The following is a 55,429-nucleotide window of genomic DNA, read 5'->3' on the forward strand; positions in this document are numbered from 1 at the left end:
ACACCACAGGCTGGTGACGACGCGCTGGATGCCCGCTGGTTTACCATCGAGCAGATACGCCGGGGCGACCTGCCGATGAGCGCGCGGGTCATCGACCTTTTGGAACACGCGATCCGCGCGGATCAGGCATCGGCCGATCTTGTCAGCCGCCCATAAAGCAAACCTGACAGGACCACGCTCAGGACCACGATCAGAATTGCCCCGGCCAGGAATGCACCCAACCCCATTCGCAGCACCGCAATGCCATCTCCACCCGCATAGAGGCCTTGCAGCACGCCAAGCGGCGCGCCTGTAACCGCGGGCCAAATCATCGTCAGGCCGAACCAAACAGCCAAAGCGGCCCCGGTTGCCGCCAGCGCCCCGCGAACCACCCGGTCGGGTGCCCGCGCGGCACGGCGCATGGCTGTCATAGGGCGCGCCACGTCATTGAGGATCGCCAACAGGGCAGGCACCAGGATCAGAACCAGCAACATCCCGAACCCAAGCCCGTAAACCAGCGTGATCACGGTCGGCTTGAGGAATTGCGCCTGTTGCGAACCTTCGTAAAGCAACGGTGCCAGTCCAAGAACCGTGGTCAAAGTGGTTAGCATCACGGGACGCAACCTGTCTGCGGTCCCTTCGACAATGGACGGAACCAGACCACGGTCTTTTTGATACGCATCTATCGTCGTCACCAGAACGATCGAGTCGTTGATGATGATCCCCGTCATGCCCAGCAACCCGACCACCGTGAACATGCTGAGCGGCACATCCCAGATGTAGTGGCCCCAGATCGCACCAACGAGGCCAAAGGGTATGATTGCCATGACCACCACAGGCCGTGTCCAGCTGGCGAACACCCAGGCCAGAACAAGGTAGATACCTGTCAGGCACAGGATCAAACCGGTGCGGGCTTCGGCAAGGAATTCATTTTCCTGTTCGCTCAGGCCCGACATGCGCCACTCGACTTGCCGTTCGGCAGCGATATTCGGCAGGATTTCTTCCTGCATCGCCCGTTCGATTTCAGCCGCGCGTGCCGGATCATCCTCGGAGATGTCGCCATAGACCGAAACAACCCTCAGGCCGTTTTCGCGCCGAACCGTCGAGAAACCGGATTCACGCTCGACCGAAACGATGTCGGCCAGCGGTACGTAAACCCCATCAGGAGACCGCATGAGCGTACGCTCGAGGAAATCAGCCGTCAGTTCGCCTTCAGGCAGTTCCACACGGATCTCGGCACTGCGTGGCCCGTCCGGGAAAGTTGCCGCTTCGATACCGTTCAGGCGATTGCGCAGGGCGCGACCAAGCGTTTCTATCCTGAAACCCAGCGCCTCTCCCTGTGCAGTCAGGTCCAGGATGAACTCTTCCTTGTCATAAGCCAGGTTGTCTTCCAGCGCCGAGACTTCGGGAAATTTCGACAGCTCGGCCTGCAAGTCTTCGGACGCGGCCTTGAGAACGCTCACGTCAGAGCCGAAAAACTGCACGTCGATGGCGTCGCCACCCGGTCCAGAGCGCCACCCCCGGAAGCTGATCACTTCGAGCTTGGGATGGCGCGGCGCGAATTCCTGCAACTCTCCGACGAATTCGAAACTCGAATAAGGGCGCAGATCGGCATCGATGAGTTCGATCGAGATTCCCCCCAGCAAACTGCCATCCTTGCCATCCGCAGCAGCCAGCTGTCGGCCTGCATTGCCGCCAACCTCGGCCAGGACATAGTCGATCGGATTGCGCCCATGACGCTCTTCATAGATCTGGCCCAGGTCATTGACCGCCTGTTGCAGAAGGCGCATCATTTCCAGCGTATCTGATCGCGTTGAGCCTTCGCGCATGATAAAGCCGCCGGTCACGGAACTTCGCTCTGGTGCATTGAAAAAACGCCAGTTCACGTCGCCGCGAATGAACAGCGCGACCTGGCTGGCCAGTACCGCGATCATCAGCGCCACGACCACGTAACGCGCCCATATCACCCAGGCGATCAACGGGCGGAACAGGTGGTCCCGAACCCAACGGAAACCACGATTGACGACCCGGTTGGGCAGGTCATACCAGTGTTCCTTGGCCGAATGTGCGATGGCGTGTGCCATGTGGTTGGGAAGGATCAGGAAGCATTCGACCAGCGAAGCGATCAGTACAGCAATCACTGTAAAAGGAATGTCGCGGATCAGTTCGCCGAAACGTCCGCCCACCAGCGTCAGACCGAAGAACGCGATTACCGTCGTGACGGTCGCAGCCAGAACCGGCATGGCCATTCGCCGCGCCGCACGTTCCGCAGCCACGACAGGCGGCTCACCCAAACGCCGGGCGCGGAAATCCGCGTGTTCCCCCACCACGATGGCGTCATCAACCACGATGCCCAGCGTGATGATCAGGCCGAAAAGCGAAACCATGTTCAGCGACAAGCCCCCCAGATACATCAATGCGATTGCGGCCGACATCGCCACGGGGATACCCGCCGCAACCCAGAAGGCGATGCGCGCGTTGAGGAACAAGAACAGCAGGCAGACGACAAGGCCAAGACCCATCAACCCGTTGTTGACCAGGATGTTCAATCGGTCGGTTATGGCCTGGGCGCGGGTGCGGATCAGCTCAATCTTCACGCCCTCGGGCAAGCTGGCCTGCATTTCACGGGCAACATCTTCGACCGTGTGCTGGATGTCTATCGCATCGCCCAGATTTGACCGGTCGACCCGGATGGACATGGCCGGATCGTCACCGACGAAATAACTGCGATGCCGTGTGACACCTTCGACCCGAATCCTGGCGATATCACCGACCTTCAGCTTCGACCCGTTGGCAAAGGTCCGCAGCGCGATGTCTTCGATCTGCTCCGGGGTCCGCTTTTCGGTTCCGGCCCGGATACGCGCACCTGCGCCCTCAACCTCACCAGCGGGATCGGTGCTGACTTCGGCCGCAATCGCGGACGCGATCTCTTCCATGGTGATGTCATTTGCGATCAATTGCGCCGTGGTGATCTCGACAATGATCTGGGGCGCGGCAATGCCCCTGATTTCGGTTCGCGTAACTCCTGCCGAGAACAAGCGGTTGATGAACTCATCCGTCAGCTTCGCCAGTTGATTGGTGTCGGTGGGGCCACTGATAACGACATCCGTCACCCGATCCCGCCAAGCGCCGCGTCGAATTTCAGGTTCTTCCGAACCTTCGGGCAGATCCGTCACACCGTCTATCGCGGTCCGGACGTCTTCGACCGCGCGGGACATGTCCCAGTTCGGCTCGAACTCCAGTCTGACGCGGGTCCAACTTGGGTGGGAACTGGCCTCGGTACTGGTTACCCCTTCAACGGCCAGAAGCGCAGGTTCCAGCAACTGCACGATACCGGCATCCATGTCCTCGGGGCCTGCACCTTCCCACGAGACGGTGACATCAACCCGTTCCAGAATGACATCCGGAAAGAACTGTGCCCGCATGTTCGGGATAGCCGCTGCACCCAGAACCAGCATCACCAGCAGCAGCAAATTGGCGACCGTCCGGTGCCGTGTGAAATAGCTGAGAAGGCCACCCGCTGCGCCAGGTATCTCGCGCATCATGACGCTCAGCCCCCGGCCTTGGTTTCAATGCGCCGCACCAGAGATGAAGGGACGCGCGCTTCGCGCAACTGACCCAGAACCTGGGTTTTTTCATCCTGAGGCATGGATTCGTTGGCCTCGACCCGGGCCACGAGTTCAGCGCGTTTCGCATCTGAAAGTTCGACCATGCCCGGGTCTGCCCCGGCCTCAAGCCGCAAGGGCCGCACCCGCACGCCAGATCCAAGCAACGGCGTGCGTCCGATCACAACCTCGCGCCCTTCCAACCCGTCGCCCCGCAGCAAAACCTCGTCACCCTGTCTGCGGACAAGCTGCACCGGCAAACTTTCCAGACGGTCATCCGCACCCAGCACCAGAACCGTTCCCGATGCGTCCAATGCCGAAGACGGCAAGCGGAACACATTGGCAAGCGGTTGTTCCTGAACCGAGACGGTGACGAAGTCTTCGGGCTTGAAACCGGATGCCTCTTGCAGACGCGCATAGATCAAGCGTCCGGTCTGACCCTCACCGGCAGAACCGCTGTCGCGGCTGATATGACCAGTCGCGGTCAGATCGGTGCCCGTCACTTCAAGCGAAACCGTGACCGGTGCGTTGATCAGCCTGTCATTCTCGTCCAACAGACGTACATATTGTGCCGTCGACACCCGGAACGCCACTTCAAGCGCGTTTGGATCAACCAGTTCAGCCAGTTTTTCATTCGCCGACACCAACCGCCCTTCCACAAGCGTCACATCGGTCAGGGTACCGCTGAATCCGGCTCGAATGGTCATATCGTCAAGATCGCGTTCCGCCGCCTCCAAGGCAATCACCGCGCGCGCCAACAAAGTCGTTGCCTGATCGACGCGGGATTCAGCCTGTGCAAGCGCGATACGGCGCGCCAGAACGGCCTGTTGTGCCGAAGCAGCCGCCAGTTCAGCCTCTTCCACGCTGGCGGCGGCGCCTACCCCTCGGGACTCCAGATCGCGTTGCCGTTGCAGCGCCCGTTCCCGCAGTTCGGCTTGCGCCTCGGCCGATTTCAATTCGTCCTGCGCCAGCAGCAAAGACCGTTCGGCATCACGTTCTTCGAATTGTGCGTCCAAAAGATCTGACTTGGCCCGATCCAGCGCGGATTGGGCATCCGCCGGATCCAGTTCAACCAGAACTTCCCCGGCAATCACCGTTCCGCCATCCACGAAATCCTCTGCCAGGGCGACAACGCGGCCACCCAGTGCCGCGCGCAATTCCAGCCTACGCCGGCTCTGGACCTCTCCGAATGCTTCGAGATATGGGATTACGGTTTCCGCTTCGGCCTGACGTAAGGCAACCGCAAAGACCCGTTCGCGGGCGGCGGGCGCCTGGTTCTCACGCGTCAGGACGTCCTGAACGGCACCCATGATGATCTGCGCGGCAACAAACAGCAGAGCAAGCGTCAGGAACGCCAGAAAGATACCGACAAGACTCTGCCGTAGAAATCGCATCAAACAGTTACCCCGGTTGCACCAAGCTGCCGTCCACAACATGTAGCCGGATCACGAATTATGCCAAGCCACAAAGCGGTTATACGGAATTGAACGTACGACCAGTCTACTTCCGTCGCAGATGTTCGTCCAATCTGGGCATTATTTCCACAAAATTGCAGGGGCGATGCCGGTAATCGAACTGTTTTTCCAAAATCCCATCCCACGCATCCTTGCAGGCCCCCGGGCTGCCGGGCAATGCAAAAAGGTATGTTCCCCCCGCAACCCCCCCGGTTGCACGGGACTGCACCGCCGAAGTGCCTATTTTTTCCATCGAAATGATGGTGAAGACAGTGCCGAATGCGTCGATCTCTTTTTCGTACACGTCCCGATGCGCCTCGACCGTCACGTCCCGCCCGGTCAGACCCGTTCCACCGGTCGAGATCACGACATCGATCCGCTCATCCGCCACCCATGCCCGCAACTGGTCGGCGATCTGGTCGCGCTCATCCCGGATGATCTGGCGATCCGCAACCACATGGCCCGCTTTTTCGATCCGGTCCACCAATGTCTGCCCCGAGCGATCTTCGTCCATCGATCGGGTGTCCGAAACGGTCAGAACGGCAATTTTGACGGGGATGAACTCCTTGGTTTCGTCAATGCGCGACATCTTGCGTCAGGCCCTTTCCATCATGACAAGCCGGATCGCGAGGGCGGAACATATACGCCCCGTGATCCAACCAATAATACGCGAGGCGCGCTGGTTGCCGACATGCAGCCCGTTCACGACAAACACTCCGACGGCAATGATCCCGCCCCGGGGTTCACAAACTGCCGAATGGGCGCCAACAAGGGGAAGGTTTCGGTCATGGGCCTACTTCAAACCAATTCGGTTTCGGTCCCAGATTGGCCAGTTGTGTTCGACCCAAGGACCCTCGATAGCCCCAGCTTTCATGCACATGGCCAAAGAACGCAAACCCCGGCTGAAGGCGTTCCACCGCATCTCGTATGGCAGTTGATCCGACCGAAAGGCCTTGCGATGTCTGATCCCCATACCCTTTGGGCGGAGAATGAACGATCAGGACATCAGCCGTCTCACACCGGTCGAGCATCTCGGACGCCTCACCTTCTGTCATGTCACAGGACCAGGCTCCGAACGGAGTCGGTGGTACGCCGTAGCCAAGGCCAAACAAGCGCAAGCCGTCTATGGTCATGCCAGACCCATGCAGGACATGAACACCGTCCTGGGCCGCATTGCCCAGCTCTTCTGCGCTTTCCGCGTTTCCCGGGATCAGGACCAGCGGGGCCGAAATGCCGGACAGCATCTGCATCGCCTCGTCCAGCCCCTGACGCGAATTGCAATAATCTCCGGCACCGATGACAAGATCAGCCTCGGCGCTGGCGGCAACAAGATCGGCTGCCCGGTTGCGCGCCATGTGCAGATCAGAGAATGCCAGAACCTTCATATTGCACCTCGCAGCCGCGCTTTCAGTTCCAGCAGATCCGCCCAGGCCTGCCGTTTCATCTGCGGTTGCCGCAGCAGGTAAGCCGGGTGGAACATCGGAATCACCGGCAGATCCATTGCCTGATCCCATTTGCCGCGCAGGCGGGTGATGCCGCGTTTGCCCAGCACCGCCTGACAACTGATATTCCCCATCACAACCAAAACCTCGGGTCTGGCCAAGGCCACGTGGCGTTCCAGAAACGGCTTCATCATCCCGATCTCTTCGGGCTTGGGGTCGCGGTTCTGCGGCGGCCGCCATGGCAGCACATTGGTGATATAGACGTTCTCGCGACGATCCAGTTCAATTGCCGCCAGCATCCGGTCCAGCAACTGACCCGCACGGCCGACAAAGGGTTTGCCCTCGCGATCCTCATCGCGACCCGGCGCCTCGCCGATGATCATCACGCGCGCGCCGGGGGTCCCGTCGGCAAAGACCAACTGCCGCGCGCCGCGCTTGAGCTCGCAATGCTCGAACGCGTCCATCGCTGCGCGCAGCTGATCCAGCGATCCCGCGCCCCGTGCTGCGGATCCCGCGATTGCTACCGGGTCCACATCCCTTGGCTTTGCCGGGGCGGCGGGGGGCGTTTCCGGTTTCCTGGGTTTGGCCGAGGTGTCGGGCAAAGCGTACCGGTCAACCGGCACATCACCGATTGCCTCGGTCGCGCCCAGTTCGATCTGCCATTCCAGCAGCGCCCGCGCAGAATAATAGTCCAAGCCCGATTCCATAGGGATAACTTACCCGCCTGAGGGCTGAGGGAAAGCGAATAGGGCTTGATCGGTCGCTCTGTCGCGCCGACCATCGGCATGCGATGCTCAGATTTCTGCGATTCCTCATCATTGGACTAGTGCTGGTTGTCACCGATGATCCGGCATGGGCCACGTTTCACGACAAACACGGGCAATGCCGTGCGGGTCAGTTCAAATGTGGCAGCACATGTTGTTCAGGCGGGCAAAGATGCAGTTTTGATGGCCATTGCATTCCACTGGGCGGCACCTATTGCGGCGGCGGGCGCAGTTGCGGTCCGTTCGAACGCTGCGTCGCTGGTGGACTCAGATGTGCGCCCGCAGGCCTGAACAAATGCGCATCACGGCTGGATTGTCCGGGCGACAGTTTCTGCAATGGCCGTGGCGAGTGTGAACGAAGCGCACCCGAACTGGATACAACGCCACCGACCACATGCGCTGATGGCAGAACCTGCGCGCGCGGTTCGGCCTGCCTGCCCGGCGGGGGGTGCTCTCGTCCGGGATGGTTCCTGTGCGAGGAAACCGGATCACAATGCCGCCCCGGTTTCAAATGCTCGGCGCATCAAGGCTGCGTACCGATCAAGGCCATCGACTGTGGTTATGGCAAGTGGTGCAAGCCGGGCGAGCAATGCCTGCCCGAGGGCGGCTGCGAAAAACTGCCTGAGGGTACGGAACCTTAGGTTGCCTTGCGCCGCCCGGCTTCCTATAAGCGGCGCGATTGTCAGACAGGAGCCCGCCCATGCGTTTCGCCCATCGTCACCTTCTTGGCATCGAGCATCTGTCGCAATCCGATATCACCGACATTCTGGATCTGGCCGAGACCTATGTCGACATGAACCGCCAGTCGACCAAGCATTCCGACGTTCTGTCGGGGCTGACCCAGATCAACATGTTCTTTGAAAACTCGACCCGCACACAGGCCAGTTTCGAGCTGGCGGGCAAGCGTCTGGGCGCGGATGTGATGAACATGGCGATGCAGGCCAGTTCGATCAAAAAAGGCGAGACCCTGATCGACACCGCGATGACGCTGAACGCGATGCACCCGGATCTTCTGGTGGTGCGGCACCCGCATTCCGGCGCGGTCGATCTGCTGGCGCAGAAGGTCAATTGCGCCGTTCTGAACGCCGGTGACGGCAAACATGAACACCCCACGCAAGCCCTGCTGGACGCCCTGACCATCCGTCGCGCCAAGGGCCGCCTGCACCGGCTGAACATTGCCATTTGCGGCGATGTCGCCCATTCCCGCGTCGCCCGATCGAACCTGATCCTGCTGGGCAAGATGGAAAACCGCATCCGCCTGATTGGCCCGCCTACATTGGTGCCCGCGCAATTCGCCGAGTTCGGGGCCGAGATCTATGACGACATGAACGAGGGCCTCAAGGACGTTGACGTCGTCATGATGCTGCGCCTTCAGAAAGAACGGATGGATGGCGGGTTCATCCCCTCGGAACGCGAATACTACCACCGCTACGGGCTGGACGCCGCAAAGCTGGCGCAGGCCAAGCCGGACGCGATCGTGATGCATCCCGGCCCGATGAATCGCGGGGTCGAGATCGACGGCACATTGGCGGACGACATCAACCGGTCCGTCATTCAGGAACAGGTGGAAATGGGTGTCGCCGTCCGAATGGCCGCCATGGACCTGCTGGCCCGCAATCTGCGCGAGGCCGCATGAGCGATCTGACCGTTGCCCCCCACGAACGCGGCGTTTTGCGCCTGTTCACGCTGGACATGCGCCCGGAAGAGGCAAAGTTCCTGCGCGAACCGGGTGCCGCCGATCAGGTGCTTGGGGTCGACGGGCTGGATCCCAGCCATATCGATGTTTTCCCGGTCTCCGACCTCGAGGACCTCGGCCTGTACGGCTATCTGACCGAAGGCTGCGGCGTGTCTGCGGACCAGCTGGACCGGAACGCTCTGGCCTCTGTCGACGGTTGGGTCATGGTCGTTCGCAGCGCGGCTTTCAACGGACACCCGGCGACGCTGAACCCCGATCCGCGCCTGCGCCTGATCGGCCTGTTCACGGAAGAGGCCACGAACTGGACCGGGGGGATCATCGAAACCGAAAGCGCCAAACCCTTTTCCGCCCCGCAAACCGCCACAGCAAGTGACACCCCCCGCCGCGTCGGATCTGCCATTCTGGCACTGGTCGCGCTTGTGGTCATCGGAGGCATCTTATGGCTGATCCTGTGATCTTCGCCCCGGACAAAGGGGCCTATATCCGCACAAATGCATGGCTGGCTGCTGTGGCCATGGCCGGTGCAATGGCCGTGCTGTGGCTGATCGGCAATCCTTACGTCTGGACCGGAGCCCCAGCTGGCCTGGCCGCCATCGGCATACGCGCGTGGTATCTGGCCTCGGAAGAACTGGTCTCGAATTGGCAATTGTCAGACACCGCGCTGACCGGTCCCGGTGGACGCAGCGTGCCGCTGAACCAGATCACCGCCGTGAATATCATGGGCAGCTTCGTCCAGGTTGTCACCAAAACCGGCGACAAGCATCTGATCAAATACCAGTCAGACCCGGCCGCCACCAAAGCCGCGATTGAAAGGGCGATGGGATGAGCGACGAATGGTGGCGCGAGAAGATAGCAGAGGGCGAGCAGGTTCTATGGTTCGGGCGGCCGCATAACGGCTTCTTTCCGCCTCATCTGGGTTGGTCCTACAGGATTCTGATCGGCTCTGTCGGTCTGGCGTGGTTCGCCAGCCCGTGGATTGTCGACTCGGTGCGGGATTTCTGGAAGCTGATCAGTTGCACGGGCGTGCTGGCATTCGTGATGTGGGCGGACCGCTTTGTTCGCTCGCAACGCGTTTATGTTGTGACGCCGCAGAACGCGTGGCAAGTCAACAAAGAACTGAAAACCAAGAAACTTGAAATCAACCGGTTCCTGAATTTCCGCACTGTGCCCTCAGCGGTGGTTTTTAACCGCCACCCTTTTTTCAGATTCGACCATCTGCCCGACCCAGATGCCGCGTTGGCCGCGCTGACCCAAGCCCGAGAGACCCATACATGACCGCCCTGATCTTCACCAACGCTCGCCTGATCGACCCTGAAACCGGCACGGACAGTCCTGGCTGGCTGCACATTGCCGACGGCCTCATTCACGGCAAGGGCAACGGCGACGCGCCCGTTGCTGACGCCCGGGTCATCGACTGCGGGGGCAAGTGCCTCGCCCCCGGCATCGTCGATATCGGCGTCAAGGTGTGTGAGCCGGGCGAACGGCACAAGGAAAGCTACAAATCCGCAGGCCTCGCTGCCGCAGCCGGTGGTGTCACCACTATTGTCACCCGCCCGGATACACTGCCCGCAGTCGACACGCCGGAAACGTTGGAATTCGCGACCCGGCGCGCGCAGGCGGATGCGCCGGTCAACGTGCTGCCGATGGCCGCGCTGACCAAAGGGCGCGAAGGGCGTGAGATGACGGAGATTGGGTTCTTGCAGGACGCAGGCGCCGTGGCCTTTACCGATTGCGATCACGTCATCACCAATACCAAGGTGTTTTCCCGCGCGCTGACCTACGCGAAATCCTGCGGCGCGCTGGTGATTGCCCACCCGCAAGATCCGGGCCTGAGCCATGGCGCCGCGGCCACCAGCGGCAAATTCGCCGCCCTGCGCGGATTGCCTGCGGTCTCGCCCATGGCCGAGCGCATGGGGCTGGACCGTGACATCGCGCTGTTGGAAATGACGGGCGCGGCCTATCACGCCGACCAGATCACCACGGCCCGCGCCCTGCCCGCGCTGGAACGGGCCAAGCGCAACGGGCTGGACATCACTGCCGGCACCTCGATCCATCACCTGACGCTGAACGAACTGGACGTGGCCGACTATCGCACCTTCTTCAAAGTCAAGCCTCCGCTGCGGTCCGAGGATGACCGGCAGGCGGTGATCGAGGCGGTGCGCACCGGCCTGATCGACACGATCAGTTCGATGCACACGCCGCAGGACGAAGAAAGCAAACGCCTGCCGTTTGAAGAGGCCGCCTCGGGCGCGGTGGCGCTGGAAACGCTCTTGCCGGCGGCATTGCGCCTGTATCATGCCGACCAGTTGGACCTTCCGACCCTATTCCGGGCTATGGCATTGAACCCGGCCAAACGGCTTGGTCTGGAAAGCGGCCGATTGTCGGAAGGCGCCCCGGCGGATCTGGTTCTGTTCGACCCGGATGTGCCTTTTGTGCTTGATCGCTTTGCCTTAAAATCCAAATCTCAGAACACGCCATTTGACGGCCAGCGGATGCAAGGTAAGGTCATTTCGACCTATGTTGCAGGTAAAGAAGTGTTCCGGAGTTCCTGATGCCCCCGATCGACAACTCGACCAGCGAACTGCTCCAGTGGGCGGTGGTTGGATATCTCTTGGGCTCCATTCCCTTCGGCCTGCTGCTTGCAAAGGTCATGGGGCTGGGAAATCTGCGCGAAATCGGATCCGGAAATATCGGCGCAACCAACGTCCTGCGCACCGGCAACAAAGCCGCCGCGGCGCTGACCTTGCTGTTCGACGCGGCCAAGGGCGCGGTGGCGGTTCTGATTGCCCGTGCCTATGCCGGAGAAGACGCCGCGCAGATCGCAGCCCTTTTTGCCTTTCTGGGTCATTGCTTTCCCATCTGGCTGGGTTTCAAGGGCGGAAAAGGCGTGGCGACTTTTCTGGGCCTCTGGCTGGCGCTGGACTGGCGCGTCGGAGTTGCGTGCTGTCTCAGCTGGCTGGTGGCGGCGGCGATCTGGCGGATATCTTCGGTCGGCGCGCTGGCTGCGGCCGCGCTTTCAACGACCTGGGTGCTGGTTCTGACAAACGGACAATCCTTTATCCTTGGGATTATTCTGACCCTTCTGATCTATTGGCGTCACAGCACCAACGTCGCACGGATCAAGGCCGGGACTGAACCGAAAATCGGAAAATCGTGACACCGCCGGACGCTTTTGTTTCCGCGTTTTTCGCACTGCCCGAGGGCAGTTTTACCGGTACATCGGGGGATCGGCGCTATGTCGTCGTGCGCCAACAGATGGCAAAGGGGAAATCCCACAAGCTGGTTGCGCACGAACTGGGCGGCACCGACTATATCAGCATGAACCTGTATCAAACACGCATCAGCGGCGCGCTGCTGAGGCCTTGTGAAATGGCGGCCAGCAAAGTCATCGCGTTTGTTCTGGATTTTGAACCGGACGCGTAATGTCAGGCCTGCATTTTTGAACAGACGTTCCTCTCTGACGCACAATCACGATTCATTGTTTTGAACGTGATCCGCCTGCTTCCCAGATCGCTGTCGTGACGGTCAATTACGGGCCACACAGGACAACAATCCGGGGCCTTCGATCCGCACACAGACGAGGCTCCTTTCACGAAAGGTGGAACAATGAACAAGTTTAAATCTCTGATCGGTGGCGTCGCTCTGTCCGTTGCACTGGCAACATCCGCTCTGGCCGCTGGAGTGGACATCAACGCAAGCTCGACCGGTCTGGCCATGCAGGGTTATGACCCGGTTGCCTATTTCACCGTCGGTGAAGCGACCAAAGGCGACTATCGCATCACCGCGCTGCACGACGATGCGCTGTACCGTTTCTCGTCCGAGGAAAACAAAGCCGCCTTTGAAGCCAACCCGGAAGCTTACCTGCCTGCCTATGGCGGCTATTGCGCCTTCGGTACAGCCATGGGCTTCAAGTTCGACGGTGACCCGAACCACTGGAAAATCGTCGACAACAAACTGTACCTGAACTTGTCGGAAGACATCCAGGAACGCTGGGAAGGCGACATCCCGGGCTTTATCGAAAGCGCAAGTGCAAACTGGGAAAACATCGCGGACAAGACCCCTGCTGAATTGCAAAAGCAATAATCCGCCTAGATCTTCAGATGTGTCGGCGGCGGAGTGTTCCGCCGCCGCATATCGTTTGAAGACCTCTCATCTCTACCTATCTCATCAGTATCAGAAGTGCCCGCTTTCAAAGGGCCCCCGGCGTGTCTTTTCACGTTTCAGAGCCAGAATTCGGGCAGGGGTTCGTAGGTATCACTGATCCGATGACGTTCGCGGATCGTAACGGTCTGCATAAGTGAACCGAATTTCACTGGAGCAGAGTGACAATCGAAAGGAAATGAGATGACTTTGAAATTGGCTCTCATCACTACTGTCGCAACCGTGGTCGCGGGATCGGCAATGGCACAATCCTCGGGCAACTGGACCGGGTTTTATGGCGGTCTGCAACTGGGTTATGCCGATGTAGACACCAGCCTGTCCGGTGTCGATGGCGATGGCGCGATCGGTGGTATCATCCTGGGCTACGACTATGATCTGGGCGACTGGGTCGTTGGCGGCGGATTTGACTATGACTGGACTGACGTGGGCCTGTCCGGCGCCGCAACTGTCGAAGATGTCTGGCGGTTGAAGGCGCGCGCCGGCTACAAGGTAAACCCGCAAGGTTTGCTGTACGGCACGGCAGGCTACGCCGAAGCGGGCACCGACACCCTGGGCAGTGATGACGGGTGGTTCATCGGCGCAGGTTATGAACAGATCGTGGCCCCAAATGTGAGTATTGGCGGAGAACTTCTGTACCACGAATTCGATAACTTCAACGGAAACAATGTGGATGTCGACGCAACCACATTGCAGGTTCGTGTCTCTTACCGGTTCTGAACGGCACTCCAGATAAAGTTGAACCCGGCCTGACAGGCCGGGTTTCGCATCAAAGGTCCAGAATCGTACTGCCGGTCGTCTGCCGCGCTTCCAACGCGCGATGTGCATCGGCCACCTGATCCAGCGCAAAGCGCTGATCAATGTGGATCTTGACCTCTCTGCCCTCGACCTTGCCGAACAAGCGGCGTGCCATTGCCTGACAGATGGAGTGGTCCGCAATATGGGTGAGCAAAGTGGGGCGGGTAATCTTGAGCGATCCTTTCTGGCCCAGAACACCGATATCGAATGGCGGCACCGGCCCTGAGGCGTTGCCGAAGGAAATCATCATTCCCAAGGGTTTCAGGCAGTTCAACGATCCGTCGAACGTGTCCGCCCCCACGGAATCCATGACCACATCCACACCCTTGCCTTTGGTGATCTCGGCCACCCGTTCGGCGAAATTCTCAGAGCGGTAGTTGATGCAATGCGCGGCCCCGTTGAACCGGGCTAGGCTGCACTTCTCATCGGTTCCCGCCGTGCCAATCAGAGTGATCCCTTCGGACTTCGCCCATTGGCAGGCGATCAGTCCGACCCCACCCGCCGCTGCGTGGAACAGCACCGTATCCCCGCGTTTCAGCGGAGTGGTTCGGTGAAACAGGTATTCAACCGTCAAACCCTTCAACATCATTGCCGCAGCAGCTTCGAACGGGATGCTATCCGGCAAAGGGCACACCTGTGCCGCAGGCATTACGCGGGCCTCGCAATACGCGCCGGGTGGGGCTGCGGCATACGCGGCCCGTTGACCGGGTTGCAGGTGCGTTACCCCTTCCCCGACGGCCTCGACAACACCCGCCGCTTCCATCCCCAAAGCATGGGGGAGCTCCAGGGGGTACAATCCAGTGCGTTGATAAACATCGATAAAGTTTAGACCGCAGGCATGATGACGGATACGTATTTCACCCGGTCCGGGGTCGCCCAATGGCCTGTCTTCGATCCGCAGAACCTCGGGCCCGCCGAATTCGTGCAATACCACCGTTTTCGCTGTTGTCTGCATCCTGACCTCCTCTTGCCTGACATCAAGCTAACATGACTGCGATGCGGAGCAATCGTCAGATATCAGAGTGTTGATCAGGATTCCGCCAAACTGTGCTATACTGCGATCAGGCGTTGTCGGCTGGTCCGGCCACGGACAACTTAATGCCGGATCCATTCCGCGGCGCAAATCTCGCCAGGAAAGGGGATGAAAATGGCTAAAACAATCGGAAATCCGATCAGTTGGGCAGCCCAGAATCTGGGGGCGGCCAGTGATCATGTCTCGGATAGCGTTTCAAAACTCGGAAGCGCAGATACCAAGCATTTGCCGATGGTGCAGACATTGACGGTGCAGGATCTGCGCGCCTGTCTGAAGGCGGGGTATCACGACTTTGTCGAAACACGGGCGGATGCCATATTCATTGTGCTGATCTACCCGATTGCGGGGCTTTTGATGTTCGGCTTTGCCCTGAACGTCAACATGGTGCCACTTCTGGCGCCTCTGATCGCCGGTTTTGCCTTGATCGGTCCAGTCGCAGCTGTGGGGCTGTATGAGATCAGCCGCAAACGAGAACAAGGCAGCACGGTGCATTGGTTGGATGCGTTCGGTGTATTCCGCTCTCCGGCTTTCGGCGCAATTCTGGTTTTGGGTTTTTATCTGGTGATGCTTCTGCTGATCTGGCTGATGGTGGCGCAGAGCATTTACACGCATACAATGGGGCCAGAAGCCCCCGCGTCACTTGGCACTTTTGCCAAGCAGGCCGTCACTACGGTTTCCGGCTGGACCATGATAGTTGTCGGACTCGCCGTTGGGTTCGTGTTCGCTCTTTGCGCTTTGGCCGTCAGCGTCGTCAGCTTTCCGTTGCTTCTGGACCGGCAAGTCGGGTTGCCGGTGGCGGTCGTGACGTCATTTCGCGTGTTGCGTCACAACCCCGGCGTCATCTTGACCTGGGGGTTCATCGTGGCGGCCCTTCTGTTTCTGGGTGCCCTGCCGATGCTGTTGGGCCTGATCATAGTGATGCCGGTTCTGGGCCATGCCACATGGCATCTGTACCGCCGCGCGGTTGCGTGAACGCGCGGGACTGCCCCGCGCGCGCAGAGTTCAGCCCGCCACGTTCAGGACGATCTTGCCAATATGGCCCGAGCTTTCCATGCGTGCATGGGCGGCCGCAGCCTCGGCCAGATCAAATTCGCTGTCCATGACAGGCGCAACCTTGCCTGCCTCAAGCAGAGGCCAGACAGCTTCGCGCAGGTCCTGCGCGATCCGGGCCTTGGCCGGATCGCTTTGCGGGCGCAGGGTGCTGCCGGTCAGGGTCAGGCGCTTGACCATCATCAGGGCAAAGTTCAGCTCGACCACCGGGCCTTGCAGAAACGCGATCTGGACCAGCCGCCCATCCTCGGCCAGAGCTTTGACGTTGCGCGGGATATAGTCGCCTCCGACCATGTCGAGGATCAGGTTTGCCCCGCCTTCGGCCCGCATGACGGCCACAAAATCCTCATCGCGGTAGTTGATCGCCCTTTCCGCACCCAGCTTGACGCAAGCCTGACATTTTTCATCCGACCCTGCGGTGGCAAAAACGCGGGCGCCAAAAGCATTGGCCAACTGGATGGCCGTCGTGCCAATCCCGCTCGAGCCGCCATGGACCAGAAATCGTTCACCCGCCTTCAGCCCGCCCCGCGTAAACACGTTGGACCAGACGGTGAAAAAGGTCTCGGGCAGGCAGGCCGCCTCTTTCATTCCCATGCCGGCAGGAACCGGCAGGCAATGGGCCGCAGGGGTGGCGACATATTCAGCATAGCCGCCGCCCGGCAACAACGCGCAGACCTGATCCCCGACGGACAGTCCTTCGACCCCGGCCCCGACCGAGACCACTTCGCCCGAAGCCTCAAGCCCCGGCAGTTCGCTGGCGCCGGGCGGCGGATCGTAAGCGCCCGCGCGCTGCAACGCATCCGGGCGGTTCACCCCGGCATAGGCCACTTTCAGAACGACCTGCCCCGTACCCGGTTCGGGAATCGGACGCTCGGTCAGTTGCAAAACATCGGGACCACCCGGTTCGGTGATCTCAACAGCGCGCATCATCTGGGTCATAGGCACCTCCTTTGCCAATGCCTAGCAGGCATCAGGGCCAAGGCCCAGCACCAAGACGCGCTACTTTCGGGGGTTCAGCATTCCCGGAAGATCGGCCCGCATTTTGACCGGAGCCTTCACCTGACCCGCCAGCCAGTTCGGAACCGCCAGAAACGGTTTCAACACCGGGTTGTCGCGCAACTGCGCCTTGAGTTTTTCAAACTCCATGACATTCGCGATCCGGCGATCCAGAAACTCCCACGTGTTCTGATGATCCGGGCTGTCATCACCCAGCCAGAACAGCAGGGTCGAGGAATAGACACCCGACAAAGTGGCCCGCTTCGTGTACCAGTTCACATCATCCGAGCTGTCGCCCAGCGCGTCCCAGATCAGATCGCAGGTCTGCCAAACCGCCTTGGCACCGTCGGCCGCATGTGTCGGCAAGGAAAACAGCGTCATGCCCCGGCGCACCAGTTCTTTGTCCTCGACGGCCTGCAACCGGAACCGAACCGCAGCTGCAATCCTGTCGCGGAATTTCAGTTCGCTCAGGTCCTCGGACTTGATGCGGTCCAGCATCGCCTGATCCCCGCGCGCGTGGTAGCCCAGCGCCAGATCCACCGCGCCGCGCGGACAAATCGCGCGTGCCAGACCGTCATCCAGACCACAGTCGGAAATGGAGGCGCGGAAACTGGATTCCGACCACCCGTCGAAGGGAACATGGATCAGCATCGCATCCAAAAGCTGCTGTTTTGCATCTTCATATGTGGTCGTCATGGCGGTTCTCCGGTTGTCGGGCCCAGTACTAGACAAGTTAGGGCGGCTTTGCTATACGGCCAACTCCTGCAATTTCCTTGCAACTCTATCTAGAAAGGTGGTGACAACCACATGCAGGTTAGTGTTCGCGACAATAACGTCGATCAGGCGCTTCGTGCCCTGAAGAAAAAGCTGCAGCGCGAAGGCGTGTTCCGTGAAATGAAGCTGAAGCAACATTTCGAGAAACCGTCCGAGAAAAAAGCGCGCGAGAAGGCTGAAGCGATCCGTCGTGCCCGTAAACTGGCACGCAAGAAAGCCCAGCGCGAAGGTCTGCTCTAAGACTTTCCTCGTCCAGCTTTGGATGACACTATTTGACGACCCCCGAGGCATCGCCCGGGGGTTTGTCGTTTCGGCGATCGGTTTCAATCCGCCGACTCGTGGTACCGGCTGTGCGACAAGCCGCCATTTCCTCACCAGCAACATTTTGCCCGGCATTTTGCAGCGCAGCGAATCCCGCATCGGTAGCATCGCGTTGCCAAAACTCGCCTGACGTGAACCACCCCCTACCACCGTCGATATCCCGACCTCTAAGTGAGCCCGTCCGGAAGGGCACAAACACAAACGGAGGCAAAAATGTCGACTGCAAGTACATTCGAACGCGAGATGCTGGAGCTGATCAACCAGGAACGCACATCCCGCGGGCTCAACCCGCTTCAGCTTGAGACGCAGCTGAACGATTCATCCGAAGATCACAGCACCTGGATGCTGGATACAGACACGTTCAGCCACACCGGCTCGGGCGGTTCCAGTGCGACTCAGCGGATGCAAAACGCCGGGTTCGATCTTGTGGGCAACTGGCGGACCGGCGAAAACATCGCATGGCAGTCCGAACGCGGGCAGCCCGGCATCAGCGATGACGTGGCGCAGTTGCACCAGAACCTGATGAACAGCCCGGGCCACCGCGCCAATATTCTGAACCCGGATTTCAAATATATCGGAATTGGTATCGAAACCGGCGATATGCAGGGTTTTGATGCGGTGATGGTCACCCAGAACTTTGCCGCAACCGACGCGGCAGTCATGCTGGACAACGGCAATACGAACACACCGCCCGTTCCGCCAACCACGCCGGACGAAGTTGCCGCTCCGGAAGAGCCGGAACCCGAAACACCCGATACCGTCGTCACCGAAACCGAGGAACCAGAACCCGAAGCACCCGATACCGACGTCACCGAAACCGAAGAGCCGGAGCCCGAAACGCCCGACACCGACGTCACCGAGACCGAGGAACCAGAACCCGAAGCACCCGATACCGACGTCACCGAAACCGAAGAACCAGAACCCGAAACACCTGACACCGACGTCACCGAAACCGAAGAGCCGGAACCCGAAACACCCGACACCGACGTCACCGAAACCGAAGAGCCGGAACCCGAAACGCCCGATACCGACGTCACCGAGACCGAGGAACCGGAGCCCGAAACACCCGACACCGACGTCACCGAGACCGAAGAGCCGGAACTCGAAACGCCGGACGTGGACGTGGTTGACGGGGGTGAGGCCGAGACGTTCTGCTTTGACGTTCAGGCCTTCCTGGATGAAATCGCCAGTTTCCTCGAAAACCTGCAAGCGCAGTTTGACGAGTTCAACTGGGGTGACGATATGAACGGCGACACGGACGTGGCAGACACCGATGATATCGACATGATGCCGACCGCCGACGTCACGCCGGAAACGGAATCCGAGCCTGCGGGCACCGAAACAGCCAACGTCGATGACTGTGACATCACAATGGTCAACTTCTTCCACTTTGACTGCATGATGGATGCAGCCTGATCATTTGACCCTGTGCGAGGCCGGCCGTGTCGGCCTCGCACAATCCGGCTCAGAGCCTGGTTTTGCTTCAATAGATCTTTGGTACGTAAAGCTCATCCGGCAAAACGCGGCGTTCATATTCCGGGTTGTACTTGCGGTCGGGCAGATTGACCTTTTCCTGAGGCACGTCCTCGTATGGGATTTTTGTCAAAAGATGCTCGATACAGTTTAGCCTTTCGCGTTTTTTGTCATTGCCTTCGACGATGTACCACGGGGCCTCGGGGATATTCGTTCGGAAAAGCATGTCCTCTTTGGCCTTTGTGTAGGATTCCCAGCGGATGCGGGATTCAAGATCCATCGGTGACAGCTTCCATTGCTTCATCGGATCGTGAATACGCATCAGGAATCGCAACTGCTGTTCCTCATCCGTGATCGAGAACCAGTATTTCAGCAGAATGATCCCTGACCGCACCAGCATCCGTTCGAATTCCGGAACGTCCTGAAAGAATTGTTCAACCTGGTCCTCGGACGCAAAACCCATCACCCGCTCGACTCCGGCCCGGTTGTACCAGGAGCGGTCGAACAGAACGATTTCACCCGCCGCCGGCAGATGCGGTACGTAGCGCTGGAAATACCACTGGCTTTGCTCTCGGCGGCTGGGTGCCGGCAATGCCACTACGCGCGCGACGCGCGGGTTCAGACGCTGGGTGATCCGCTTGATCACGCCCCCTTTACCGGCACTGTCACGGCCTTCAAACAGGATACAGACCTTGGCCCCGGTGTGCTGTACCCAGTCCTGAACCTTGATCAGTTCGGCTTGCAGGCGCAGCAGGTTGCGGAAGTAAACCTTGCGATCCAACATGTCCGGATGCTGTTCCCGATAGATTTTCCGGACTTCCATCGACAGCATCGGCTCACTGAATTCTATCTCGAAATCTTCGTCCAGCGTGTCCTCCAGCTCGGCTTCCAGCCAGTCTTTGGGGGCGCCAGTGTTTTCGTTGTCCAAGGTCAGCTCCTTCTCGGTCTTCGGGTTCGGACCATATCGGGCCCGTGTAACAACCTGATGCCACCAGATAAATTGACGCTAGGGTCACGAGTCCTGCGGCTGTTGTCGTGCCTGCAAATCAGGTCCAGCGCGGGTATACGGTCTTTCCCCTGAATTTGTACATCTGGCCCGGGGGATACAAGCGTCTGAATTGACGCAATGCATTGCGCTTGGCCACGGATGCTTGCATTGCCTCGTTTTGGTGCGGCATCACGGTGCGCATGACAAAGACGAGGCGATTGTGACATTCCTTCTTTCCGTGATGCCCGCGATCTGGCCCTGGCTTGTTCTGATATCAGCGCAATTGATGGTGCTGGCCCGGCGGACAGGCATCGGCTTGTCGTTACTGGCGTTGTTCATCAGCATTGCCTCGGTGACAGGATTGATGTCACCCATGGCGATCGCCGCGGTGGCCATTGGTCTGGTCGGAGCTTCGTTGCTGCCCCATCTGAAAGGATGGCCCGCTGTCGCCGGACACCTGTTCTTGATCCTGTGGTGTCTGGTGATGGGTGCACATCTGCTGCCGGGATTCGAAAATGTGAAAATTCTGGATCAGGTACAGGCGGGTACGGGAAGCGCCAGTTTCACCCTGCATCTGAACCTGGACAAACCGATGGTCTTCTTTGCCGTACTTCTGGCCTGGCCCGGGATGCTGCGCGGCAAAACGCAGATCAAACGCACGGCCTTGCTGGCAGGGTTGCTGCTCCTGCCGGGGCTGTTTCTGTTGGGGCTTTCCTTCGGCGCGGTGCGCCCGGAATTTGCGATCCCGCCCTGGTGGCTGGTATTTGCCCTGTCCAACCTGTTTCTGACCTGCCTGACGGAAGAAGCCTTCTTTCGTGGCTATCTGCAATCGGCCATCGCCCCGCGCCTGGGGGCCGTTGGCAGTGTAATAGCAGCCAGTCTGCTGTTCGGGCTGGCCCATGTCGCCGGGGGTCCGGCGCTGGTGGTTTTTGCTTCCATTCTCGGGCTGGCCTGCGGATTGGGATACTATGCAACCAGACGCCTGTGGGTGCCTGTGATGATGCATTTTGGGTTCAACCTGACCCACCTTTTTCTGTTCACCTATCCCGGACCTTTATGACATTTAGACGGGCAAGGCAGTGGTCTTGAACACGGTACGCAAGGCAAACGAGCTTTGCATTTGCGCAACCCCGGGCAGGCGCGACAGGTATTGCCGATGGATGCGGGCGAAATCTTCGGTGTTTTCCGCCACAACTTTCAGAATGTAATCCGCCGTACCGGCCATCAGATGGCATTCCAGCACATCCGGTATCCGGGCCACCGCCTTTTCAAACGCATCCAGAACCTCTTCGGCCTGACCCTGTAGCGTGATCTCGACAAAGACCGTTGTCGGCACGTTCATCTTCCGCGCATCCAGCAGGGCCACGTAGTTGCGAATGTAGCCTTCAACCTCCAGCCGCTGAACACGCCGGTGGCAAGCCGACGGAGACAAGTTGACCTGTTCAGACAATTCCGAATTCGACATCCTACCGTTTTTTTGCAATGCCGCCAGAATCTTTCGATCAGTCGTATCCAAGCTCATTTATGCAATTCCTTTGCAAGGTTTTTGTATATTACGCGATATTCTTCCAAAGAAAAATGTACTGACACGTTTTCTTTCACAGAAATTGCACTTCGAAATGCACATAATTTAAGCAGTTTATGTACGGAGAACCCCATGAAAATCGGTTGCCCCAAGGAAATCAAACCCCAGGAATTCCGCGTCGGGATGACGCCCAATGCTGCTCAGGAAGCAGTTGCACGTGGTCACGAAGTTCTGATCGAATCCGGCGCAGGCATCGGCGCGGGATTTGACAACGACGCATATGTCGCGGCTGGCGCACGTATCATCGACACTGCGGAAGAGGTGTTTGCCACCGCCGACATGATCGTCAAGGTCAAGGAACCCCAGGCCGTGGAACGCAAGATGCTGCGTGAAGGGCAGTTGCTGTTCACCTATCTGCACCTGGCTCCGGACCCGGACCAGACGCATGACCTGCTGGAATCGGGTTGTACTGCCATCGCCTATGAGACTGTGACCGATGCAAACGGCGGCCTGCCTCTGCTGGCACCGATGTCCGAAGTCGCCGGTCGTCTGGCCCCTCAGGTCGGGTCGTGGACACTGCAAAAGGCCAATGGCGGGCGCGGCGTTCTGATGGGTGGCGTACCCGGTGTCGGCCCTGCCAAAGTGGTCGTAATCGGCGGCGGCGTCGTCGGGACCCATGCGGCGAAGATCGCTGCTGGAATGGGCGCGGATGTCATCGTTCTGGATCGCTCCTTGCCGCGGCTGCGCTATCTGGACGACGTCTTTGGCGGAACCTTTAAGAACCAGTATTCGACCGCTGGTGCCACGGCCGAGCTTATCCAGGATGCCGATATGGTCATCGGTGCCGTTCTGATCCCCGGCGCTGCGGCCCCAAAACTTGTCTCGCGCGCCCAGTTGTCGACGATGAAACCCGGTGCCGTACTTGTCGATGTTGCCATCGATCAGGGCGGGTGCTTCGAGACGTCGAAAGCCACCACCCATGCTGACCCGATCTACGATGTCGACGGCATCATGCATTACTGCGTTGCCAACATGCCGGGCGCGGTGGCGCGCACCTCGACCATCGCCCTGGGCAACGCCACGATGCCGTTCATGCTGTCTCTGGCGGACAAAGGCTGGAAACAGGCGTGTCAGGACGATCCGCATCTGCTGGAAGGTCTGAACGTCCACGCTGGCAAGCTGACCTACTATGCGGTCGGCAAGGCCCTTGGTATCGACGTCGTCTCGCCCAACGTGATCGTCAAGTCGTAAACACTCCCGCCCCTGAAATCGCTTTTGAAAAGCGATTTCCAGCGTTGGGCATAGCGCCACGCCACAGGCGTGGCGCGGTCGGACTCAAAGCGATGGTTTGAACAAAGAAAAGGGCACCGCGCCCTTGCGCGGTGCCCGGCCCAACGGGAGGAGGGCATTTTCGAATGCCCGATCGACGGGCGGGAGCCGTCACCCCTGTTTCTGGATTTCCACCGAATGCGGATAAGGGATCGAAATACCCTTGTCGTCAAAGGCTTCCTTGATCGTCTTCGTCAACTCGAATTTGACATCCCAATAGTCTGGCGCCGAGCACCACAGCCGTGCCGTCAGATCCACCGAACTGTCACCCAGGTTCGTAACCCGAACCCAGGGCTCCGGGTCACTGTGAATGCGACTGTCCGCTTTGGCCACATCCAGAATGACCTGCATGGCTTTGTCCGCGCTGTCACCATAATCAATCCCGAACACCAGATCGACACGACGCGTGTCATGGGCAGAGTAGTTCGTGATGATTGAGCCCCAAGCCTGACCGTTCGGTACGATGATCTGCACGTTGTCCGGCGTCACCAGTTCGGTGGTGAACAGGTTCAGGTCCTTTACGGTGCCTGATGTGCCGCCGATATCAACGAATTGACCCAGCTTGTAGGGCCGGAAGACAACCAGCATCACACCGGCCGCCAGATCGCCGAGCGTTCCTTGAAGCGCCAGGCCGATAGCCAAGGACGCGGCACCCAGAATGGCGACGATGCTGGTGGCTTCAATTCCGAAGATGCCTAGAACGGCAACCAGAACCATGGCGAGAATGGCCCATTTGACCAGGCTTGCCATAAAGTTCCCAAGCGTCGGATCAATATGCGGCGTCGAATTGATCCTGCGGCGAACCATGCCCCCGATTGCACCAGCCACGATCCAGCCCAGGATCAGAACGACAAGCGCCTTGACGGCACTCATGATCAGCGGGGCAAATGCGCCCACCTGTGTTACGACCTCATCCACGCCCATCTCCTTTCAACAGCAAGAAACCCGCGAGGTTTTCGCGGGGGTCACCAGATTGTGAGCCAAGTTTGGCTTCCGGTCTAGGTGCGAGTTGCGTTGGATTTCCCCTTTGTTCGCCAGAAAACATGGCCTGACCGAAAATGCACATCGCCAAGGGCTTATATAAATCAGGCGTGGCCCCTAGCTTTTACAGGGACAGCCAAACAGGAGCCCCCAATGCTGGACAACAACCCTCATCCGATCATGGCGCGCTGGCCTGCGCAATCCCCGGACAAGATTCAACTGTATTCCTATCCGACTCCAAACGGCGTCAAGGCATCGATCATGCTGGAGGAAACCGGCCTGCCCTACGAGCCCCATCTGGTGACGCTATCGGATGCGGATGTCAAAAGCCCCGAGTTTCTGTCGCTGAACCCAAACAACAAAATCCCAGCCATCATCGATCCCAACGGGCCGGACGGTAAGCCGCTGACCCTGTTCGAAAGCGGGGCAATCCTGCTGTATCTGGCCGAGAAATCAGGCAAGCTGCTGGGGCAAAGCGCAGCAGACAAGCATCGCATTACACAATGGCTGATGTTCCAAATGGGGGGCATAGGGCCGATGTTTGGCCAGCTTGGCTTCTTCTACAAATTCGCGGGCAGCGAAATCGAAGACCCCCGACCGCGCGAACGCTATGTCAGCGAGGCCAAACGCCTTTTGAACGTGGTCAACACGCAACTGGAAGGGAAAGACTGGATCGCCGGCGATTACTCCATCGCCGATATCGCTCTTGCCCCCTGGTTGAATGCTCTGGACTTCTACGGCGCAAAAGACGTTGTCGGCTGGGACGACTACGTCAATGTCGTCGCCTATGTCGATCGTTTCATGCAGCGTCCGGCGGTTCAGCGCGGCAAGGCCATACCCGCGCGCGCTTGATCTGTTTCGCGATTGACAGGGTGCCGAAACCGGCACCCGCATTGAAAAACTCAGCCCGGCAGTGCACCCGTCAGCACATACCGCAGGATTTCGACAACCTGCGCGGGCTTTTCCGCCACGGCCAGCGCGGCTGCATCCACTTCTTTCAACGCGTGCTGATGCTCGGGGCCGTGCAGCACGATGATGGATTTACCCAGCGCTGCGGCATAGCCCGCATCAAAAGCCGCGTTCCACTGTTTGTACTTGTCGCCGAACCGGACAACCACAACGTCAGCATCCGAAATGCCCTTGCGGGTCCGGATCGCGTTGACCATCGCACCCTTGTGGTCATGCCAGTATTTGTTCGGCTCTTCCCCCAGAATGGCAACGCCGCAATCGTCGCTGGCCGCGTGGTCCGTCACCGGGCTGTTGAATGTGATGTCCAACCCCTGCGCGCCGTCGATGATCTGTTCGCGCCAATCGGTGTGGATTTCGCCAGAGAGGTACACGTTCAGCATCTTTCGTCCTCCGTAAACACGGAAAGGGCGCCACCGCCCCTTCATCTTTTCTGAAATACTCCCGCCGGAGGCGGCCCTGCATCAGCCCCGCAGAACACCGCCGGTCGCCTTGGAGACTTTGGCGATGATCTTTTCGGCCACCGCTTCGATGTCCTTTTCCTTCAGCGTCTGCTCTGTCGGCTGCAAACGTACCGTTATGGCTAACGATTTTTTACCTTCACCCAGGCTGCCACCGATGAATTCGTCAAAGACACGCACATCTTCGATCAGCGCCTTGTCGGCACCTGCCGCCGCGTTCACCAATGTCAGCGCCTCGACGTTTTCATCAACGACAAAGGCAAAGTCACGTTCGACCGCTTGCAAGTCACGCAATTCCAATGCGGCACGTGTGGCACCGGACTTGCGGGGCAAGGGAACCTCGTCGGGCCAGATCGAAAAGGCCATTGCCGGACCCTTGATATCCATCGCCTGCAACACGCGCGGGTGCAGCTCACCAAAAACACCCAGCACCTTTTTGGGACCCAGACAGATCTTGCCGTGACGACCCGGATGCCACCAGGCATCGCCGTCGCGCAGAATCTGTACCTTGGCCGGTGCTCCGATCGCCGCAAGAACGGCCTCGGCATCCGCCTTGGCATCAAAGACATCCACCGGGCGCGAGGCCCCGTGCACATCCTTGGGGCCGTTGCGGCCAACCAGCAGGCCGGCGATCTGGGTTTTCTGGTCGCCGGGTTCGCCATCATGGAAAACAGGGCCAACTTCGAATAGGGCGACGTCGGCATATCCGCGTGCCTGATTGCGCGCCGCGGCCTGCAACAATCCGGGCAGAAGATCGGGGCGCATGTGGCTCATCTCGGACGAGATCGGATTTTCAAGCATGGTCGCGTCATCCCCGCCACCGAACAAAGCAGCCGAAGCCTGATCGATGAACGTATAGGTGACGCATTCGTTGTAACCCAGCGCAGCGCAGGTGCGGCGCGCCATGGACTGGCGGCGCTGAGTCGGTGTCATCACCGGCTTGGGAATACCATCTGTGACACGCGGCAAGGGCTTGCCCTGCAACTTGGTCAACGAGGCGATCCGTGCGACCTCTTCCACCAGATCAGCCTCACCCATGATGTCGGGGCGCCAGCTTGGCACGTGGGCCATCTCGCCCTCCAGCCGGAAACCCAGACGGGTGAGCGTCTGACGCTGCTCGCTTTCGGGAATGTCCATCCCGACCAGAGACTGCACCCGTTCGGCATCCAGCTTGTACGCACGCGCGTGGTTCGGCGCTTTGCCCGCCTCGACCACTTTGGACGCTTCGCCGCCGCAGATGTCCAGAATCAACTGGGTTGCGTGCTCGAGCCCTTCCAGCGTGTATTCAGGGTCCACGCCGCGTTCGAACCGGTACCGCGCGTCCGAATTGATTTTCAGCGCCCGACCCGTCAACGCGATCTGCACATGATCCCAGAACGCGCTTTCCAGGAACACATTCACAGTATCCTCGGTGCAGCCGGTTTCCTGACCGCCCATGATGCCTGCGATGGATTCCGGGCCTTTGTCATCTGAAATGACCATCATGCCGGGCTGAAGAGTGTATTCCTTCTCGTCCAGCGCCACCAGGGCTTCACCGCCTTTGGCGCGATGAACGCGAAGATTGCCCTGCACCTTGTCCGCGTCAAACACATGCAGCGGGCGGTTATGGTCAAAGGTCATATAGTTGGTGATATCCACCAGCGCCGAAATCGGACGCAGCCCGATCGCCTTCAACTGATCCTGCAACCACTGCGGGCTGGGGCCGTTCTTGACGCCCTTGATAAGGCGGCCCGTGAAATGCGGGCAGCCATCCAGCGTATCCTCGTCAATCGATACTTTGATCGGGCTTTCGAAATCACCGGGCACCGGCACGTAGTCGCGCTGTTTCAGAGTGCCGATCCCACGCGCCGCCAGATCACGCGCGATGCCTTCCACGCCCAGCGCATCGGGCCGGTTCGGAGTGATCGCGATCTCGATCACGGGATCGACTTTCGATGGGTCATTCTCGGCAAGCCAATCAACGAACCTGTCACCGACCTCGCCCGAGGGCAATTCGATGATGCCGTCATGTTCGTCCGACAATTCCAGCTCGCGCTCCGACGCCATCATGCCAAAGCTTTCGACGCCGCGGATCTTGCCGACGCTGATCGTCAGGTCCAGACCGGGGATATACATGCCCGGCTTGCAGACGACGACAGTGATCCCTTCGCGGGCGTTGGGCGCGCCGCAGATGATCTGCAACTCGCCTTCATCCGTGTCCACCTTGCAGACACGCAGCTTGTCGGCGTCAGGGTGTTTTTCCGCGTGTTTCACATAGCCCAGCGTAAAGTCCTTGAGCTTGTCAGCCGGGTTGATGACCTCTTCGACCTCAAGGCCAAGATCGGTCAGCGCCTCAGTGATCTCATCAACCGACGCATCGGTGTCGAGGTGGTCTTTCAGCCAAGACAGAGTGAATTTCATTGCTCGGGGCCTTTTTTGGCAAACATCCAGTCGGCACAGGCAATGACAAAGAATGCGCCAAGGTGCAAGCGCTGCGGGTCACGGATAGGTGGGGGTGCGGCCCAAAAGCTCATCCAATTGCCGCCCGATCCAGCCATGCGGGATGAAATGCCCGCCCGGATGGGTGTCCAGCACCACCTGCCCCTGCGCACAATCGGTCCATTCCACCCGGCTGAGCGTCAGGAACGGTTTCACGCTCCAATCCCCGCGCGGGGTGGCACCGTTGCAGTTGTACTTTTCCCGCCACAGCGCCACCGGATAGGTGGTATCGCCGCCCGGTCCAAAGGGAAAATCCATCACCGTGTCGTCCAGCCCATGCACATGGCGCACTTCGCGCGGGGCTTCGGGGCAATCTTCGGTCTGGCGGATGCTGCCCGCAACGGCCAGCAAGGCGGCGATGTCATTGCCCGACTGACAGACATAGCGCCACGCCATCGCGCCTCCGAAGGAATAGCCCGAGACATAGATACGGTCCGGATCAACCGGATAGCGCTTGGCGACGTCTTCCAGCACCGCGTCGGCAAAGGGCACATCGCCGGTATCCGACGTCCAGAAATCCCAGCTTTTGCCCAACCCGTTCGGTGCCACCAGTAGCACACCCCGCAGCTTCGCCGCGCCTGCAATGCGTTCATGGTTCACCACCACGGTCCCCTGCCGCGCCCAGCCGTGGAAATGCAGCAGCACCGGCAGAGGCGTTTCGCCGTCCCAGCCATCGGGTTCCAGCACATGGTACGAGCGGTCGCCGACCTCACAGGCGGTATCGCCGTGGCAGGTGTCCACGGCAGCGGCTTGGGTGGCAGTCAGGAACAGGAGGCAAAGCAGTCGGTAAATCATAAGCCCGACCCTACCCGGACTGATCACCAAGTCACGTCACAACCCCGTGCGAGCCTGTAACAAGCCGCGCCATCGCCAGACCGCTATTGCGAAGCGGCAATCACTTTCGTCTGGTCAATTGGAATTCCTGCTCCATTGAGACGTTGGGCGATCTTACTTGCTACTTCTTTGACGTTCGAGTTGTATTCTATCCGGATCAAGCCTTCCAAATCCGATGGAATTTCCAAAGCGCCTTTTTTGATAATTGCCACTCGGTCCGAACCCAGCTTCGAAAGTGCCATTCCGGCTTCAAGGATCACGTTTTGGCGGGCTCGCGGCTGTTTCTCGGTCTCGGTTTCCGAGTTTCGATAACCCCAATCGTCCGGTGTCATCAGGACGATAGCAAAATCGGACTCGTTTGTGATGTTCTCCATTAAAGCAGAGAACAGACTTTGTCCTTTCCCATCGACATCTTTCTGAACCAATGGCTCCACGCCCAGTTTATAGAGAACCAATTGCAACTGATCCAAGGCGTCACTATCCGAACCATGGACAACAAAAATTCGGCGTTGACCCTTTGCAGTAGCTTTGAAGGTCGCAGCACTTCCCATTGCTTGTGCGAGGTCGGAACGAAAGCCATCGGGATTTCCGCCCTGAAATTGTAGAGTGCCTGTTTTTGGCCACCAGTTCAAAATTTCTTTGTTCGGAGATTTCCCCTTGAATACATATTTGGCCTCATCACCAGACCAGTCCCCATCGCGTCCGACATATGACACATGGCCTTTCAGTTCTTCGATAGTGCCATGGAACTTTGTTTTTTGCTTACTGCTCATCGGCTCAATCCACCATGTAGGTTAGGCATGTCCAGCGCTGCAAACCCATAATGCCTCAGCCAGCGCAGGTCGCTGTCAAAGAACGCCCGAAGATCCGGGATGCCGTATTTCAGCATCGCCAGACGGTCGATCCCAATCCCGAAGGCAAAGCCCTGATAGACCTCGGGGTCGATCCCACCGGCGGCGATCACCTTGGGGTGGACCATGCCGGAGCCCAGAATCTCCATCCAGTCGTCGCCCTCGCCGATCTTCAGCTGGCCGTTATCCCAGGAACAGCGGATATCGACCTCGGCCGACGGTTCGGTGAAGGGGAAGTGCGACGCGCGGAAGCGCAGTTCGACGTCGTCAACCTCGAAGAACGCCTTCACGAACTCTTCCAGCACCCATTTCAGATTCGCCATCGAGATGTCCTTGTCGATGGCCAGCCCTTCGACCTGATGGAACATCGGCGTGTGGGTCTGGTCGTAATCGGCGCGATAAACACCGCCCGGACAAATGATGCGGATCGGCGCGCCCTGCAGTTCCATCGAACGGATCTGGACGGGCGAGGTATGGGTCCTCAGCACATGCGGCGGGCGATTGTCGCCCTCGGCGCGGTGCATATAGAACGTGTCCATCTCGGCCCGCGCGGGGTGGTGGCCGGGGATGTTCAGGGCGTCAAAGTTATACCAGTCATCCTCGATCCGCGGCCCTTCGGCCACCGAGAAGCCCAGTTCGGCAAAGATCGCGGTCAGTTCCTCGGCCGCCTGGCTGATCGGGTGGATCGAGCCCTGACGGCGCGCGCGGGTCGGCAGGGTGACGTCCAGCCATTCGGTGCGCAGACGTTCATCCAGCGCGGCATCGGCCAAAGCGGCCTTTTTGGCGGACAGGGCCGAGTTGATCTCATCCTTCAGGGCATTCAGCGCGGGGCCTGCCACCTGGCGTTCCTCGGGCGTCATTTTACCCAGCTCGCGCATCTTCAGCGCGACCTCGCCTTTTTTGCCCACGGCGGCGACACGGATCGCCTCAAGCGCGTTCTCGTCGCCTGCCTCGGCGATTTGGCCCAGATATTTTGCCTTAAGATCGTCCATGACGCCCTCTGAATTTGGTCGCCAACCTGCTATCGGGCCAGCCCCGCGAATGCAAGCGGGACCGGGCGGATCAATAGCTGTATTCGGGGAAAATCCGGGTCAGATCACCGTTCCAGTCGCCGTTGTAGTGTTCCAGCAACTCATCCGCAGGCACTTTCCCGCTTTGGATGCTGTCCTTGAGCGCGTTGAGGAAATGGGTCTCGTCCGGCACCAGGCCACCAGCACCGGGATAGGCGCGGGCTTTCAGGCCGGCCTCGGAGATCGCCACAACCTCACGCGCCAGATCGTGCATGTTGATTTTGCCGACCTTCGCTTGCAGACCGTCTTTGGCAGCCGCAACACGCAGCGCCTCGCGGGTCTCGGTGTCCCAGCCTTTGACCAGATCCCAAGCCGCGTCCAGGGCCGTCTGATCGTAAGTCAGGCCAACCCAGAAGGCGGGCAAGGCACAGAGGCGCCGCCATGGGCCGCCATCGGCCCCGCGCATTTCCATGAATTTCTTAATCCGCGCCTCGGGGAAGGCGGTGGTCAGGTGGTCGGCCCAATCGCTGAGCGTGGGCGTTTCCCCTGGCAGCGCGGGCAGTTCGCCTTTCAGGAAGTCGCGGAAAGACATGCCCAGCGCATTGATGTACTGGCCGTCGCGATAAACGAAATACATCGGAACATCGAGCGCGTATTGCACGTAACGCTCGAACCCAAAGCCGTCTTCGAACACGAAAGGCAGCATGCCCGTACGCGCATCGTCCAGATGCCGCCATATATAGCTGCGCCAGCTTTTCTGGCCATTTACCTTGCCTTCGAAAAAGGGCGAATTCGCAAACAACGCCGTTGCCACCGGCTGCAAGGCCAGCGCCACGCGCAGTTTCTGCACCATGTCGGCCTCGGACCCGAAATCGATATTAACCTGAACGGTGCAGGTCCGTCGCATCATGGCGCGGCCCATGGTACCGACCTTTTCCATATAGTCGTTCATCAGCCGATACCGCCCCTTGGGCATCAACGGCATTTCCTCATGTGTCCAGGTCGGTGCCGCGCCCAGACCGATGAAGCCCACGCCGATCTCATCCGCGATGTCCTTTACCTCGCGCAGGTGGGTGTTCACCTCATCACAGGTTTCGTGGATGGTCTCGAGCGGAGCTCCCGACAGCTCCAGCGCGCCGCCCGGCTCCAGGCTGACATTGGCGCCATCCTTTTCCAGACCGATCAGATGACCCGCTTCACGGACTTCGGCCCAACCGTGCCGGTCACGCAGGCCCTCCAACACCGCCACGATGGATCGCGCACCTTCGAACGGCAATGGTTTCAGCGTGTCCTTGCAGTAGCCGAATTTCTCATGCTCGGTGCCGATGCGCCAGTCTGCCTTGGGCTTGCAGCCCGACTCCAGATATTCGGCCAATTGCTCGTGGCGTTCGATTGGTCCGCCGCCGGACTGGGGGATGGACATGAGACCCGTGCTCCGATCCTGATGTGTCTGTCTTTTGGCCAGTCGTGGGGGCAAACCGCGTCGGTGTCAATGCAGCCGAAGGTGTGGAGGGCGCGAGGGCGTACGCTCCCAAATCACGACCGGGTGGGCCGATCCACCGTTCAGTTCGGCCAGCATATGCTCGGTTTTCAGGCCCGGAAGCGCCGAGAAGACATCGAACAGCGCCTCGGCCCCTTCCGCATTCACAGGAATGTGAAGCACCGCCTGACCCGGTTGTTCCAACACCCAATGCGCCGGCGTCGAGGTCGGATCGAGCGCCAGCCGCTCAATCTCGCGAGTGGCGATGATGCCGCCATCCAGTGGGCCGAAATAGGTGATCTGACCTTCATCGACGGTCACGACACCCTGTCCGCCAGTGCCGGTTCTGAACCGCGCGCGCTGCACCCCGATCACCGCCAGGGCTATTGCGACAGCGACAAGCAGCCAGCCGATCCACCCCAGCAGACCGCCGGGCCCGTTGATCCAGCTGAGACCGAGGATCAGGACAAACCCGGCAACCAGCACTTCGCGCCAGCGCCACAGGGCCAGTTTTGCCTCGGGTCGGATGAAACTCATGACAGCACCTTTTGTGGTGTTTGCAACAGGGCGATCCGATACCAGCCGACCTGCTGAAACCCCATAGCTTCATAGGCTCGCGCGGCAGGTGGATTGTTGGCGAACAGGATGGCCGCGTTCGCGCCGTCGGTCCTCGCCTTTTGCAACACAGCTGTTGTGACCTTGCGCCCGAGTCCACAATTTCTGTTCTCGCGCGGCACAAATACACCGCCGACCTGAACCTGATCCCGGACTGATGCATTGATGGCGGCCATGGCTACGGGGGCGTCGTCTTCCAGCATGACAATCGCCCTGCCTGATTGAATATCGGTGGTGATCCGATCGGAGGCCATTTCACGCGCCTCTTGCCCTTTGGCCTGGTCGGTATCCTCGAAGTAATCCGCAAACCAACGCGTCAGTAACGGCCGGTCTGCCTCGGACAGGGCACGAAATGGAATCGGTGCCTCTGGGATTTCGCCCAGATCCAGGCGGTACGGGGGTTCATCATGATGCAGGCGATAACAGGCCTGTCCAAGCCCTAGCGCATCCAATATCATCTCAACCTGTTGTGCAGCCCCTGTCATGCCCAGAACGATCTGACCTGCGATCCGGCCCGCAAATGCCTGAGCGGCCTCTGGCGAACAATCGGGCAGTTGCGCCATCAGGTAGCCCTTTTTGGTCAGGCCAAATACGCCTTGGATGCGATCCTGCCCCCAAATGAAGAACCGGGTGGAGTGGTCATCGTCTCCAAATCCAATCCCGTGCGCCAACAGGTTGCTGCGCAGAAACATGGAAGTATCGGGATGTTTGGCCAAAAACGCCTCAATGGCCGGGGCATCAGACGGCGAGGCTTCTTGGATCACGCCCAATCCCCCAGCGCCTGCTGCCACATGGTCAATGCAGCCACCGCTGCCGTGTCGGCCCGCAGGATACGAGGGCCAAGGCTGACCACATGCGCGAATGGCAACCCTGTCAAACGCGCGCGTTCCTGGTCCGAAAACCCGCCTTCCGGGCCGATGAGAATTGCCCAGGGCCGTCCTTTTTCATTGGCGGCCAGTCGCAGGGCCGATCCAACCTCGGCTTCGTTGCAGAACATCAGTTGACGATCTTCGGGCCATGCATCCAGCAGCCGATCCAACCGCTGCAAATCGGCAACCTCGGGCACGAAGGTTCCGCCGCACTGCTCGGCCGCCTCGACCGCATGGGCCTGCAGTCGGTCCTGACGAATGCGTTCGGAATTGGTGAACTCGGTCTGCACCGGCAGGATACGCGCCGCACCCATTTCGGCGGCTTTTTCCACGATGAAATCGGTGCGGGCCTTTTTTATGGGCGCGAACAGAAACCACAGATCGGGCGGCAGCTGCAACGGTTTCGTCTGTTCAAGGCAAGTCAGCGTCCCGCCGCGTTTTCCCGCCTCGGAGACTTCGGCCAACCACTCTCCGTCCCGCCCGTTGAACAGGGCGACCTGCCCTTTGACCGCAAGGCGCATGACACCAAAGAGGTAGTGCGCCTGGTCGCGCGTCAAAGGAACCGATTGCCCCTGACCCAAGGGCTGCTCTACATACAGTCTGATCTTCGCACTCATGAGACCCTACATATGCAAGGCAATGCCCCAACACCAGATGGTCAAGTCGCCGATGCCGTCAGCGGCAACTGGGTCGACGCCCGTGCCCCGGCCTTTGCCCGCCCCTATCTGCGCCTCAGCCGCGCGGACCGACCCATCGGGACATGGCTGCTGCTGATTCCCTGTTGGTGGGGGCTGGCTCTGGCGATCCTGCATGATGGGCAGCCGCGTTGGGAAGATCTGTGGATCGCCATGGGATGCGCATTTGGGGCCTTCCTGATGCGGGGCGCCGGTTGCACGTGGAATGACATTACGGATCGGGAATTCGACGGGCAGGTCGAACGCACACGCTCGCGCCCGATTCCTTCGGGTCAGGTCAGTGTCCGGCAGGCCGCGGTCTGGATGGTCCTGCAATGCATTCTGGCGCTTGGCATCCTTCTCAGCTTCAATCAGGCGGCGATCGCAATGGGTGTTCTGTCCCTGCTGCCCGTGACGATCTATCCGTTTGCCAAACGGTTTACCTGGTGGCCTCAGGTGTTTCTGGGGCTGGCCTTCAACTGGGGCGCCCTACTGGCCTGGGCGGCGCATAGCGGTTCCGTGGGATGGCCAGCGGTGACGCTTTACCTGTCTGGAATCGCGTGGACCCTGTTCTACGATACCATCTATGCGCATCAGGATGCCGAGGATGACGAACTGATCGGCATCAAGTCAACCGCCCGTCTGTTCGGAGCTGATACAGCGCGGTGGCTGAAGTACTTTTTGGTGGCGACCGTGTCGCTGATGGGGCTGGCCATCGTCGATGCAGGGGTGCCGGATGCCTCGATGCTGGCATTGGGTGTTGCGCTCTGTGGGCCTTGGGCAATGGGCTGGCACATGATGTGGCAACTCCGCGCGCTGGACATCGAAGACAATGCCAGACTGTTGCAATTGTTCAGGGTCAACCGCGACACTGGCTTGATTCCGCTGATCTTCCTCTGCGTCGCCCTGTTGCTCTGATTGCACCTGCTGAACGCGGCCTGTAAAGATCGGCCCAACCGCCTGAGGAGTGTCAAACCCAAATATGCGTCTGCCGTATTTTATCGTTGTTTCCCTGATCTTTCTTGTATCAGCCGGGCTGTCGCTTTTGGCAGCCAGCTATGCCGTCACAAAGATCGAAGAGACATCGGAGTTCGCCGTGCGCCGGGCGCTTGACCTCAAAGGGCACGACTGGGCCGAGGTCGAGTCAGACGGCTTGCGCGTGGTTCTGACCGGGATTGCACCGGACGAGGCGACACGTTTCAACGCACTGACCGCAGCCGGAACCGAGGTCGATGCGTCCCGCGTAATCGATGAAATGGAGGTCGAAGCAACCTCTGCCCTGGCGCCGCCGCGCTTTTCAGCGGAAATTCTGCGCAATGATCACGGCATCTCGATCATCGGCTTGATCCCCGCCAGCGAAGACAGAGATGACCTGATCAGAAGGCTGAGCAACCTCGACCCCAACATCGCAGTTTCGGACCTGATGGAAACGGCGAATTACCCCAAGCCCGACGGTTGGGATGCCGCGATATCATATGCCATCGAGGCGTTGGCCAGCCTGCCGCGTGCCAAAATTTCCGCGAATGCCGATTTGGTCAAAATCACCGCCATTGCGGACAGCCAACAGGAAAAACAACGTCTCGAACGCGATCTGACCCGCGCCGCGCCGCCCAGCCTGCGGATCGGGCTGGCGATCTCGGCGCCTCGTCCCGTCATAACGCCCTTTACGCTGCGTTTTCTGATCAACGAAGACGGTGGGCAATTTGACGCCTGTTCGGCACAGGATGCAAAGGCACGCGACCGGATCGTGACCGCTGCGCGCGATGCCGGGTTGTCCGGGCCATACTCCTGCACCATCGGCCTGGGCGAGCCCTCACCACGCTGGCCCGAAGCCGCCGAGAAGAGCATTCAGGCACTGGCCAGAATCGGCAAAGGCTCGGTCACGATGTCGGATGCGGACATCACCCTGGTTGCGGCGCAAGGCACGGATCCAGCCTTGTTCGACCGGGTTGTAGGTGAACTTGAAACAGCGTTGCCTCAGGTCTTTGCCCTGCATGCCGTGCTGCCGGAACCTGAAACCAGCGAACAGACCGGACCCGTCGAGTTCTCGGCGACCCGCAGCCCCGAAGGGCTTGTGCAACTGCGAGGGCGTCTGCGGGATGAAACGTTGCGGGACATGGTCGACAGCTATGCCCGCGCGGCCTTCGGCTCGGATCAGGTCTATACCGCGACCCGCATCGCGCCGGGGCTTCCGGCAGATTGGCCGGTGCGTGTTCTGGCCGGCCTCGAGGCGTTGGCCCAGCTTCACAACGGGGCCTTGACCGTAACACCAGGCTCGGTCGAACTGACCGGCCTCAGCCATGAAGAGGACGCCAAGGCCCGTATCGCAGGTCAGTTGTCGGACAAGCTGGGCGAAGGGCAGGAATTCACCCTGACGATCACCTATCAGCCTCCGCCAGAGCCCGAAGACGCGCTGCCCGATCCTGAAGTCTGCGAAGCGCAGATCGCCGAAATCCAGACCGTCAGCAAAATTGCGTTCGAACCCGGATCAGCGACGGTCGCATCCGACTCGCGCGATACGGTGAACCAGATCGCCGACATCCTGCGTGACTGCGGGCCGATCCGGCTGGAGATCCAGGGCCATACCGACAGCCAGGGCCGCGAAGAGATGAACCAGCAGCTCAGCCAGGCACGGGCGCAATCGATTCTGAACGAGCTGCGCGGGCGGCGCATTCCCACCAGCAGCTACACTGCCGTTGGATACGGTGAAACACAGCCCATCGCGGACAACGACACCGAGGAAGGCCGCGAAGCCAACCGGCGGATCGAATTCCGGCTGATTCGTCCCGAGCCTGTCGAAACCTCCGAAACAGGCCTCGAAGCGCTCGAGGTTGGGGCCGAGGTTGGGGCTGAGGCTGACGCGCCTGAAACGGATCAGACCGAATCGACCGCACCAGACACGGACGCAGAGGACCAGTAAGTTGAACAGAACCGAATTCATCATCGCCACAGCCGTCATTCTGTTTGCGGCCTTCTGCATGGGCTGGTTTGCCAACTGGCTGGCACACCGCCTGTCCCGCGTCCGCCAAAGCGACGTTGCCGATCTGGATCGCATGAGCCAGGAACTGCACGAAGCGGAAGAAACCCGCGATCAGGCCATAACCTATCTTCAGCAACGTGAAGCCGAGTTGACCAATCAGCTGACCCAGACAGAGGCAGAGCTGGCCGCAGCCATGGACGGTCTGCGCGCCGCGCGGCAAGAGGCCGAGGAAATGCGCGGTCGGATCAACAACGCCGACTGAGAAACCGCCTTCCCGGACGGCTCACAGGACCTGCGCCAAATCTGCGATCAGGTCTTCGGGGTCTTCCAGACCAACCGACAGCCTGAACACGCCGTCGCCTGCGTAATCCCGGTAACTTGCCAATTGCGCCCGTTCCAATCGGAAGGACGATTGCATCAAAGCTTCGGTTCCCATCCAGAATATCAGACTGCGATGGTGGCCAAGCGACACGGCATAGTGAACGATCCGGAGTTTATCGATCATCTGCTGGGCCAGTGCCTCGCCTGTTGCGTGATCACCCACCTGAAAAGCGATCATTCCGGATGTGTTGCGCATCTGTTGTTGGGCCAGCTCGTATTGGGGATGCGACTTCAGCCCCGGATAGATCACTCTGGTCACGCGCGCGCGCGTCTCAAGCCAATCGGCAACGACGGTGGCACCCGCCTGATGCGCTGTCATCCGCAGTGGTAGAGTGGCCATGCCCCGCGCGATCATCCACGCGTTGAAGGGGGACATGATGCTGCCGTGGTGGATCGCGGATTCGGTGCGGATTTTCGCGATCAGGTCCTTTCGCCCGGCCACCGCACCACCGATGGCATCACCGTGCCCGCCGATATACTTGGTCACCGAATGCATAATCAGATCAACGCCCAGGTCTTTGCTTGGCTGACCAAGCGGAGACGCAAAAGTCGCATCGCAGGACAGCAACGCCCCCGCGCTTTTGGCAATTGCTGAAACCGATGCCAGATCGGTCAGACGACCGATCGGGTTCACGGGTGTTTCCGTGTGGATGAGACGCGTGTTCGACCTGATGGCTGCTGATACCGCCGAAAGATCGGACATGTTGACCGTGCTGACATGGATCCCCAAACGCGGCAACGTGTCCCGCGCCAGCTCTGCCACGCCCGCGTAAGAGACGTCGGAAACGATCAAATGATCCCCGGCAGACAGGAACGTCAGGAAGATGGCGGTGGCCGCCGCCATACCGGACGCCAGACACAGGCAATCTTCGGTGCCTTCCAACATGCTGATCTTGGCTTCCAGCGTCCTGACGTTGGGATTGGCCCAGCGCCCGTAAAGATAAGGGGCTTCTTCCTCCAGATCGTGGGCCGAAAACCCCGCCACCTGATCCGTGACGAATGTCGAAGACATATGCAGGGCCGGCGCAGACGCACCGCTGGTCGGGTCCGGGGCTTCGCCCGCATGGATTGCCCGTGTCGCTAGGCCCTTGTTTCTCAGCCCGTCTTGCATGCCGCCATCCTCCTGATCCACTTGCGCAGATTTAGCGCAGGCTCGTGATCCGGCGTCCAGAGAAGAATTGAAACCGCTCGGTTTCCAGAACCACCGCTGTGGGCGCGCGACGCTACCAGCGGCTCAGAGCGTCTTCGTCCTGATCTTTGGCCGCAACCCATTCGGCGCCGGAACGGGTAATTTCCTTTTTCCAGAACGGTGCGCGGGATTTCAGGTAATCCATCAGATATTCGGCCGCCTCGAACGCGTCCTTGCGATGCGGGGCCGCCGTGGCCACCATCATGATGCGATCCCCCGGAACCAAGCGTCCAAAACGGTGTATGACCAGCACGTCACCCAATGCCCAACGCGCCTGCGCCTCTTTGGCGATCTTGGTCAGGGCGCGTTCGGTCATACCGGGATAGTGCTCGATCTCCATCACATCCAGATCACCGCTCGCCAGGTCACGCACAACGCCGGTGAAGGTGACAATGGCGCCGTTGGAATCATCCCCGGCGGCAAAGGCATTGGCCTCGGCCCCCAGATCAAATGCCTCTTCCTGAACCGCGATCCGCATCGGTCAACCGCCCGTCATCGGTGGGAAAAACGCAACTTCCCGAACACCTGCCAGCGACGCATCGAAATCCGACAGCTCCTGATCCAACGCAACGCGCAGCGCGGACAGATCGGAAAATGCCGCGGCATAGCGCTCTTCCCGAGCGCTCAGTTCAGTCACCAATTCGCTGACCGTGGCCGCTTGCGTTTCGACCTTTTCCTTTGGCAAGCCGATGCGTTCGCGCACCCAGGCGAAATACAGAACATCCATCGGTTAGCTCTCCTTCAGATGAGGCATGGCTTTACGTAGGTAGTCATAGCCGGTGATCAATGTAAGCGTTGCCGCAATCCACAACAGCCACAGCCCGACCTGACCCGCCCAATACATGCCATCGACATTCAGGCGCAGGTGGTTCACGTCGTCGACCTGACCCGCAATGATCTGCTCGACCAGCTCGGCATCCATGCCAAAACTCGCCATCACGGCATAGTGCTCGAAGATACCCTGCGAAAACAGAACCGCGATGGCGACCATCTGGGCCGTGGTCTTCCATTTGGCCAGTTTGGTGACTTTGAGCGTTCCGGCCACATCGCCCAGATATTCCCGCAGGCCCGAGACAAAAACTTCGCGAAACAGGATCACGGTTGCGGGAAGGACTAGCCACGGCGTCCAGTGCTCGGTCGAATAGCCCACAAGGATCATAAGCGCGATCACCACCATGGCCTTGTCGGCGATCGGATCCAGCATCGCTCCGATCTTGGTCTCCTGCTTCCACGCGCGGGCCAGATACCCATCGAACCAATCGGTAATCGCCGCCGACAGGAACAGGATCAGTGCAAACCAGTCCGCATAGGGACGGGTGAAATATAGAAACATGACTGCCAGCCCAGGCGCGGCCAGCAGGCGCAGGACGGTCAGGAGATTAGGCAAATTCCACTTCATGGCTTGGACCCTATATCGCCGGTCCGGGACAGAAAAGCCAATCAGACAAAAAACTGTATCATTCAAAAGCGCTTGGTCAAAGCGCCGCAGGCCCGACGTCTCAGAACAGTACCTCTTGGCCTTTCCCGGCTTTGCGGTCAGATTGCCGCGCAAGCCCAGCCGGAAAGAACCAGATGACAGCGCATATTCAAACCGACACACGGTCAAACATGATCGGCAGCCTCTGGATGGTCGCCGCGATGGCCGGTTTTGCGCTGGAGGATGCGTTGCTGAAGGCAGCTTCAGCCGCGCTGCCGATCTGGCAGGTCCTGGTTCTTTTCGGCGCGGGCGGGTCGGTGATTTTCGCTGCGGTGGCCCGGGCCCGTGGGCAGCGGCTGCTGCAACCTGACGTTCTGTCCCGCCCAATGAAAATTCGGGTGCTGTTCGAGGTCTTTGGTCGGTTGTTCTATGTTCTGGCCATCGCACTGACGCCGTTGTCCTCGGCCACGGTGATCCTGCAAGCCACGCCTCTGGTCGTTGTTGCAGGCGCCGCGTTGTTCTTTGGCGAGACAGTCGGTTGGCGGCGTTGGAGCGCTATCTTTGTCGGCATGATCGGCGTTGTCGTCATCCTGCAACCCACCGGAGACAGCTTTTCGCTGCTTTCGACACTGGCGGTGCTGGGAATGCTGGGATTTGCCGGACGTGATCTGGCCAGCCGCGCAGCACCTGCCACGCTTGGAACCGAAGTCCTGGGGTTTTACGGCTTCCTCAGCATCATCGTGGCCGGGGTGGCCTATCGGTTCTGGGAGGGCGCGCCGATTGCACCGGTTGGCCTTCACACCAGCCTGCATCTGATCGGTGCGGTGCTGATGGGCGTAATGGCCTATGCGTCGCTGATGAAGGCGATGCGCACCGGCGAAGTGTCCGCCGTGACCCCGTTCAGATACACCCGGCTGTTGTTCGGCATCGGGCTTGGCGTAGCCATGTTTGGTGAGAGGCTGGATCCCAACATGTGGATCGGCAGCGCGCTGATCGTCGCGTCGGGCCTATATATCCTGTGGCGGGGCCGGCAGGCCTAGCCCTTGTCGTGGAAGAAATCGTAAACCTTCTGCGCCAACCCGGCCGAAATCCCTTCGACCGCTTTCAGATCGGTCAGATTGGCCCGGCTGACGGCTTTGGCGCTGCCGAAATGGGTCAACAGAGCACGCTTGCGCGCAGCCCCTACCCCTGGGATTTCATCCAACGGCGTTGTACCCACGGCCTTGGCGCGTTTCGCACGATGGGTGCCGATGGCGAACCGGTGCGCTTCGTCCCTGAGTCGTTGAATGAAATACAACACAGGGTCGTTGCGTTTCAGCGCAAAGGGGCGCTGGCCGATCCGGTGAAACTCTTCCTTGCCGTGGTCGCGGTCGACCCCCTTGGCGACGCCGACCATGGGAATGTCTTCGACCCCATGTTCGACCATGATCTGATGCACCGCGCTTACCTGCCCGGCGCCGCCATCAATCAGCAACAGATCGGGCCACAACCCTTTGTCGCGGTCCGGGTCTTCCTTTTGCAGTCTGGTGAAGCGGCGGTTCAGTACCTCTTTCATCATGCCGAAATCGTCACCCGGTGTCAGGTCGTCTCCGCGGATGTTGAACTTGCGGTAAGCGTTCTTCATGAACCCCTCGGGGCCGGCCACGATCATGCCGCCGACGGCGTTGGTGCCCTGAATATGAGAGTTGTCATAGACTTCGATCCGTCCCGGCGGACCATCCAGATCGAACGCCTCGGCCAGCCCGCGCAGCAACTTGGCCTGCGTTGCACTTTCCGACATGCGGCGGGCCAGAGCCTCGCGCGCGTTGCGCAAGGCGCCGGCAACCAGTTCCTGTTTTTCGCCACGCTGCGGCACAAGGATTTCAACCTTGCGCCCGGCTTTCTCAGCCAGCGCGTCCTGCATCAGATCCACGTTTTCGATTCCGTCCGACAGGATCAGCTGACGCGGCGGTTCCTTGTTGTCGTAGAACTGCCCCAGAAAGGCCTCCATCACCTCGGCTGGTGAAACATCCGGGCCGACGCGGGGATAGAAATCCTTGTTGCCCCAGTTCTGGTTCGCACGGATGAAAAACACCTGCACGCAGGCCTGACCGCTGTCCATATACAGGCCGATCACGTCCGCCTCGGCCACACCGCGCGGGTTGATGCCCTGAGAGGTCTGCACCTGTGTCAGAGCCCGGATGCGGTCACGCAGACCGGCGGCGCGTTCGAACTCCATCGCCTCGGATGCGGCCATCATCTGCTCGGCCAGTTCCTCCTGCACCTTGGTCGAGCGGCCCGACAGGAAGCGTTCGGCGTCCTTCACGCTTTCGCGGTAATCCTGCTCTGAGATCAGGCCGACACACGGCCCGGAACACCGCTTGATCTGATACAGAAGGCATGGCCGCGTTCGGCTGTCGAACATCGAATCCGAGCAGTTGCGCAGCAGGAACGCTTTTTGCAACTGGTTCAGCGTCCGGTTCACCGCACCGGCACTGGCGAAGGGGCCGAAATAGGCACCTTTTTCCTTCTTCGCCCCTCGGTGTTTCTTGATCTGCGGAAAGTCATGATCCTTGGCGACCAGGATGTTTGGAAAGCTTTTGTCATCCCGCAACAATACATTGTACTTGGGTTTGAGCTGCTTGATCAGGTTCTGCTCCAGCAGCAGGGCCTCGGTCTCGGTTCGCGTGGTCAGGAACATCATCGAGGCCGTCGCGGCGATCATCTTTTCGATCCGCCCCGAATGACCCGGCCGTGTGTAATTCGACACCCGTGCCCTGAGATTTCGGGCTTTGCCGACATACAGAACCCGGCTGTCTGCATCGAGCATGCGGTAAACGCCCGGAGAACTGTCCAGCGTTTTTACATAGCGCTGAATGCAGGCATAGCCGGTGGGGGATGATTCGCCGTCGGTGGTCATGATCCTGAGATATGATTCTCTGGCAATGGCTGCAATCTCACGCCTTTCAGATCAAGAGAAAACAAATCCACGATTTCTGTGGATAAGTGTGAAGATAAAATTCCGGAAGATCGGAAATCCCCTTGTTTCCTTGCCTTTTCCTTTACTTGCACAAAAAATAGGCAACTTATCAAGTTGTTGTTTTTAAACATTATTTTTTTGCATACTTAGCAAGTATATGAAAAAAAAGACATTTTTGTAACGCGCGTGTAACACAATTGAGAGCGGTGCAAAACTTGCAGCAGAATTACCTATTCTACACCCAGAACATCCGGAGTTTTCCAACCCAGATGCTGACCACCGTCCACGCATAAAAGCTGTCCGGTGACCGCGTGTGCGTCCAGAAAATACCCAAGTGCTGCGGTTATGTCAGACGGGTTGGATCCCCGCTCCAGAACGGTATTTGAACGCTGTGCCTGGAAATGCTCTTGGCTTTGGCGGTGGCCTTGCATCGTCGGGCCCGGCCCGATCGCGTTGACACGGATCGTCGGAGACAATGCCTGCGCCGCCGTTCGGGTCAGTGCCCACAAGCCCATTTTTGCGATGGTGTATGACATGAACTCGGGCGTCAGTTTACGCACGCGCATGTCCACCATGTTGACGATAAGGCCGGTTGCAAGCGGTTCGCCATTTTCATCTGTTCCGGCGCTCAGCCCCTGACCTGCCATGGCCTGCGTCAGCACAAAGGGCGCGCGCAGGTTGCTGTCGAGATGTCGATCCCAGCTTTGCCGGGTTGCCGTGCGGATGTTGTCGTATTCAAAGATCGATGCGTTGTTCACCAGACACGTGATCGGCCCGCCCAGCGCCTCGGCCGCTTTGGGCAGCAGCGCCTGAACCTGAGCTTCGTCCAGCAGATCGGCCTTCAGGGTCACGGATTTTCGGCCCAGGGCCTGTACCTCTGCCGCCGTCTCCTGCGCCGGACCTTCGGATGAGGCGTAATGCACGGCCACATCGAAACCTCGATCTGCCAGATACAGTGCCATGGCCCGGCCCAGACGAATACCGGCGCCGGTGACTAGGGCTCGGGTCATGCTTCACCTCGTTTGGTCAGATCACACCAGCAGTACGATGACATAAAGCACATAAAGGAAAGTCAACACCAACCCCCAGACGCGCGAGATGTCGCGTTTGAGGAATACAAACGGTATCAGCAGCAGCGATGCGCCCAGCATGACCCAAAGATCGAATTGCAGGAACTCGGGATCAACCGGGATACGACCAAACCAGGTTGCGATCCCGATGATGGCCAAAAGGTTGAACATGTTCGAACCGATCACGTTACCCAGCGCAACGTCGGCCTGTCTGCGCAAAGCGGCCATAACTGTTGTCGCCAATTCGGGCAAAGACGTTCCAACTGCGATCAACGTCAAACCAATGACCGTCTCACTGACCCCGTAGGTCCGCGCGATGATCGTTGCGTTATCTACCAAAAGATGCGCACCCATTGGCAGACCAATCAGCCCGAGGATCAGATACACCGACACCTTCCAATAAGGCATGTCAGGATCAGCTTCTTCCAGCCCCTCAAGCTCTTCGTCCACACAGGCTTCACCGCAGGCTTTGCGATGGGCCTTTGCCTCGCGGAAGGCGTTCAGAAGAACAAGACCCAACGCCGCCAGCAAGATCAGGCCGCTGAAGAACGTGAACGTTCCCAAGAATGCCAAACCAATGAACAGAACCGTCGCCATCAGCATGAAGACATAGTTCCGGCGGCTGTCACATTCACTTGTGTGAAGCGTTGCCAGCAATGCGGGCAGTCCAAGAACCAACAGGATGTTGGCCGTGTTTGATCCGACCACATTGCCCAGTGCGATACCGGGGGCGTTCTCTTTCAAAGCGCTGATGGCAATCAAAAGCTCAGGCGCGGACGTTCCGAATGCCACAATCGTCAGGCTGACGATCAACGCAGGAACGCCCAGGCGCAGGCTCAGGTTCACGGCACCACGCACAAGGGCGTCGCCTGCAAGCAGCAGAATCAACAGACCCAGACCGGACAACAGCCATGTGGTAATCAAGTCCGGCCTCCTTTTTCGCAGGCGCAGGGGCCTTTGCCTATGCGAAACCGTCCGCAGCGCGGACACTTGGCGGAACTCAGTTTCTTCTGCCCCGGAAAGCGCAGTTTGCCGAACATCGCCAGGACACCCATGCCGATCAGAAAAAGTGTGACAGCCTTGATGATCACGTCACAAACCAAAACGCGCGTAGGCCGCACGCTCCTCTAACCCGGCAATGGCATCCTGTGCCAGGTTGGCCCCGAACCGCGACCAGATCGGTTTGCGAACGCCATAACGGCGGAACTTGACCTTGTCGCCAAAGCGTTCCTGCATTTTGGGTTTCAGATGGGCGATACCATCGATCAAACCCAGTTCATGCGCACGACGCGCCAGCCAGACTTCACCCGTGAACAGATCGGCACTGTGATCCAGCTTGTCACCCCGGCGGGCTTTGACATGCGCGATGAAGTTTTCGTGGATGTCGCCCAGCAGCTTTTGCAAGCGCGCCACATCCTCTTTCTTTTCCGGCGAAAAGGGATCCAGCATCGATTTCGATTTGCCCGCCGTATGGACGCGCCGCTCGAACCCCTGCCGCGCCAGAAAGACATGTGCGCCAAAACCTGCCGAAATGACTCCGATCGAGCCAAGAACCGAACTGTCGTCGGCCCAGATCTCATCCGCGGCAGCCGCCAGCCAATATCCTCCGGATGCCGCAACATCTTCGACAAACCCGATCACGGGCACGTCCAGCTCTTCCGACAAGCGCCGAATTCGGGCGCCAATCAAAGAGCTTTGTACAGGCGACCCGCCCGGAGAGTTGATCTCGAGCGCGACAGCCGCAGGTTTCCCCTTTCGAAACGCCTTGTCGAGAACCGGGGCCAGGGTTGTTTCGTTCAACGCCCCACGCCCCGCCATTCCAATGGAACCGGACAAACGGACAACGGCCACGCAAGGGTGCTTTTTTACGAACGGCAGGCTGAGCTTCATGGGTGCCGATGTAGAGTGCCCCCAACCCGTAAACAAGGGACTCTGCCGGCGTTAAACGCGACGTGAACCAAATTCACACACCCGATGGGCAAAAATGCAACGCCTTGGCGAGGGTCAGCTGCGAATGCGCCAGCCGGTTTTGAATATCCAGCCGATAACCGCCAAGCACAGAGCTGTAAACGCGACAATGGCAAGAAGGCTGAAAACGATCGGCACATCTGCCAGCCCGTAAAAGGACCAGCGGAAACCCGAAATCAGATAGACCACGGGATTGAACAGCGTGATGGTCTGCCACAATGGCGGCAGCATCGAGATCGAATAAAACGTGCCCCCCAGAAAGATCAGTGGCGTCACCACCAACTGCGGCACCAGCGACATCTGTTCGAAGTTGCTGGCCCAGATGCCGATGATGAATCCCAGCAACGAAAAGCTGAGACAGGACAGGATCAGAAACGCTGCCATGGCCAACGGATGCTCGATCCGAATATCGACGAAAAACGTCGCAGTGACCAATATCACCAACCCCACGAACAACGCCTTGGTTGCGGCGGCTCCGACATATCCGATCACGATCTCGATGAAATTGACCGGAGCGGACAACAGCTCGTAGATGGTGCCCAGAAACTTGGGGAAGTAAATTCCGAACGACGCGTTCGAAATCGACAGCATCACCACCGACAACATGATCAGCCCCGGCACGATGAACGCACCGTATGAAACGCCTTCGACCTCTTGGATACGGCTGCCGATGGCGGTGCCAAAAACCACAAAATAAAGCGACGTCGACAGAACCGGCGACAGAAAGCTCTGTGCCAGAGTGCGAAAGAAACGGGCCATTTCGAACCGGTAGATGGCAGCGATCGCGGTCCAGTTCATGCGGCCTCTCCAGATACCAGATTGACAAAGATCTCTTCCAGGCTTGATTGCCTGGTCTGCACGTCGCGCAACACCAACCCGGCCTCGGACACGTCATTCAGCAAGGTCGTTATGCCGGTACGATCCGCATGGGTATCGTAGGTATAGATCAGACAATCACCCGCGCCGTTGAGAGCCAGATTGTGGCTGACCAGACTATCGGGAATTCGGTCGATGGGTTCGGTCAGCATGACTTCGATCTGCTTTTTTCCCATCTGCGACATGAGTGTGTCTTTGTCTTGCACCAGCAAAAGCTCACCCTTGTCGATGACGCCGACACGATCCGCAATCGCTTCTGCTTCTTCAATATAATGTGTGGTCAGAATGATGGTGACACCGTCCCGTTTCAGTTCCGCCACAAGCTCCCACATGTCCTTGCGCAACTCGACATCCACTCCGGCAGTCGGCTCGTCCAGAAAAAGCACCCGGGGTTCATGGGCCAGGGCCTTGGCGATCAGCACCCTCCGCTTCATGCCGCCGGACAATTCCTTGATCGCGTTGTTGCGCTTGCCCCACAGGGACAGCTTGCGCAGAATCTCTTCGATCCGCGCGTTGTCCTTGCCAAGCCCGAACAGCCCACGCGACAACCGGACCGTGTTCCAGACCTTTTCAAACGGTTCCAACGCGATCTCTTGCGGCACAAGCCCTATCATCCTGCGCGCTGCGCGATAATCGGACTGTGTGTCATGCCCGCCAACCGTGACCACCCCCGAGGTCGGAGTCGTAATTCCACAAATCGTCGAAATCAGGGTTGTCTTTCCGGCGCCATTTGGTCCCAGAAGCGCAAGTATCTCACCCTCTTCAATATCCAGAGACACACCTTTCAGCGCCTCGAACCCATCCGCGTAAGACTTGCGAAGGTTTTTGATGGACAAAATGGTCGTCATATCCGTTCCCCGTTCCGACCGAGACCCTATCGCGCGGAACCAGCCTGTAACAGGTCAATTTCGCACAACGTGCTGCGCATTCTGTAATGGTTGTCAGAACCATGCTCAATTCCAACTTGCAATCCGTCAACCCACCCGCAAACTCTGCCAAAACGGAGGGCGCCGATGCTGCATGGAATACGCATAGTCGAAATCGAAGGGCTGGGCCCCGGCCCGTTTGCCGCCATGCAGCTAGCCGATCTGGGCGCCGACGTCATCACGATCCACCGCAAAGGCCAGGCAGTAACACCGGGCATGCCGGACAGCTCGCTTCTGGACCGCGGCAAACGATCGATCGCGCTTGATCTGAAGGATCCCGAAGATCTGGCGACCGCCCGCCGCCTGATTGACACGGCGGACGCACTGATCGAAGGCTTTCGCCCCGGCGTGATGGAGAAGCTGGGACTTGGCCCGGATCTTTGCCTGACCCGCAACCCAAAGCTGATATATGGCCGCATGACAGGCTGGGGGCAGGATGGCCCGCTGGCCGAAACGGCTGGGCATGACCTGAACTACATCGCCTTGTCCGGTGCGCTCTGGTACGCCTCTCTCCCGGATCAGCCGCCTCAAACCCCTGCAACCCTGGTCGGCGATATCGGCGGAGGCGCCATGTACCTTGTCACGGGCATCCTGGCAGGTTTGATCAACGCACAAAGAACCGGGAAAGGCACCGTGGTCGACGCCGCTATCTACGACGGCTCGGCCCATATGATGAACCTTCTGATGACCATGCGCCAAACCGGAAACCTGTCTGAAACCCGCGGCCAAAGCCTGTTGGACGGTCCGCATTGGAGCCGAACCTACACCTGCGCGGACGGCGGATTTGTTTCGGTCCAATGCCTTGAACCAAAATTCTACGCCCGATTTCTTGAAATCCTGGGCCTGTCCCGGGACCCGGCGTTCCAACAACAATACACCCGCAAGCTCTGGCCCGACCTGACCCGGCGCCTGGCCAAAATCTTCTCGTCCAGGCCGCGCGACCATTGGGCCAAACTGTTCGACGGTTCAGACGCCTGCGTCGCACCGGTACTCAGCCCCGACGAGGCCGCAGCCCACCCGATGAATGCAGCCCGTCAATCCTGGCGCCAGACTGACGGCACCCTACAGGCCACCGCCGCCCCACGCTTTTCCACACACCAGTGGCAACCAAAGCCCAGCCCGGCGCGCGGACAACACACCGCCGAGATCCTGAACGAACTCCAAGCCCCGGAAAGCGCCTGACACACTCTTCATCTGGCCAGAAATATCCCGGGGGTGAATTGGCCAGCGGCCAAGAGGGGGCTGGCCCCCTCCCACGCGTTCTACCCGCCGCGCACCGTGTCGATCATCAGCTGAACGTTGTCCGGGTCGGCATCCGGAGTGATCCCATGGCCGAGGTTGAAAATATGCGGCCCCGTGGAAAACGCCTCAACGATGCGCCGGGTCTCATCCACCAGCGCCTGCCCGCCGGTAACCATGTGCGACGACGCCAGATTGCCTTGTACACAGCCATCAATCTGCACGTTCTCAGCCGCCCATTCGGGCGACACGGAATTGTCCAGCGCCACGCAATCCACGCCGGTCGACCTTGCAAACCCGATATACCCGTCGCCTGCTTCCCGCGGAAATCCAATCACGGGGATACCGGGGTGACGTTCCTTGATGGCCTGCGTGATCACCCGGCACGGCTCGACCGCGTATTTGCGGAAAGCTTCGCCCTTCAAAGACCCCGCCCAACTGTCAAATATCTTGACCACCTCGGCACCGGCGTCGATCTGAGCGGACAGATATTCAATCGTTGCCGCGGTGATGCGGTCCAACAGCGCCTCGAACAAAGCGTTATCACCTTCGCGCAACGCATGCGCGGGACCCTGATCCGGCGTGCCGCGCCCTGCAATCATGTAAGTGGCCACAGTCCACGGCGCACCTGCGAATCCGATCAAGGTGGTTTCCGACGGCAATTCCCGCGAAAGAATGCGCACCGTCTCGTAAACCGGGGACAATGTCTCGTGAATTGCGTCAACAGGTTTCAACGCATCAAACTCGGCCTGCTGCGTGATTGTGGACAAACGCGGGCCTTCACCGGTCACGAACCAAAGGTTAGCCCCCAGCGCCTGTGGCACCAGAAGGATGTCGGCAAACAGGATCGCCGCATCGAACCCATATCGCCGAATTGGCTGCAAGGTAACTTCTGCTGCCAGTTCAGGATTGTAGCACAGTGACAGGAAATCCCCGGCCTGAGCACGTGTGGCCCGGTATTCCGGCAAATACCGACCCGCCTGACGCATCATCCAGATCGGCGGCACATCCTGTACTTCGCCCGCCAGCGCCCTCAGCAGCTTTTTTGTCTCGGCCATGTTTGTCCCCAGCATTCAGGTTTTGGCAACGGGTCGTCCTTCGGCGGCAATTTGTCAAGCTCAGCCCCCATTGTCAGGGCAATGTGACGCGACTAAAGCTGTGCACATGACTTTGACCCTGCCCACCCCCGCATCGCCCCTCAGAATCGGCACTCGTGGCTCGCCGCTGGCTCTGGCTCAGGCCTATGAAACGCGCGAACGCCTGAGCGATGCCTTTGATCTGCCACAGGATGCGTTCGAAATCGTGGTGATCAAGACGACCGGTGACAATCGCGCCATGATCGACGCGGATCGACCGCTGAAGGAAATCGGCAACAAGGGCCTGTTCACCAAGGAAATCGAAGAGGCGATGCTACGCGCCGAAATCGACATCGCCGTGCATTCAACAAAGGACATGCCCGTTGAACAACCCGAAGGGCTGATCCTTGATACGTTCCTGCCGCGCGAGGATGTGCGCGACGCCTTCATATCTCCGCGATTGGGCTCGATTCACGATCTGCCCGAAGGCGCCGTTGTGGGCACCTCGTCCTTGCGGCGGCGGGCGCAGCTGCTGAACCGGAGGCCGGATCTGAAAGTGGTCGAGTTTCGCGGAAACGTGCAGACACGGCTGAAAAAGCTTGAAGACGGGGTTGCCGATTGCACGTTTCTCGCAATGGCAGGCATTCGCCGTTTGGGAATGGATGAGGTTCCGGCCAGCGCCATTTCCCCTGACGACATGCTGCCGGCGATCGCGCAGGGCACCATCGGCATCGAACGGCGCAGCGACGACATGCGCGCGGCCGAAATGCTGGACGCGATTCATCACACGGAAACGGGATGGCGTCTGGCGGCTGAACGCACATTGCTGGACGCGCTGGACGGGTCCTGCGAAACCCCGATCGCCGGCCTTGCCGAACTTGACGGCGACACCCTAAGGTTGCGGGGCGAAGTGCTGCGCCCGGACGGAACGGAAACCGCCAGCAGGGATATGACCGGCCCCGTCGAGGATGGGCCTGAGATGGCCCGCGCGATGGCGGCTGAACTGCTTGAACAGGCGGGACCTGATCTATTCGATTGGAAAAATTCAAAATAAATTTGTTTAGTGTGAACTTGATCACTGTAGCAGGCGGCGCGATCAGGCATTACTGTGACATACCGAAGAGGAAGTCGGGTCAGTCTCGAAAGTATCGAAAAGTTTTCAGATTGCCGGTGTTTTAATCAGTATTCGAGGGGGCGAGGCTGACCCCCGGCTTCCAAAGGTAGCGGGTCGCTGTTGAGTTCAACAGCGACCCGTTTACGTTGTGCCAGATTGCGTTGTGCCAGACCCGCGTTCAGGAAATCGCGTCAACGGCGTGACGAACGGCCTCTCTGGTCTGTTCCAGATCCGCTTCGGTAACCGCCAGCGACGGGTACAGTTTGCCCGGAGCCTTGAAGACCCCATGCGCCCGCAACGTTGCATTGTAAGTGGCATTGCGCTGCGGATCATCATGGTTTGCGCTGCGATAATCCCGACATTCGGCCTTGGTGAAATAAATGTCGAACAAGGTCTCGTCACCGCAGATGCGATGGGCGATGCCCGCCTCATTCAAAGCGTCCGATTGCATCTGCTGCAACTGCTTCCCAATCGAGCGCAGGTGTTCATAGGTGCCGTCGCGCCGCAAAACCTCCATCGTCTTCAGCCCCGCCGCTGAGGCTATGGGGTTGCCGGACAAAGTGCCCAACTGCATCAGCCAGCCCTGTTCTCCGACTTTCGATTTGTCGAAATGCTTCATGATCTCGGTGCTGGCACCCAATGCCGCCAGAGGGAAACCACCACCGGTGATCTTGCCAAGCGTACAGATATCCGGGGTCACGCCATATCGCTCTTGTGCGCCGCCGTAAGCCAGACGGAACCCGGTGACGATCTCATCAAAAATAAGCAGAACACCAAATTTGTCGCACAAGGTCCGCAAGCCCTGCAAAAACCCCGGCTCGGGCGGGATGATCCGCTGCAAGGGTTCGACCATGATCGCAGCGACATCATCATGTTCGTCCAGCAGCGCCGCCACCGCGTCAAGATCATTGAAAGGCGCGATCAGCATCTGCTCGGCCACGCTTTGGGGGATACCGGCGCTGTCGGGAACGGCCTGCGGGAAATTGACCCGGCGGCTGGGGGCCAGGCTCATCTGCGCCTCGGCGCTCATTCCGTGATACCCCCCTTCGAACTTGAGGATCTTGTCGCGCCCGGTATAGGCACGCGCCAGCCGCATGGCGTACATGTCTGCTTCGCCCCCAGAGGCAACGAAACGCACCTGCTCGCAACAGGGGACGGCTTCGATGATGGCCTCGGCCAGTTCGATGCCCTTGCTGTTGTTGGCGAAGAAGGTCATTCCTTTGGGCAGTTGCTCCAGCACCGCTTCCATCACCTCGGGGTGGCCATGGCCCAGCAGCATCGGGCCGGACCCGATCAGATAGTCGATGTATTCCTTCCCGTCCTCGTCCCAGACATGGCTGCCCTCGCCACGGGCGATGATGATGCCCGGATCGAAGTTGCCGAAACCGCCAGCTGGCAGAACCTCTTTTGCGCGTGCTATCCACTCGGACTGTGTCTGGATCTTCAGCATCTCAATCAATCTCCAAAATCGGGGCGCCAAGAATTTCGAGGTCAGGTGTCACACCTAAACCCGGGCCTTCGGGCGGTGCAATCCGGCCGTTTTCACGGTTTGGTGCGTCAGGACACAGGCGCGGAGCAACGTAAGAGGACAAGTCGCAAGTGTTCATCAGCGATCCACGCGGGGTCGAAGCCGCAAAATGCAGCGAGGCCGCCGTTACGATATCCGATCCCCAGGTGCATTCCGCGCAAATCTCGGCACCCAGCTGCACGGTCAGATCGCGTGCGCGGCGCATTGCCGAAAGACCGCCGAACTTCGACAGTTTCAGCGCCACCGCGTCCATGCATCCCAACTCATGCGCCCGCATCAGCGATGCAAGATCAAAGGCGTTTTCGTCGATCTTCATGGGCAGACCCGTCGACTGACGAACAGCGGCGCAGTCTTCCAGTGTTTTGCAGGGCTGTTCCAGCATCACATCCAGGTGTGCCACCGCGCGCCCGGTTCGCGTTGCCTGAAGGCGCGATGCGCCGCAGTTCCAGTCGCCATACACGAGCGGTCCGGTTCCCACGGCTTCGCGCACTTTGATCAGCCGCTCGGCATCGGCTTGCCAATCACCCTCGACACCCAGCTTCACCTGGAATTGCCGAATGCCCGTCTGGAAGGCTGCCTTGGCGATGCGCGCCATTTCATCCGGCGCGATGCATGTGATCGAATGATAAAGCGGCATATCCGCCCGTGTCCGCCCGCCCAGCAACGCGTAAACCGGCACCCCCGCCGCGCGGCCGAACAGATCCCACAGTGCAATGTCGACGATCGATTTCGCATAGCGGTGGCCTTGCAGAAACCCGTCCAGCTTTCGCATCGGTGCGTCGACCCCAATTGGTGAAGTCCCGAGAATCTCGGGACCCATTTCAGCGATGGCCCCCGGTACTCCATTTGCATAGGCGGGCAGATAATGCGGGATCGGGCAGACCTCGCCCCAACCTGTCAGACCTGTATCCGTCTCAAGGCGCAGGATATGAGACGTCACGGTCGCGCAGGTCTTGCCGCCGGCCATGTGATAGGTTTCATGGCTTGTCAGATCGACGGACCAGAGTGTTATCTTGTCAATTCTCAAGCATATTCTCCTACTGGATCACCCAATGCGGCTTCGTCCGGATGCACGCCCAGCCCCGGCGCTTCGGGCAGATGCAGACGGCCATCGACGTTGCGGGGCCCTCGACCACCTGCAACATCAACCGTGATCATGTCCTGACAGGCCCAAACCGCGTGGCAATGGTCATCCGGGATCGTAGCGGCCAGATGCAGCGCTTCGGTATCGGCCAGAACCGTTCCGCCGGTGGCCATCACGAACGTGTCTATCCCATGGGCCAGCGCGATATCGCGCATCCGCGCGGCCTTGGTCAGACCACCCACGCGATTCAGCTTGATCCCGAATATCTGGGCCAGACCATCGCGGGCAATCCGGACGGCATCCTGCAAGGTCACAAGGGACTCGTCCACAGACACAGGAGACGCATGAAGCCCCGAGATCGCCGCGATATCATCCAGTGTTTCGCAGGGTTGCTCGAACATCACGTTCAGGTCTTCGCAGATGCTCATCACCCGCAAGGCCTGCTGGCGCGTCCAGCCACGGTTGACATCATAAAGAACAATCTCTCCGGGCTGCCGGATGCTTTCCACATCCCGCACACGGGCAATGTCCCGCTCGACATCACCGCCGATCTTCACCGAATGCGCGACATAGCCGCGCTTGCGATACCGCTCCATGACCTCGCGTGTTTCTTCGACGGTTTTTGCCCCGACCGAGGACGCAATCGGGCGCGGTGTCCGCGATCCGCCGCCCATCAGATCGGCAATCGGCAAGCCCGCCGCCTGACCGGCAATATCCCAGCAGGCCATATCTATGGGGCTTTTGGCATAGAGATGCCCGGGCAAGGCAAGATCCATGGCCCGCTCCACGTCCAGCACGCGACGCGGATCAAGGCCCAGGATGAAAGGGGCCATCGTTTCGATCCCGGCCCGGATGCCCGGCCCGTGCGCAGGTACATAGGTGTGCCCCCAGGGCGTGCCCTCGCCCCAGCCGACCAGACCGGTATCGGTTTCGAGCCTGACCAGCGTCGCATCAAGCGTTTCGAACTTCAGGCGCCCCCCGGAAAGCCAATAGGGATGCTCGAGCGGCAAATCGACCT

General features: G+C 59.5%; 58 protein-coding genes (2 of these 58 running past the window's edge). 24 read left to right on the forward strand and 34 right to left on the reverse strand.

Annotation, left to right across the window (positions count from 1 at the left end; translation table 11 throughout):
• Window positions 1-156, forward strand: the 3' end of a protein-coding gene (locus ACR0E2_RS14100; protein ID WP_480446811.1) for an NUDIX hydrolase. The gene continues 294 nt to the left of window position 1, outside the view; the window shows 156 of its 450 coding nt (coding positions 295-450); its start codon lies beyond the left edge, outside the window; it ends in the stop codon at window positions 154-156.
• On the opposite strand, the gene ACR0E2_RS14105 is transcribed toward ACR0E2_RS14100, so the two are convergent.
• The 5 genes from ACR0E2_RS14105 to ACR0E2_RS14125 all read right to left on the reverse strand — a co-directional run bounded on the left by ACR0E2_RS14105 (window position 123) and on the right by ACR0E2_RS14125 (window position 7,187).
• Entirely contained in the window at window positions 123-3,524 is a 3,402-nt protein-coding gene (locus ACR0E2_RS14105) for an efflux RND transporter permease subunit (protein WP_480446812.1), read from the reverse strand. The genes ACR0E2_RS14100 and ACR0E2_RS14105 overlap by 34 nt on opposite strands.
• Before the next feature lie 5 nt (window positions 3,525-3,529).
• On the reverse strand, window positions 3,530-4,978 hold the full coding sequence (locus tag ACR0E2_RS14110) for an efflux RND transporter periplasmic adaptor subunit (protein ID WP_480446813.1): 1,449 nt from the start codon (window positions 4,976-4,978) through the stop codon (window positions 3,530-3,532).
• A gap of 106 nt (window positions 4,979-5,084) precedes the next feature.
• Complete coding sequence (gene moaB / locus ACR0E2_RS14115) at window positions 5,085-5,627, reverse strand: molybdenum cofactor biosynthesis protein B (protein WP_480446814.1); 543 nt, start codon at window positions 5,625-5,627, stop codon at window positions 5,085-5,087.
• A 196-nt stretch (window positions 5,628-5,823) separates the two neighbouring features.
• Entirely contained in the window at window positions 5,824-6,423 is a 600-nt protein-coding gene (locus ACR0E2_RS14120) for a metallophosphoesterase family protein (RefSeq protein ID WP_480446815.1), read from the reverse strand.
• The gene (locus ACR0E2_RS14125; RefSeq protein ID WP_480446816.1) at window positions 6,420-7,187 is read right to left on the reverse strand and encodes a uracil-DNA glycosylase; all 768 of its coding nucleotides are present in this window, start codon (window positions 7,185-7,187) and stop codon (window positions 6,420-6,422) included. The genes ACR0E2_RS14120 and ACR0E2_RS14125 overlap by 4 nt, the downstream gene beginning before the upstream one ends.
• A gap of 83 nt (window positions 7,188-7,270) precedes the next feature.
• On the opposite strand from ACR0E2_RS14125, the gene ACR0E2_RS14130 reads away from it, so the two are divergent.
• The 10 genes from ACR0E2_RS14130 (at window position 7,271) to ACR0E2_RS14175 (ending at window position 13,818) form a co-directional block, all read left to right on the forward strand.
• Window positions 7,271-7,885 carry a scavenger receptor class F, member 2 gene (locus ACR0E2_RS14130; RefSeq protein ID WP_152456772.1) on the forward strand — a complete coding sequence of 205 codons (615 nt, stop codon included), beginning with the start codon at window positions 7,271-7,273 and terminating at the stop codon, window positions 7,883-7,885.
• A gap of 59 nt (window positions 7,886-7,944) precedes the next feature.
• Window positions 7,945-8,880, forward strand: a complete 936-nt coding sequence (locus tag ACR0E2_RS14135; protein WP_152456771.1) for an aspartate carbamoyltransferase catalytic subunit — start codon at window positions 7,945-7,947, stop codon at window positions 8,878-8,880.
• Window positions 8,877-9,395: a hypothetical protein gene (locus ACR0E2_RS14140; RefSeq protein ID WP_480446818.1), complete on the forward strand. Its 519-nt coding sequence runs from the start codon at window positions 8,877-8,879 to the stop codon at window positions 9,393-9,395. Before ACR0E2_RS14135 ends, ACR0E2_RS14140 begins: the two co-directional genes overlap by 4 nt.
• On the forward strand, window positions 9,380-9,766 hold the full coding sequence (locus tag ACR0E2_RS14145; RefSeq protein ID WP_171616876.1) for a hypothetical protein: 387 nt from the start codon (window positions 9,380-9,382) through the stop codon (window positions 9,764-9,766). Before ACR0E2_RS14140 ends, ACR0E2_RS14145 begins: the two co-directional genes overlap by 16 nt.
• Window positions 9,763-10,215 (forward strand): hypothetical protein, encoded by a 453-nt coding sequence (locus ACR0E2_RS14150; RefSeq protein ID WP_480446819.1) that lies wholly within the window; start codon window positions 9,763-9,765, stop codon window positions 10,213-10,215. Before ACR0E2_RS14145 ends, ACR0E2_RS14150 begins: the two co-directional genes overlap by 4 nt.
• The gene (pyrC, locus tag ACR0E2_RS14155; RefSeq protein ID WP_480446820.1) at window positions 10,212-11,492 is read left to right on the forward strand and encodes a dihydroorotase; all 1,281 of its coding nucleotides are present in this window, start codon (window positions 10,212-10,214) and stop codon (window positions 11,490-11,492) included. The genes ACR0E2_RS14150 and pyrC overlap by 4 nt, the downstream gene beginning before the upstream one ends.
• Complete coding sequence (plsY, locus tag ACR0E2_RS14160; RefSeq protein ID WP_224854770.1) at window positions 11,492-12,097, forward strand: glycerol-3-phosphate 1-O-acyltransferase PlsY; 606 nt, start codon at window positions 11,492-11,494, stop codon at window positions 12,095-12,097. The genes pyrC and plsY overlap by 1 nt, the downstream gene beginning before the upstream one ends.
• Window positions 12,094-12,363, forward strand: a complete 270-nt coding sequence (locus ACR0E2_RS14165; protein ID WP_224854773.1) for a hypothetical protein — start codon at window positions 12,094-12,096, stop codon at window positions 12,361-12,363. Before plsY ends, ACR0E2_RS14165 begins: the two co-directional genes overlap by 4 nt.
• A gap of 183 nt (window positions 12,364-12,546) precedes the next feature.
• Window positions 12,547-13,023, forward strand: a complete 477-nt coding sequence (locus tag ACR0E2_RS14170; RefSeq protein ID WP_171119757.1) for a YHS domain-containing (seleno)protein — start codon at window positions 12,547-12,549, stop codon at window positions 13,021-13,023.
• 261 nt (window positions 13,024-13,284) lie between these two features.
• Window positions 13,285-13,818 carry an outer membrane protein gene (locus ACR0E2_RS14175; RefSeq protein ID WP_152456763.1) on the forward strand — a complete coding sequence of 178 codons (534 nt, stop codon included), beginning with the start codon at window positions 13,285-13,287 and terminating at the stop codon, window positions 13,816-13,818.
• Window positions 13,819-13,867: 49 nt separating this feature from the next.
• On the opposite strand, the gene ACR0E2_RS14180 is transcribed toward ACR0E2_RS14175, so the two are convergent.
• On the reverse strand, window positions 13,868-14,851 hold the full coding sequence (locus ACR0E2_RS14180) for a quinone oxidoreductase family protein (RefSeq protein WP_480446821.1): 984 nt from the start codon (window positions 14,849-14,851) through the stop codon (window positions 13,868-13,870).
• 192 nt (window positions 14,852-15,043) lie between these two features.
• On the opposite strand from ACR0E2_RS14180, the gene ACR0E2_RS14185 reads away from it, so the two are divergent.
• Window positions 15,044-15,901, forward strand: coding sequence for a DUF2189 domain-containing protein (locus ACR0E2_RS14185; protein WP_480446823.1), 858 nt, complete (start codon window positions 15,044-15,046; stop codon window positions 15,899-15,901).
• Window positions 15,902-15,931: 30 nt separating this feature from the next.
• Here ACR0E2_RS14185 and ACR0E2_RS14190 read toward each other — a convergent pair whose 3' ends face one another.
• Both ACR0E2_RS14190 and ACR0E2_RS14195 read right to left on the reverse strand, forming a co-directional pair.
• Entirely contained in the window at window positions 15,932-16,918 is a 987-nt protein-coding gene (locus ACR0E2_RS14190) for an NAD(P)H-quinone oxidoreductase (protein WP_480446824.1), read from the reverse strand.
• A 60-nt stretch (window positions 16,919-16,978) separates the two neighbouring features.
• Window positions 16,979-17,671, reverse strand: a complete 693-nt coding sequence (locus tag ACR0E2_RS14195) for a COQ9 family protein (protein WP_480446825.1) — start codon at window positions 17,669-17,671, stop codon at window positions 16,979-16,981.
• Window positions 17,672-17,782: 111 nt separating this feature from the next.
• Between ACR0E2_RS14195 and rpsU the strand changes: the two genes are divergently transcribed.
• From rpsU to ACR0E2_RS14210, 3 genes are all read left to right on the forward strand, one after another.
• Window positions 17,783-17,989 carry a 30S ribosomal protein S21 gene (gene rpsU / locus ACR0E2_RS14200; protein WP_005614280.1) on the forward strand — a complete coding sequence of 69 codons (207 nt, stop codon included), beginning with the start codon at window positions 17,783-17,785 and terminating at the stop codon, window positions 17,987-17,989.
• A 22-nt stretch (window positions 17,990-18,011) separates the two neighbouring features.
• Window positions 18,012-18,200 (forward strand): hypothetical protein, encoded by a 189-nt coding sequence (locus tag ACR0E2_RS14205; protein ID WP_171331405.1) that lies wholly within the window; start codon window positions 18,012-18,014, stop codon window positions 18,198-18,200.
• A gap of 83 nt (window positions 18,201-18,283) precedes the next feature.
• Window positions 18,284-19,486: a CAP domain-containing protein gene (locus ACR0E2_RS14210; RefSeq protein WP_480446826.1), complete on the forward strand. Its 1,203-nt coding sequence runs from the start codon at window positions 18,284-18,286 to the stop codon at window positions 19,484-19,486.
• Between the two features lie 67 nt (window positions 19,487-19,553).
• Here ACR0E2_RS14210 and ppk2 read toward each other — a convergent pair whose 3' ends face one another.
• Window positions 19,554-20,471: a polyphosphate kinase 2 gene (gene ppk2, locus ACR0E2_RS14215; protein WP_371419726.1), complete on the reverse strand. Its 918-nt coding sequence runs from the start codon at window positions 20,469-20,471 to the stop codon at window positions 19,554-19,556.
• 280 nt (window positions 20,472-20,751) lie between these two features.
• Between ppk2 and ACR0E2_RS14220 the strand changes: the two genes are divergently transcribed.
• A complete protein-coding gene (locus ACR0E2_RS14220; protein ID WP_480446827.1) occupies window positions 20,752-21,591 on the forward strand; it encodes a CPBP family intramembrane glutamic endopeptidase in 840 nt (279 codons plus the stop codon).
• A gap of 3 nt (window positions 21,592-21,594) precedes the next feature.
• Here ACR0E2_RS14220 and ACR0E2_RS14225 read toward each other — a convergent pair whose 3' ends face one another.
• Window positions 21,595-22,053, reverse strand: a complete 459-nt coding sequence (locus ACR0E2_RS14225; RefSeq protein WP_152456756.1) for an Lrp/AsnC family transcriptional regulator — start codon at window positions 22,051-22,053, stop codon at window positions 21,595-21,597.
• Between the two features lie 135 nt (window positions 22,054-22,188).
• On the opposite strand from ACR0E2_RS14225, the gene ald reads away from it, so the two are divergent.
• Entirely contained in the window at window positions 22,189-23,307 is a 1,119-nt protein-coding gene (gene ald / locus ACR0E2_RS14230; RefSeq protein WP_171229840.1) for an alanine dehydrogenase, read from the forward strand.
• Window positions 23,308-23,496: 189 nt separating this feature from the next.
• Here ald and ACR0E2_RS14235 read toward each other — a convergent pair whose 3' ends face one another.
• The gene (locus ACR0E2_RS14235) at window positions 23,497-24,303 is read right to left on the reverse strand and encodes a mechanosensitive ion channel family protein (protein ID WP_480446828.1); all 807 of its coding nucleotides are present in this window, start codon (window positions 24,301-24,303) and stop codon (window positions 23,497-23,499) included.
• 216 nt (window positions 24,304-24,519) lie between these two features.
• On the opposite strand from ACR0E2_RS14235, the gene ACR0E2_RS14240 reads away from it, so the two are divergent.
• Window positions 24,520-25,218: a glutathione S-transferase family protein gene (locus ACR0E2_RS14240; protein WP_480446829.1), complete on the forward strand. Its 699-nt coding sequence runs from the start codon at window positions 24,520-24,522 to the stop codon at window positions 25,216-25,218.
• Between the two features lie 50 nt (window positions 25,219-25,268).
• On the opposite strand, the gene ACR0E2_RS14245 is transcribed toward ACR0E2_RS14240, so the two are convergent.
• The 9 genes from ACR0E2_RS14245 to ACR0E2_RS14285 all read right to left on the reverse strand — a co-directional run bounded on the left by ACR0E2_RS14245 (window position 25,269) and on the right by ACR0E2_RS14285 (window position 34,547).
• Window positions 25,269-25,715, reverse strand: a complete 447-nt coding sequence (locus tag ACR0E2_RS14245) for a YtoQ family protein (protein WP_171119768.1) — start codon at window positions 25,713-25,715, stop codon at window positions 25,269-25,271.
• Between the two features lie 81 nt (window positions 25,716-25,796).
• Entirely contained in the window at window positions 25,797-28,193 is a 2,397-nt protein-coding gene (pheT, locus tag ACR0E2_RS14250; RefSeq protein ID WP_480446830.1) for a phenylalanine--tRNA ligase subunit beta, read from the reverse strand.
• A 78-nt stretch (window positions 28,194-28,271) separates the two neighbouring features.
• A complete protein-coding gene (locus ACR0E2_RS14255) occupies window positions 28,272-29,066 on the reverse strand; it encodes a CE1 family esterase (protein ID WP_480446831.1) in 795 nt (264 codons plus the stop codon).
• Between the two features lie 83 nt (window positions 29,067-29,149).
• Complete coding sequence (locus ACR0E2_RS14260) at window positions 29,150-29,878, reverse strand: TIR domain-containing protein (protein WP_480446832.1); 729 nt, start codon at window positions 29,876-29,878, stop codon at window positions 29,150-29,152.
• Window positions 29,875-30,948, reverse strand: coding sequence for a phenylalanine--tRNA ligase subunit alpha (gene pheS, locus ACR0E2_RS14265; protein WP_480446833.1), 1,074 nt, complete (start codon window positions 30,946-30,948; stop codon window positions 29,875-29,877). The genes ACR0E2_RS14260 and pheS overlap by 4 nt, the downstream gene beginning before the upstream one ends.
• Before the next feature lie 70 nt (window positions 30,949-31,018).
• Window positions 31,019-32,389 carry a glutamate--cysteine ligase gene (locus ACR0E2_RS14270; protein WP_480446834.1) on the reverse strand — a complete coding sequence of 457 codons (1,371 nt, stop codon included), beginning with the start codon at window positions 32,387-32,389 and terminating at the stop codon, window positions 31,019-31,021.
• A 66-nt stretch (window positions 32,390-32,455) separates the two neighbouring features.
• Window positions 32,456-32,983, reverse strand: a complete 528-nt coding sequence (locus tag ACR0E2_RS14275) for a hypothetical protein (RefSeq protein WP_171119774.1) — start codon at window positions 32,981-32,983, stop codon at window positions 32,456-32,458.
• The gene (locus ACR0E2_RS14280; RefSeq protein WP_480446835.1) at window positions 32,980-33,753 is read right to left on the reverse strand and encodes a GNAT family N-acetyltransferase; all 774 of its coding nucleotides are present in this window, start codon (window positions 33,751-33,753) and stop codon (window positions 32,980-32,982) included. The genes ACR0E2_RS14275 and ACR0E2_RS14280 overlap by 4 nt, the downstream gene beginning before the upstream one ends.
• Window positions 33,754-33,821: 68 nt before the next feature.
• Window positions 33,822-34,547 carry a 16S rRNA (uracil(1498)-N(3))-methyltransferase gene (locus tag ACR0E2_RS14285; RefSeq protein ID WP_480446836.1) on the reverse strand — a complete coding sequence of 242 codons (726 nt, stop codon included), beginning with the start codon at window positions 34,545-34,547 and terminating at the stop codon, window positions 33,822-33,824.
• A gap of 12 nt (window positions 34,548-34,559) precedes the next feature.
• On the opposite strand from ACR0E2_RS14285, the gene ubiA reads away from it, so the two are divergent.
• The 3 genes from ubiA to ACR0E2_RS14300 all read left to right on the forward strand — a co-directional run bounded on the left by ubiA (window position 34,560) and on the right by ACR0E2_RS14300 (window position 37,846).
• Window positions 34,560-35,522, forward strand: coding sequence for a 4-hydroxybenzoate octaprenyltransferase (gene ubiA / locus ACR0E2_RS14290; protein ID WP_480446837.1), 963 nt, complete (start codon window positions 34,560-34,562; stop codon window positions 35,520-35,522).
• A gap of 64 nt (window positions 35,523-35,586) precedes the next feature.
• On the forward strand, window positions 35,587-37,524 hold the full coding sequence (locus ACR0E2_RS14295; RefSeq protein WP_480446838.1) for an OmpA family protein: 1,938 nt from the start codon (window positions 35,587-35,589) through the stop codon (window positions 37,522-37,524).
• Window position 37,525: 1 nt separating this feature from the next.
• Window positions 37,526-37,846, forward strand: coding sequence for a hypothetical protein (locus ACR0E2_RS14300; protein WP_117870533.1), 321 nt, complete (start codon window positions 37,526-37,528; stop codon window positions 37,844-37,846).
• A 21-nt stretch (window positions 37,847-37,867) separates the two neighbouring features.
• Here ACR0E2_RS14300 and ACR0E2_RS14305 read toward each other — a convergent pair whose 3' ends face one another.
• The 4 genes from ACR0E2_RS14305 to pgsA all read right to left on the reverse strand — a co-directional run bounded on the left by ACR0E2_RS14305 (window position 37,868) and on the right by pgsA (window position 40,553).
• On the reverse strand, window positions 37,868-39,076 hold the full coding sequence (locus ACR0E2_RS14305; RefSeq protein WP_480446840.1) for a trans-sulfuration enzyme family protein: 1,209 nt from the start codon (window positions 39,074-39,076) through the stop codon (window positions 37,868-37,870).
• 112 nt (window positions 39,077-39,188) lie between these two features.
• Window positions 39,189-39,632 (reverse strand): molybdenum cofactor biosynthesis protein MoaE, encoded by a 444-nt coding sequence (locus ACR0E2_RS14310; protein ID WP_480446841.1) that lies wholly within the window; start codon window positions 39,630-39,632, stop codon window positions 39,189-39,191.
• A gap of 3 nt (window positions 39,633-39,635) precedes the next feature.
• Window positions 39,636-39,881: a molybdopterin converting factor subunit 1 gene (moaD, locus tag ACR0E2_RS14315; RefSeq protein ID WP_480446842.1), complete on the reverse strand. Its 246-nt coding sequence runs from the start codon at window positions 39,879-39,881 to the stop codon at window positions 39,636-39,638.
• A gap of 3 nt (window positions 39,882-39,884) precedes the next feature.
• Window positions 39,885-40,553, reverse strand: coding sequence for a CDP-diacylglycerol--glycerol-3-phosphate 3-phosphatidyltransferase (gene pgsA, locus ACR0E2_RS14320; protein ID WP_152456738.1), 669 nt, complete (start codon window positions 40,551-40,553; stop codon window positions 39,885-39,887).
• Window positions 40,554-40,726: 173 nt separating this feature from the next.
• On the opposite strand from pgsA, the gene ACR0E2_RS14325 reads away from it, so the two are divergent.
• Entirely contained in the window at window positions 40,727-41,611 is an 885-nt protein-coding gene (locus tag ACR0E2_RS14325) for a DMT family transporter (RefSeq protein WP_480446843.1), read from the forward strand.
• On the opposite strand, the gene uvrC is transcribed toward ACR0E2_RS14325, so the two are convergent.
• The 6 genes from uvrC to ACR0E2_RS14355 all read right to left on the reverse strand — a co-directional run bounded on the left by uvrC (window position 41,608) and on the right by ACR0E2_RS14355 (window position 48,292).
• On the reverse strand, window positions 41,608-43,470 hold the full coding sequence (uvrC, locus tag ACR0E2_RS14330) for an excinuclease ABC subunit UvrC (protein ID WP_480446845.1): 1,863 nt from the start codon (window positions 43,468-43,470) through the stop codon (window positions 41,608-41,610). The genes ACR0E2_RS14325 and uvrC overlap by 4 nt on opposite strands.
• 290 nt (window positions 43,471-43,760) lie before the next feature.
• Window positions 43,761-44,540 carry an SDR family oxidoreductase gene (locus tag ACR0E2_RS14335; RefSeq protein WP_480446846.1) on the reverse strand — a complete coding sequence of 260 codons (780 nt, stop codon included), beginning with the start codon at window positions 44,538-44,540 and terminating at the stop codon, window positions 43,761-43,763.
• 21 nt (window positions 44,541-44,561) lie between these two features.
• A complete protein-coding gene (locus ACR0E2_RS14340; RefSeq protein WP_152459801.1) occupies window positions 44,562-45,521 on the reverse strand; it encodes a calcium/sodium antiporter in 960 nt (319 codons plus the stop codon).
• A gap of 171 nt (window positions 45,522-45,692) precedes the next feature.
• Window positions 45,693-46,490: a S49 family peptidase gene (locus ACR0E2_RS14345; protein WP_480446847.1), complete on the reverse strand. Its 798-nt coding sequence runs from the start codon at window positions 46,488-46,490 to the stop codon at window positions 45,693-45,695.
• 114 nt (window positions 46,491-46,604) lie between these two features.
• Window positions 46,605-47,366 (reverse strand): ABC transporter permease, encoded by a 762-nt coding sequence (locus ACR0E2_RS14350; protein WP_480446848.1) that lies wholly within the window; start codon window positions 47,364-47,366, stop codon window positions 46,605-46,607.
• On the reverse strand, window positions 47,363-48,292 hold the full coding sequence (locus ACR0E2_RS14355) for an ABC transporter ATP-binding protein (protein WP_480446849.1): 930 nt from the start codon (window positions 48,290-48,292) through the stop codon (window positions 47,363-47,365). Before ACR0E2_RS14355 ends, ACR0E2_RS14350 begins: the two co-directional genes overlap by 4 nt.
• Before the next feature lie 165 nt (window positions 48,293-48,457).
• Between ACR0E2_RS14355 and ACR0E2_RS14360 the strand changes: the two genes are divergently transcribed.
• Entirely contained in the window at window positions 48,458-49,552 is a 1,095-nt protein-coding gene (locus ACR0E2_RS14360) for a CaiB/BaiF CoA transferase family protein (RefSeq protein ID WP_480446850.1), read from the forward strand.
• A gap of 80 nt (window positions 49,553-49,632) precedes the next feature.
• On the opposite strand, the gene hemE is transcribed toward ACR0E2_RS14360, so the two are convergent.
• Window positions 49,633-50,667 carry a uroporphyrinogen decarboxylase gene (gene hemE, locus ACR0E2_RS14365; RefSeq protein WP_480446851.1) on the reverse strand — a complete coding sequence of 345 codons (1,035 nt, stop codon included), beginning with the start codon at window positions 50,665-50,667 and terminating at the stop codon, window positions 49,633-49,635.
• A gap of 106 nt (window positions 50,668-50,773) precedes the next feature.
• Between hemE and hemC the strand changes: the two genes are divergently transcribed.
• Window positions 50,774-51,739 (forward strand): hydroxymethylbilane synthase, encoded by a 966-nt coding sequence (hemC, locus tag ACR0E2_RS14370; protein WP_480446852.1) that lies wholly within the window; start codon window positions 50,774-50,776, stop codon window positions 51,737-51,739.
• 238 nt (window positions 51,740-51,977) lie between these two features.
• Here the strand turns inward: hemC and ACR0E2_RS14375 are convergent, their stop codons facing one another.
• The 3 genes in view from ACR0E2_RS14375 to ACR0E2_RS14385 are tightly spaced (at most 1 nt apart) and all read right to left on the reverse strand, a layout consistent with a single transcriptional unit that may run on beyond the window.
• The gene (locus ACR0E2_RS14375; RefSeq protein WP_480446853.1) at window positions 51,978-53,249 is read right to left on the reverse strand and encodes an aspartate aminotransferase family protein; all 1,272 of its coding nucleotides are present in this window, start codon (window positions 53,247-53,249) and stop codon (window positions 51,978-51,980) included.
• A gap of 1 nt (window position 53,250) precedes the next feature.
• Window positions 53,251-54,354, reverse strand: coding sequence for a mandelate racemase/muconate lactonizing enzyme family protein (locus ACR0E2_RS14380; RefSeq protein ID WP_480446854.1), 1,104 nt, complete (start codon window positions 54,352-54,354; stop codon window positions 53,251-53,253).
• Window positions 54,351-55,429: the 3' portion of a mandelate racemase/muconate lactonizing enzyme family protein gene (locus ACR0E2_RS14385; protein ID WP_480446855.1), read on the reverse strand. Its footprint extends 28 nt past the window's final position; the window shows 1,079 of its 1,107 coding nt (coding positions 29-1,107); its start codon lies off the right edge, out of view; its stop codon occupies window positions 54,351-54,353. The genes ACR0E2_RS14380 and ACR0E2_RS14385 overlap by 4 nt, the downstream gene beginning before the upstream one ends.

This window comes from Ruegeria sp. A4 (assembly GCF_056543025.1).

Coding starts and splice junctions, on each gene's coding strand:
- pheT (WP_480446830.1), bottom strand. CDS start 28,193: ATGAAATTCACTCTGTCTTGGCTGAAAGACCACCTCGACACCGATGCG.
- ACR0E2_RS14125 (WP_480446816.1), bottom strand. CDS start 7,187: ATGGAATCGGGCTTGGACTATTATTCTGCGCGGGCGCTGCTGGAATGG.
- ACR0E2_RS14105 (WP_480446812.1), bottom strand. CDS start 3,524: ATGATGCGCGAGATACCTGGCGCAGCGGGTGGCCTTCTCAGCTATTTC.
- ACR0E2_RS14285 (WP_480446836.1), bottom strand. CDS start 34,547: ATGAGTGCGAAGATCAGACTGTATGTAGAGCAGCCCTTGGGTCAGGGG.
- ACR0E2_RS14185 (WP_480446823.1), top strand. CDS start 15,044: ATGGCTAAAACAATCGGAAATCCGATCAGTTGGGCAGCCCAGAATCTG.
- ACR0E2_RS14180 (WP_480446821.1), bottom strand. CDS start 14,851: ATGCAGACAACAGCGAAAACGGTGGTATTGCACGAATTCGGCGGGCCC.
- pyrC (WP_480446820.1), top strand. CDS start 10,212: ATGACCGCCCTGATCTTCACCAACGCTCGCCTGATCGACCCTGAAACC.
- ACR0E2_RS14295 (WP_480446838.1), top strand. CDS start 35,587: ATGCGTCTGCCGTATTTTATCGTTGTTTCCCTGATCTTTCTTGTATCA.
- ACR0E2_RS14190 (WP_480446824.1), bottom strand. CDS start 16,918: ATGACCCAGATGATGCGCGCTGTTGAGATCACCGAACCGGGTGGTCCC.
- ACR0E2_RS14310 (WP_480446841.1), bottom strand. CDS start 39,632: ATGCGGATCGCGGTTCAGGAAGAGGCATTTGATCTGGGGGCCGAGGCC.
- ACR0E2_RS14355 (WP_480446849.1), bottom strand. CDS start 48,292: ATGACGACCATTTTGTCCATCAAAAACCTTCGCAAGTCTTACGCGGAT.
- rpsU (WP_005614280.1), top strand. CDS start 17,783: ATGCAGGTTAGTGTTCGCGACAATAACGTCGATCAGGCGCTTCGTGCC.
- ACR0E2_RS14255 (WP_480446831.1), bottom strand. CDS start 29,066: ATGATTTACCGACTGCTTTGCCTCCTGTTCCTGACTGCCACCCAAGCC.
- moaB (WP_480446814.1), bottom strand. CDS start 5,627: ATGTCGCGCATTGACGAAACCAAGGAGTTCATCCCCGTCAAAATTGCC.
- ACR0E2_RS14270 (WP_480446834.1), bottom strand. CDS start 32,389: ATGTCCATCCCCCAGTCCGGCGGCGGACCAATCGAACGCCACGAGCAA.
- plsY (WP_224854770.1), top strand. CDS start 11,492: ATGCCCCCGATCGACAACTCGACCAGCGAACTGCTCCAGTGGGCGGTG.
- ACR0E2_RS14350 (WP_480446848.1), bottom strand. CDS start 47,366: ATGAACTGGACCGCGATCGCTGCCATCTACCGGTTCGAAATGGCCCGT.
- ACR0E2_RS14335 (WP_480446846.1), bottom strand. CDS start 44,540: ATGACCCGAGCCCTAGTCACCGGCGCCGGTATTCGTCTGGGCCGGGCC.
- ACR0E2_RS14225 (WP_152456756.1), bottom strand. CDS start 22,053: ATGAGCTTGGATACGACTGATCGAAAGATTCTGGCGGCATTGCAAAAA.
- ACR0E2_RS14260 (WP_480446832.1), bottom strand. CDS start 29,878: ATGAGCAGTAAGCAAAAAACAAAGTTCCATGGCACTATCGAAGAACTG.
- pgsA (WP_152456738.1), bottom strand. CDS start 40,553: ATGAAGTGGAATTTGCCTAATCTCCTGACCGTCCTGCGCCTGCTGGCC.
- ACR0E2_RS14345 (WP_480446847.1), bottom strand. CDS start 46,490: ATGAAGCTCAGCCTGCCGTTCGTAAAAAAGCACCCTTGCGTGGCCGTT.
- ACR0E2_RS14240 (WP_480446829.1), top strand. CDS start 24,520: ATGCTGGACAACAACCCTCATCCGATCATGGCGCGCTGGCCTGCGCAA.
- ald (WP_171229840.1), top strand. CDS start 22,189: ATGAAAATCGGTTGCCCCAAGGAAATCAAACCCCAGGAATTCCGCGTC.
- ACR0E2_RS14145 (WP_171616876.1), top strand. CDS start 9,380: ATGGCTGATCCTGTGATCTTCGCCCCGGACAAAGGGGCCTATATCCGC.
- ACR0E2_RS14135 (WP_152456771.1), top strand. CDS start 7,945: ATGCGTTTCGCCCATCGTCACCTTCTTGGCATCGAGCATCTGTCGCAA.
- ACR0E2_RS14360 (WP_480446850.1), top strand. CDS start 48,458: ATGCTGCATGGAATACGCATAGTCGAAATCGAAGGGCTGGGCCCCGGC.
- ACR0E2_RS14205 (WP_171331405.1), top strand. CDS start 18,012: ATGACACTATTTGACGACCCCCGAGGCATCGCCCGGGGGTTTGTCGTT.
- ACR0E2_RS14140 (WP_480446818.1), top strand. CDS start 8,877: ATGAGCGATCTGACCGTTGCCCCCCACGAACGCGGCGTTTTGCGCCTG.
- pheS (WP_480446833.1), bottom strand. CDS start 30,948: ATGGACGATCTTAAGGCAAAATATCTGGGCCAAATCGCCGAGGCAGGC.
- hemE (WP_480446851.1), bottom strand. CDS start 50,667: ATGGCCGAGACAAAAAAGCTGCTGAGGGCGCTGGCGGGCGAAGTACAG.
- moaD (WP_480446842.1), bottom strand. CDS start 39,881: ATGGATGTTCTGTATTTCGCCTGGGTGCGCGAACGCATCGGCTTGCCA.
- ACR0E2_RS14280 (WP_480446835.1), bottom strand. CDS start 33,753: ATGTTTCTGCGCAGCAACCTGTTGGCGCACGGGATTGGATTTGGAGAC.
- ACR0E2_RS14210 (WP_480446826.1), top strand. CDS start 18,284: ATGTCGACTGCAAGTACATTCGAACGCGAGATGCTGGAGCTGATCAAC.
- uvrC (WP_480446845.1), bottom strand. CDS start 43,470: ATGACCACCGACGGCGAATCATCCCCCACCGGCTATGCCTGCATTCAG.
- ACR0E2_RS14130 (WP_152456772.1), top strand. CDS start 7,271: ATGCTCAGATTTCTGCGATTCCTCATCATTGGACTAGTGCTGGTTGTC.
- ACR0E2_RS14325 (WP_480446843.1), top strand. CDS start 40,727: ATGACAGCGCATATTCAAACCGACACACGGTCAAACATGATCGGCAGC.
- ACR0E2_RS14110 (WP_480446813.1), bottom strand. CDS start 4,978: ATGCGATTTCTACGGCAGAGTCTTGTCGGTATCTTTCTGGCGTTCCTG.
- ACR0E2_RS14195 (WP_480446825.1), bottom strand. CDS start 17,671: ATGACGACCACATATGAAGATGCAAAACAGCAGCTTTTGGATGCGATG.
- ACR0E2_RS14305 (WP_480446840.1), bottom strand. CDS start 39,076: ATGCAAGACGGGCTGAGAAACAAGGGCCTAGCGACACGGGCAATCCAT.
- ACR0E2_RS14175 (WP_152456763.1), top strand. CDS start 13,285: ATGACTTTGAAATTGGCTCTCATCACTACTGTCGCAACCGTGGTCGCG.
- ACR0E2_RS14150 (WP_480446819.1), top strand. CDS start 9,763: ATGAGCGACGAATGGTGGCGCGAGAAGATAGCAGAGGGCGAGCAGGTT.
- ubiA (WP_480446837.1), top strand. CDS start 34,560: ATGCAAGGCAATGCCCCAACACCAGATGGTCAAGTCGCCGATGCCGTC.
- ACR0E2_RS14375 (WP_480446853.1), bottom strand. CDS start 53,249: ATGCTGAAGATCCAGACACAGTCCGAGTGGATAGCACGCGCAAAAGAG.
- hemC (WP_480446852.1), top strand. CDS start 50,774: ATGACTTTGACCCTGCCCACCCCCGCATCGCCCCTCAGAATCGGCACT.
- ACR0E2_RS14120 (WP_480446815.1), bottom strand. CDS start 6,423: ATGAAGGTTCTGGCATTCTCTGATCTGCACATGGCGCGCAACCGGGCA.
- ACR0E2_RS14170 (WP_171119757.1), top strand. CDS start 12,547: ATGAACAAGTTTAAATCTCTGATCGGTGGCGTCGCTCTGTCCGTTGCA.
- ACR0E2_RS14245 (WP_171119768.1), bottom strand. CDS start 25,715: ATGCTGAACGTGTACCTCTCTGGCGAAATCCACACCGATTGGCGCGAA.
- ACR0E2_RS14275 (WP_171119774.1), bottom strand. CDS start 32,983: ATGAGTTTCATCCGACCCGAGGCAAAACTGGCCCTGTGGCGCTGGCGC.